Annotated in this window: 51 protein-coding genes, 3 tRNA genes and 8 pseudogenes (2 of these 62 running past the window's edge); 39 read left to right on the top strand and 23 right to left on the bottom strand. The window is 41.8% G+C overall.

Annotated features, from left to right (window positions below; all coding sequences use genetic code 11):
* Positions 1–199, bottom strand: the 5' portion of a protein-coding gene (locus AC6IZ0_RS19240) for an ATP-binding cassette domain-containing protein (protein ID WP_497724426.1). 557 nt of this gene lie to the left of the window's left edge; only the first 199 of its 756 coding nucleotides appear in the window; the start codon lies at positions 197–199; its stop codon lies off the left edge, out of view.
* A 494-nt stretch (positions 200–693) separates the two neighbouring features.
* Here AC6IZ0_RS19240 and AC6IZ0_RS19235 point away from each other — a divergent pair, with 494 nt between their 5' ends.
* Genes AC6IZ0_RS19235 through moeB form a run of 3 tightly spaced genes read left to right on the top strand, consistent with a single transcriptional unit; the run spans position 694 to position 2,746 of the window.
* Positions 694–1,053, top strand: coding sequence for a four helix bundle protein (locus AC6IZ0_RS19235; protein ID WP_497724425.1), 360 nt, complete (start codon positions 694–696; stop codon positions 1,051–1,053).
* Entirely contained in the window at positions 1,053–1,520 is a 468-nt protein-coding gene (locus AC6IZ0_RS19230) for a M67 family metallopeptidase (RefSeq protein ID WP_271764389.1), read from the top strand. Before AC6IZ0_RS19235 ends, AC6IZ0_RS19230 begins: the two co-directional genes overlap by 1 nt.
* Positions 1,521–1,573: 53 nt before the next feature.
* Positions 1,574–2,746, top strand: coding sequence for a molybdopterin-synthase adenylyltransferase MoeB (gene moeB / locus AC6IZ0_RS19225; RefSeq protein ID WP_497724424.1), 1,173 nt, complete (start codon positions 1,574–1,576; stop codon positions 2,744–2,746).
* Positions 2,747–2,811: 65 nt separating this feature from the next.
* Here the strand turns inward: moeB and AC6IZ0_RS19220 are convergent, their stop codons facing one another.
* From AC6IZ0_RS19220 to AC6IZ0_RS19190, 7 genes are all read right to left on the bottom strand, one after another.
* Positions 2,812–3,678, bottom strand: coding sequence for a DUF4231 domain-containing protein (locus AC6IZ0_RS19220; protein ID WP_497724422.1), 867 nt, complete (start codon positions 3,676–3,678; stop codon positions 2,812–2,814).
* A gap of 267 nt (positions 3,679–3,945) precedes the next feature.
* Positions 3,946–4,674 carry an ABC transporter ATP-binding protein gene (locus AC6IZ0_RS19215; protein WP_497724421.1) on the bottom strand — a complete coding sequence of 243 codons (729 nt, stop codon included), beginning with the start codon at positions 4,672–4,674 and terminating at the stop codon, positions 3,946–3,948.
* Positions 4,675–4,730: 56 nt separating this feature from the next.
* Positions 4,731–4,955, bottom strand: coding sequence for a ferredoxin family protein (locus AC6IZ0_RS19210; protein WP_497724420.1), 225 nt, complete (start codon positions 4,953–4,955; stop codon positions 4,731–4,733).
* A gap of 138 nt (positions 4,956–5,093) precedes the next feature.
* Positions 5,094–6,305, bottom strand: a complete 1,212-nt coding sequence (locus tag AC6IZ0_RS19205) for an ATP phosphoribosyltransferase regulatory subunit (protein WP_497724419.1) — start codon at positions 6,303–6,305, stop codon at positions 5,094–5,096.
* 187 nt (positions 6,306–6,492) lie between these two features.
* Positions 6,493–7,305: an inositol monophosphatase family protein gene (locus AC6IZ0_RS19200; RefSeq protein WP_497724418.1), complete on the bottom strand. Its 813-nt coding sequence runs from the start codon at positions 7,303–7,305 to the stop codon at positions 6,493–6,495.
* A gap of 42 nt (positions 7,306–7,347) precedes the next feature.
* Positions 7,348–7,917: a thermonuclease family protein gene (locus AC6IZ0_RS19195; protein WP_497724416.1), complete on the bottom strand. Its 570-nt coding sequence runs from the start codon at positions 7,915–7,917 to the stop codon at positions 7,348–7,350.
* Entirely contained in the window at positions 7,907–8,275 is a 369-nt protein-coding gene (locus AC6IZ0_RS19190; protein WP_271734733.1) for a 2Fe-2S iron-sulfur cluster-binding protein, read from the bottom strand. Before AC6IZ0_RS19190 ends, AC6IZ0_RS19195 begins: the two co-directional genes overlap by 11 nt.
* A 105-nt stretch (positions 8,276–8,380) precedes the next feature.
* Here AC6IZ0_RS19190 and AC6IZ0_RS19185 point away from each other — a divergent pair.
* The 6 genes and pseudogenes from AC6IZ0_RS19185 to AC6IZ0_RS19160 all read left to right on the top strand — a co-directional run bounded on the left by AC6IZ0_RS19185 (position 8,381) and on the right by AC6IZ0_RS19160 (position 15,625).
* A tRNA-Ser gene (locus AC6IZ0_RS19185) sits at positions 8,381–8,467 on the top strand.
* Between the two features lie 78 nt (positions 8,468–8,545).
* Complete coding sequence (locus tag AC6IZ0_RS19180; RefSeq protein ID WP_271734749.1) at positions 8,546–9,322, top strand: ABC transporter ATP-binding protein; 777 nt, start codon at positions 8,546–8,548, stop codon at positions 9,320–9,322.
* Between the two features lie 84 nt (positions 9,323–9,406).
* The gene (locus AC6IZ0_RS19175) at positions 9,407–10,312 is read left to right on the top strand and encodes a carbohydrate ABC transporter permease (protein WP_497724414.1); all 906 of its coding nucleotides are present in this window, start codon (positions 9,407–9,409) and stop codon (positions 10,310–10,312) included.
* Between the two features lie 1,542 nt (positions 10,313–11,854).
* The gene (locus AC6IZ0_RS19170) at positions 11,855–12,379 is read left to right on the top strand and encodes a LabA-like NYN domain-containing protein (RefSeq protein WP_200989987.1); all 525 of its coding nucleotides are present in this window, start codon (positions 11,855–11,857) and stop codon (positions 12,377–12,379) included.
* Between the two features lie 90 nt (positions 12,380–12,469).
* A pseudogene (locus AC6IZ0_RS19165) lies at positions 12,470–14,075 on the top strand (2-isopropylmalate synthase).
* A 92-nt stretch (positions 14,076–14,167) separates the two neighbouring features.
* Positions 14,168–15,625 (top strand): RecQ family ATP-dependent DNA helicase, encoded by a 1,458-nt coding sequence (locus AC6IZ0_RS19160; protein WP_497724411.1) that lies wholly within the window; start codon positions 14,168–14,170, stop codon positions 15,623–15,625.
* A 52-nt stretch (positions 15,626–15,677) separates the two neighbouring features.
* Here AC6IZ0_RS19160 and AC6IZ0_RS19155 read toward each other — a convergent pair whose 3' ends face one another.
* The 3 genes from AC6IZ0_RS19155 to pheS form a co-directional block, all read right to left on the bottom strand.
* Positions 15,678–16,337, bottom strand: coding sequence for an MAE_28990/MAE_18760 family HEPN-like nuclease (locus AC6IZ0_RS19155; protein WP_497724410.1), 660 nt, complete (start codon positions 16,335–16,337; stop codon positions 15,678–15,680).
* Positions 16,334–17,440, bottom strand: a complete 1,107-nt coding sequence (locus AC6IZ0_RS19150; RefSeq protein WP_497724408.1) for a GmrSD restriction endonuclease domain-containing protein — start codon at positions 17,438–17,440, stop codon at positions 16,334–16,336. The genes AC6IZ0_RS19155 and AC6IZ0_RS19150 overlap by 4 nt, the downstream gene beginning before the upstream one ends.
* Positions 17,441–17,669: 229 nt before the next feature.
* On the bottom strand, positions 17,670–18,662 hold the full coding sequence (gene pheS / locus AC6IZ0_RS19145) for a phenylalanine--tRNA ligase subunit alpha (protein ID WP_271734727.1): 993 nt from the start codon (positions 18,660–18,662) through the stop codon (positions 17,670–17,672).
* Between the two features lie 194 nt (positions 18,663–18,856).
* Here pheS and surE point away from each other — a divergent pair, with 194 nt between their 5' ends.
* The 6 genes and pseudogenes from surE to AC6IZ0_RS19115 form a co-directional block, all read left to right on the top strand.
* Positions 18,857–19,654 carry a 5'/3'-nucleotidase SurE gene (gene surE, locus AC6IZ0_RS19140; protein ID WP_497724406.1) on the top strand — a complete coding sequence of 266 codons (798 nt, stop codon included), beginning with the start codon at positions 18,857–18,859 and terminating at the stop codon, positions 19,652–19,654.
* Positions 19,655–19,828: 174 nt separating this feature from the next.
* Positions 19,829–20,851 (top strand): bifunctional riboflavin kinase/FAD synthetase, encoded by a 1,023-nt coding sequence (locus AC6IZ0_RS19135; protein ID WP_271734723.1) that lies wholly within the window; start codon positions 19,829–19,831, stop codon positions 20,849–20,851.
* A gap of 423 nt (positions 20,852–21,274) precedes the next feature.
* Positions 21,275–24,064, top strand: coding sequence for a preprotein translocase subunit SecA (gene secA / locus AC6IZ0_RS19130; RefSeq protein WP_271734722.1), 2,790 nt, complete (start codon positions 21,275–21,277; stop codon positions 24,062–24,064).
* Positions 24,065–24,203: 139 nt separating this feature from the next.
* The gene (locus AC6IZ0_RS19125; RefSeq protein WP_497724405.1) at positions 24,204–25,280 is read left to right on the top strand and encodes an NAD(P)H-dependent flavin oxidoreductase; all 1,077 of its coding nucleotides are present in this window, start codon (positions 24,204–24,206) and stop codon (positions 25,278–25,280) included.
* A gap of 37 nt (positions 25,281–25,317) precedes the next feature.
* Positions 25,318–25,472 (top strand): annotated as a pseudogene (locus AC6IZ0_RS19120) (coproporphyrinogen III oxidase); the annotation flags it as partial.
* A pseudogene (locus AC6IZ0_RS19115) lies at positions 25,471–25,584 on the top strand (pentapeptide repeat-containing protein); the annotation flags it as partial. The pseudogenes AC6IZ0_RS19120 and AC6IZ0_RS19115, both read left to right, overlap by 2 nt.
* Positions 25,585–25,612: 28 nt before the next feature.
* Here AC6IZ0_RS19115 and AC6IZ0_RS19110 read toward each other — a convergent pair.
* Entirely contained in the window at positions 25,613–26,443 is an 831-nt protein-coding gene (locus AC6IZ0_RS19110; RefSeq protein WP_497724403.1) for a glycosyltransferase family 2 protein, read from the bottom strand.
* A gap of 440 nt (positions 26,444–26,883) precedes the next feature.
* On the opposite strand from AC6IZ0_RS19110, the gene AC6IZ0_RS19105 reads away from it, so the two are divergent.
* On the top strand, positions 26,884–28,479 hold the full coding sequence (locus AC6IZ0_RS19105; protein ID WP_497726107.1) for an Hsp70 family protein: 1,596 nt from the start codon (positions 26,884–26,886) through the stop codon (positions 28,477–28,479).
* On the opposite strand, the gene AC6IZ0_RS19100 is transcribed toward AC6IZ0_RS19105, so the two are convergent.
* The gene (locus AC6IZ0_RS19100) at positions 28,476–29,372 is read right to left on the bottom strand and encodes a S66 peptidase family protein (RefSeq protein ID WP_497724401.1); all 897 of its coding nucleotides are present in this window, start codon (positions 29,370–29,372) and stop codon (positions 28,476–28,478) included. The two genes, AC6IZ0_RS19105 and AC6IZ0_RS19100, sit on opposite strands and share 4 nt — an antisense overlap.
* A 169-nt stretch (positions 29,373–29,541) precedes the next feature.
* On the opposite strand from AC6IZ0_RS19100, the gene AC6IZ0_RS19095 reads away from it, so the two are divergent.
* Complete coding sequence (locus tag AC6IZ0_RS19095; RefSeq protein WP_271734710.1) at positions 29,542–29,997, top strand: DUF2141 domain-containing protein; 456 nt, start codon at positions 29,542–29,544, stop codon at positions 29,995–29,997.
* 142 nt (positions 29,998–30,139) lie between these two features.
* Here AC6IZ0_RS19095 and AC6IZ0_RS19090 read toward each other — a convergent pair.
* Positions 30,140–31,161: pseudogene (locus AC6IZ0_RS19090) on the bottom strand (DMT family transporter).
* A 482-nt stretch (positions 31,162–31,643) separates the two neighbouring features.
* Here AC6IZ0_RS19090 and AC6IZ0_RS19085 point away from each other — a divergent pair.
* A complete protein-coding gene (locus AC6IZ0_RS19085) occupies positions 31,644–31,985 on the top strand; it encodes a hypothetical protein (protein ID WP_497724400.1) in 342 nt (113 codons plus the stop codon).
* Between the two features lie 3 nt (positions 31,986–31,988).
* On the opposite strand, the gene AC6IZ0_RS19080 is transcribed toward AC6IZ0_RS19085, so the two are convergent.
* Positions 31,989–32,126: a hypothetical protein gene (locus tag AC6IZ0_RS19080; RefSeq protein ID WP_497724399.1), complete on the bottom strand. Its 138-nt coding sequence runs from the start codon at positions 32,124–32,126 to the stop codon at positions 31,989–31,991.
* A gap of 384 nt (positions 32,127–32,510) precedes the next feature.
* On the opposite strand from AC6IZ0_RS19080, the gene AC6IZ0_RS19075 reads away from it, so the two are divergent.
* Positions 32,511–32,885: a hypothetical protein gene (locus AC6IZ0_RS19075; RefSeq protein ID WP_271733316.1), complete on the top strand. Its 375-nt coding sequence runs from the start codon at positions 32,511–32,513 to the stop codon at positions 32,883–32,885.
* 400 nt (positions 32,886–33,285) lie between these two features.
* Here AC6IZ0_RS19075 and AC6IZ0_RS19070 read toward each other — a convergent pair whose 3' ends face one another.
* Both AC6IZ0_RS19070 and AC6IZ0_RS19065 read right to left on the bottom strand, forming a co-directional pair.
* The gene (locus AC6IZ0_RS19070; RefSeq protein ID WP_271733315.1) at positions 33,286–33,489 is read right to left on the bottom strand and encodes a hypothetical protein; all 204 of its coding nucleotides are present in this window, start codon (positions 33,487–33,489) and stop codon (positions 33,286–33,288) included.
* A gap of 342 nt (positions 33,490–33,831) precedes the next feature.
* Positions 33,832–35,480: pseudogene (locus AC6IZ0_RS19065) on the bottom strand (Ppx/GppA phosphatase family protein).
* Positions 35,481–35,687: 207 nt separating this feature from the next.
* Between AC6IZ0_RS19065 and AC6IZ0_RS19060 the strand changes: the two are divergent.
* The 11 genes and pseudogenes from AC6IZ0_RS19060 to AC6IZ0_RS19010 all read left to right on the top strand — a co-directional run bounded on the left by AC6IZ0_RS19060 (position 35,688) and on the right by AC6IZ0_RS19010 (position 44,994).
* Complete coding sequence (locus AC6IZ0_RS19060; protein WP_497724398.1) at positions 35,688–36,575, top strand: 4-hydroxybenzoate solanesyltransferase; 888 nt, start codon at positions 35,688–35,690, stop codon at positions 36,573–36,575.
* A gap of 302 nt (positions 36,576–36,877) precedes the next feature.
* Entirely contained in the window at positions 36,878–37,828 is a 951-nt protein-coding gene (locus AC6IZ0_RS19055; RefSeq protein WP_497724397.1) for a hypothetical protein, read from the top strand.
* A gap of 132 nt (positions 37,829–37,960) precedes the next feature.
* On the top strand, positions 37,961–38,167 hold the full coding sequence (locus tag AC6IZ0_RS19050) for a hypothetical protein (RefSeq protein WP_271730994.1): 207 nt from the start codon (positions 37,961–37,963) through the stop codon (positions 38,165–38,167).
* Positions 38,168–38,354: 187 nt separating this feature from the next.
* Positions 38,355–38,516, top strand: coding sequence for a hypothetical protein (locus tag AC6IZ0_RS19045; RefSeq protein ID WP_497724396.1), 162 nt, complete (start codon positions 38,355–38,357; stop codon positions 38,514–38,516).
* A gap of 171 nt (positions 38,517–38,687) precedes the next feature.
* On the top strand, positions 38,688–39,782 hold the full coding sequence (locus tag AC6IZ0_RS19040) for an RNA-guided endonuclease InsQ/TnpB family protein (RefSeq protein WP_497724395.1): 1,095 nt from the start codon (positions 38,688–38,690) through the stop codon (positions 39,780–39,782).
* A 579-nt stretch (positions 39,783–40,361) separates the two neighbouring features.
* Entirely contained in the window at positions 40,362–41,603 is a 1,242-nt protein-coding gene (locus tag AC6IZ0_RS19035; protein ID WP_497724394.1) for a GNAT family N-acetyltransferase, read from the top strand.
* 1 nt (position 41,604) lies between these two features.
* Entirely contained in the window at positions 41,605–42,072 is a 468-nt protein-coding gene (ruvX, locus tag AC6IZ0_RS19030; protein WP_271732118.1) for a Holliday junction resolvase RuvX, read from the top strand.
* Positions 42,073–42,219: 147 nt separating this feature from the next.
* Positions 42,220–42,790: pseudogene (locus AC6IZ0_RS19025) on the top strand (DUF3727 domain-containing protein).
* Between the two features lie 140 nt (positions 42,791–42,930).
* On the top strand, positions 42,931–43,470 hold the full coding sequence (locus tag AC6IZ0_RS19020) for a YqeG family HAD IIIA-type phosphatase (protein WP_271732116.1): 540 nt from the start codon (positions 42,931–42,933) through the stop codon (positions 43,468–43,470).
* A 198-nt stretch (positions 43,471–43,668) separates the two neighbouring features.
* Entirely contained in the window at positions 43,669–44,778 is a 1,110-nt protein-coding gene (gene proB, locus AC6IZ0_RS19015) for a glutamate 5-kinase (RefSeq protein ID WP_280802143.1), read from the top strand.
* Positions 44,779–44,909: 131 nt separating this feature from the next.
* Positions 44,910–44,994 (top strand) — tRNA-Ser (locus AC6IZ0_RS19010).
* A 19-nt stretch (positions 44,995–45,013) separates the two neighbouring features.
* Here AC6IZ0_RS19010 and leuD read toward each other — a convergent pair.
* Together leuD and leuC are read right to left on the bottom strand one after the other, a co-directional pair.
* Complete coding sequence (leuD, locus tag AC6IZ0_RS19005; protein WP_497724393.1) at positions 45,014–45,607, bottom strand: 3-isopropylmalate dehydratase small subunit; 594 nt, start codon at positions 45,605–45,607, stop codon at positions 45,014–45,016.
* A 44-nt stretch (positions 45,608–45,651) separates the two neighbouring features.
* Positions 45,652–47,055, bottom strand: a complete 1,404-nt coding sequence (leuC, locus tag AC6IZ0_RS19000) for a 3-isopropylmalate dehydratase large subunit (protein WP_497724392.1) — start codon at positions 47,053–47,055, stop codon at positions 45,652–45,654.
* Between the two features lie 284 nt (positions 47,056–47,339).
* On the opposite strand from leuC, the gene AC6IZ0_RS18995 reads away from it, so the two are divergent.
* A complete protein-coding gene (locus AC6IZ0_RS18995) occupies positions 47,340–48,056 on the top strand; it encodes an ATP-binding response regulator (protein ID WP_271732112.1) in 717 nt (238 codons plus the stop codon).
* Between the two features lie 142 nt (positions 48,057–48,198).
* Here AC6IZ0_RS18995 and AC6IZ0_RS18990 read toward each other — a convergent pair.
* A tRNA-Val gene (locus AC6IZ0_RS18990) sits at positions 48,199–48,271 on the bottom strand.
* A 124-nt stretch (positions 48,272–48,395) separates the two neighbouring features.
* On the opposite strand from AC6IZ0_RS18990, the gene AC6IZ0_RS18985 reads away from it, so the two are divergent.
* Both AC6IZ0_RS18985 and mazG read left to right on the top strand, forming a co-directional pair.
* Positions 48,396–48,941 carry a metal-binding protein gene (locus tag AC6IZ0_RS18985; protein WP_280792559.1) on the top strand — a complete coding sequence of 182 codons (546 nt, stop codon included), beginning with the start codon at positions 48,396–48,398 and terminating at the stop codon, positions 48,939–48,941.
* 31 nt (positions 48,942–48,972) lie between these two features.
* Entirely contained in the window at positions 48,973–49,899 is a 927-nt protein-coding gene (gene mazG, locus AC6IZ0_RS18980; RefSeq protein WP_497724391.1) for a nucleoside triphosphate pyrophosphohydrolase, read from the top strand.
* Here the strand turns inward: mazG and AC6IZ0_RS18975 are convergent.
* Positions 49,851–51,245: pseudogene (locus tag AC6IZ0_RS18975) on the bottom strand (aldehyde dehydrogenase family protein); the annotation flags it as partial. The gene mazG and the pseudogene AC6IZ0_RS18975 overlap by 49 nt on opposite strands.
* A gap of 224 nt (positions 51,246–51,469) precedes the next feature.
* On the opposite strand from AC6IZ0_RS18975, the gene AC6IZ0_RS18970 reads away from it, so the two are divergent.
* The 5 genes from AC6IZ0_RS18970 (at position 51,470) to AC6IZ0_RS18950 (ending at position 56,026) form a co-directional block, all read left to right on the top strand.
* Positions 51,470–52,345: an Rpn family recombination-promoting nuclease/putative transposase gene (locus tag AC6IZ0_RS18970; protein ID WP_497724390.1), complete on the top strand. Its 876-nt coding sequence runs from the start codon at positions 51,470–51,472 to the stop codon at positions 52,343–52,345.
* Between the two features lie 175 nt (positions 52,346–52,520).
* The gene (locus AC6IZ0_RS18965) at positions 52,521–53,420 is read left to right on the top strand and encodes an Rpn family recombination-promoting nuclease/putative transposase (RefSeq protein WP_497724389.1); all 900 of its coding nucleotides are present in this window, start codon (positions 52,521–52,523) and stop codon (positions 53,418–53,420) included.
* Between the two features lie 170 nt (positions 53,421–53,590).
* The gene (locus AC6IZ0_RS18960; protein ID WP_497724388.1) at positions 53,591–54,442 is read left to right on the top strand and encodes an Rpn family recombination-promoting nuclease/putative transposase; all 852 of its coding nucleotides are present in this window, start codon (positions 53,591–53,593) and stop codon (positions 54,440–54,442) included.
* Positions 54,443–54,572: 130 nt separating this feature from the next.
* Complete coding sequence (locus tag AC6IZ0_RS18955) at positions 54,573–54,752, top strand: hypothetical protein (RefSeq protein WP_271734216.1); 180 nt, start codon at positions 54,573–54,575, stop codon at positions 54,750–54,752.
* Positions 54,753–54,874: 122 nt separating this feature from the next.
* A complete protein-coding gene (locus AC6IZ0_RS18950; RefSeq protein ID WP_271734215.1) occupies positions 54,875–56,026 on the top strand; it encodes a restriction endonuclease subunit S in 1,152 nt (383 codons plus the stop codon).
* A 9-nt stretch (positions 56,027–56,035) separates the two neighbouring features.
* Here the strand turns inward: AC6IZ0_RS18950 and AC6IZ0_RS18945 are convergent, their stop codons facing one another.
* Together AC6IZ0_RS18945 and AC6IZ0_RS18940 are read right to left on the bottom strand one after the other, a co-directional pair.
* On the bottom strand, positions 56,036–56,422 hold the full coding sequence (locus AC6IZ0_RS18945; RefSeq protein WP_271734214.1) for a type II toxin-antitoxin system death-on-curing family toxin: 387 nt from the start codon (positions 56,420–56,422) through the stop codon (positions 56,036–56,038).
* Complete coding sequence (locus tag AC6IZ0_RS18940) at positions 56,419–56,616, bottom strand: DNA-binding protein (RefSeq protein WP_280801890.1); 198 nt, start codon at positions 56,614–56,616, stop codon at positions 56,419–56,421. The genes AC6IZ0_RS18945 and AC6IZ0_RS18940 overlap by 4 nt, the downstream gene beginning before the upstream one ends.
* 170 nt (positions 56,617–56,786) lie before the next feature.
* Between AC6IZ0_RS18940 and AC6IZ0_RS18935 the strand changes: the two are divergent.
* Positions 56,787–57,671 (top strand): annotated as a pseudogene (locus AC6IZ0_RS18935) (glutamate-5-semialdehyde dehydrogenase) (it continues 422 nt past the right edge of the window).

The following is a 57,671-nucleotide window of genomic DNA, read 5'->3' as shown; positions in this document are numbered from 1 at the left end:
ATAATACTTCACCTTGTGTAGGCATCAAGAGGCCATTGATTAACTTCATAGTAGTGGTTTTGCCGCTCCCACTACGTCCGAGTAATACTAGGGCTTCTCCCTGAATAATAGAAAAATTGAGATGAGATACCAAAAAGCGATGGTTGCGTCTAAGGGTAACATCGCGGAATTCCACTACAGTAGGTTGATTGGGTTGCATTATCAAGTTGATTTTTGCTATGATTATTTTATACTAAAAATTACAGTTAACGATATTCGGTTTTTTCCAGGAATTGGATGATATTTAATTGGGTAGCATAGTGCTAGTAGCTCAATAGTGGCATATGATAATGAGTCAGTCCTAAGTTGACAAGTTTATAGACAAAACTATACTTATAGTGACAAAACTCCATATATTTTTAGGAAAAAATCAACTACTTGATATATAATACGGTGATATCAAGTATTGAATTGAGACTATTGCCGACGCGAAAACCAAGCAATGATGGTGGTAGTCTTTTTCAGAAACTTAATTGGAACACAATCGCGTCTGGCTAAGGCGTGTTCGCGCAGCGAACGCTGTGCGAATAAGTCTACTGAGGGATAACTGCTCCCATGCTCCCGTTGAAGTAGAAAGTAAAGTCTAGTTTTGTCTAGGTTTTATATAGCAGGTAGGCATTGGTCACCCCATAAATCCTCAAGGATACCAATACAATGACAGACTTTAGAGAACTGCAAGAATGGGAAAAAGCGCATGAACTGACAGTTGCAGTTTATGAAATTACTAAAACTTTTCCAGAGGAGGAATTGTTGGGTATAACACAACAAATCCGTTTAGCTTGTGCTTCCATTGCCATTAAGATCGCTCAGGGATGCGATCGCGATGACTATGAAATCCAACTGGATTGTCTGGAAATGGCCAGGGATGGAGTAATTGAAGTGGAATATTACCTGCTGCTTTGCCATGACTTGCATATACTGAAAACTTATGATTATGATCGCCTCATCAGTAGTGTAGTGGAAGTTAAGGAACTGCTAGCATCTTACATTGATCAGCAAAGCCACAATTTTTGATGAATAGTCGGGTGCTCAAACTCCTTCCTCACCACCAGCAAATGATTTGTAACCATGGTGAAAGCACCTACCCAGAAGAATGCTGTGGGCTAATTCTTGGTCGTCTGGGTAGGGAGGGTAAAACTGTGATAGAGATCATACCCACAGAAAACGCCTGGAATAGCCAAGGCCATGATTTTACTGGTGAACAGATAGTAGAGAGTACCCGCAGACGATATGCGATCGCCCCCCAAGTGATGTTACAAGCACAAAAAACAGCACGCGATCGCGGTCTGAATATTATCGGTATTTACCACTCACACCCTGATCATTCTGCTATACCTTCAGAATGCGATCGCCTATATGCTTGGGCGGAATACTCGTATATAATAGTTTCCGTTAACAATGGCAAAGCTGGTACAGTGAAAAGTTGGAGTCTGGATGAACATGATCAGTTTCAACCAGAGTTCATTAACAGGATAATTTAAACATACCGTTTTTTCGATAGCATAAGTATTCCTCGCTGATCTACTTAATTTCTATGCTCAATCCCAATCTGGATGAAATCCAGTTGACCAAAGACGATTATGAACGCTATTCCCGCCATCTGATTTTGCCAGAAATTGGGCTGGAAGGGCAGAAGCGTTTAAAAGTGGCTAGTGTGTTGTGTATTGGTACTGGTGGACTAGGTTCGCCATTACTGTTATATCTTGCTGCAGCAGGTATTGGCCGCATTGGTATTGTTGATTTCGATGTCGTCGATACTTCCAATCTGCAACGCCAAGTTATTCACGGTACATCCTGGGTAGGTAAACCCAAAATTGAATCGGCAAAAAATCGCATTCACGAAATTAACCCCTATTGTCACGTTGACTTGTACGAAACTCGTCTGAGTTCCGAAAACGCCCTAGATATCATGCAGCCCTATGATATTGTGGTTGATGGTACTGACAATTTCCCCACCAGATACCTGGTTAATGACGCTTGCGTGTTATTAAACAAGCCCAACGTCTACGGTTCTATTTTCCGCTTTGAAGGACAAGCTACAGTATTTAACTACGAAGGTGGCCCTAACTATCGTGACTTATACCCAGAACCACCACCGCCAGGAATGGTTCCCTCTTGTGCGGAAGGTGGCGTACTGGGTATTTTGCCGGGAATGATTGGGATTATTCAAGCCACAGAGACGGTAAAAATCATCACAGGACAAGGTAACACCCTCAGTGGAAGATTACTCTTGTACAACGCCTTAGATATGAAATTCCGGGAGTTGAAACTGCGTCCTAATCCCATTCGCCCCGTAATTGAAAAGCTGATAGACTATGAACAGTTCTGCGGAATTCCCCAAGCTAAGGCAGAGGAGGCTAAACAGCAGATGGAAATGTCAGAAATGACTGTCAAAGAATTGCAGGAATTAATAGATAGCGGTGCAAAGGATTTTGTCCTCTTAGATGTCCGTAACCCCCATGAGTACGAAATTGCTAAAATTCCCGGTTCTGTATTGATCCCCTTACCAGATATTGAAAATGGCGACGGTGTAACCAAGGTGAAGGAAATACTGAATGGTCACCGCTTAATTGCTCATTGTAAACTGGGGGGACGTTCTGCCAAAGCTTTGGCTATCCTCAAGGAAGCCGGAATTGAGGGGACTAATGTTAAAGGTGGAATTAATGCTTGGAGTAAGGAAATCGATCCTTCGGTTCCAGAGTATTAAAATGTTTTAGGCAAAATAACGCAGAGATTTCAAGATTCTCTGCGTCTGCTGCGCCCTAGTGTTAATTAGGTAGTGGGTTGAGATTGATTGTCATCATTAGATCGGGTTGATTCTTGCTTTTCTGACTGAGGCGCACTATTTTGCTGCACTTGTTCGAAATGAATGTTATTCACCTGTTGAATAAAGTATTCTAATGCTTGGCTGACATTTTTTTGCTGTTGCACTTCGTCAGAAATATCACACAGGCGATAAGGTTGTGTCACACCCAACACAAATTTTTCTTCTTCAGCTTCTAACCTTTCAACTACTGTGTTAGCCGCTACCCAATTCTTTTGAAAAGGAAACGATGTAACTATACTGGCCAGTATAGACGCAATAGCAGGACAAATAACTGGTAACCATTTTAACCAAGTTTGGCCTGCTTCTATTTTATCTACTAGGACTAAAATAGGTGTAATACCTGAAAAAACCACAGTCGTAATTTGCAGAATATAGTAAATCGTTCTCGATAAATCCCGAACCCGTTTATAGTCGTTGATCAAATTTTGGCAATATTCTAGGGCTTTAGCTTTCACGGGAGTGAAATTTTTCAGCTGCCAAGAGCTATCATTCAATAAGTAGGTATATATTTCTGCTTTTTTCTTGGCTTCATACTGACTAACTGCTTGTTGCGATTCCTGAAAAAGTTGTCTATTGATTATGAATAGTATAAGGACAAAACAGAGTGATATGACACCATAGAGAACCAACTTTTGATTGTCGGAAAAACTAATAGCAAGAATACTAATCAATAGTAAGACTGCTATCAATAATTTATCAATGATCTTCAGGGTTAAAAATTTTTTCTCTTCAGGCGAACTAGATAAAATAGGTAGAGTTTCAGCCTGACTATTTGGTGTGAAACTATTGATCATTAAGTCTGGTGTAGTCATTAATTGGTGTCTCCAGTAATTTTTGATTCAGAAATTATATTATGCCCAGTTAATCGAAGCTAAACAGAAAATGCCCTAGTTCAGTCATGAATTCAGGCATTAAAATACACTAGATTGTAATGAAGCAATAAAGCTGATGCAATGGGGAATGAAGATAATTAAGCTTTTTTTAAGCAATTATAAAAAAATATAGCCAGATATTTCTACTGACTATAGTATTAGTATCATATTTACTTCCCACTCAGAGACTCCAATCCGCAATGAAAATTAATGGGCTTTACCAGCACCCAAATATAATTCAGCTACTTTAGGATCATGTAGTAATTCGTGACCAGAACCACAAATAGCATCACGTCCCGACTCTAGGACATAGCCACGGTCAGACATTTCTAAGGCTTTACGGGCGTTTTGTTCCACTAAGACAATTGCTGTACCTGTGTGATTAATTTGTTTAATCTGCTCAAATACTTGGGTAACGAGAATGGGGGATAAAGCCGCAGAAGGTTCATCTAATAACAATAAACTCGGTTCCAACATTAATGCTTTCCCCATGGCCAGCATTTGGCGTTCTCCTCCTGAGAGTGTACCAGCACGTTGGCGACGGCGATCGCCGAGTCTAGGAAACATAGTAAAAATTTTGTCTTTTAAGGGTTTGAGGGGGACATCCCGCACAAAAGCCCCCATTTCTAAGTTCTCTTCTACACTCAGGGAAGGAAAAACATTAGAGATTTGTGGTACATAACACATTCCCCTAGTGACAATTTGATTGGACTTTAGTCCAGCAATATTTTCACCTTTAAAGGTAATAGTACCCGTGTGAGGAGTTAACAGCCCAAAGATGGTTTTGGCTAAAGTGGATTTACCCGCACCGTTGGGGCCAATCACTGCGACCAGTTCACCGGGTTTGAGACAAAAATTTACGCCATGGAGGATATCTATATCTTTAATGTATCCAGCGTGGACATTTTTAACTTCTAATAAATAGTCATTACTCATTGGTCATTAGTCATTGGTCAACGGTGTTATAAATATAAAACGTTGACCGAAAAATTTTAAGGTGTTTTTTGTAAATCAGGTCTTTCTTCGGGAAGGATCGCATCTTCTACTGGGCAAACTTGGATACATATACCACAATCGATACAGGTGGCAAAATCAATCCAATACCAATCGGTTCCCTTGACATTTTTACCTGGGCCTTCATGAATACAAGCTACTGGACAAGCACCTACGCAGTCAGCAACACCTTCACAAACATCAGTAACAATGGTGTGCGGCATTTTTTCAATTCCCTTTCTTTCGGATCAGCTATATCTAGCCTAGCAGGATTATTTACCAACCTCCACCTCACCCCCAACCCATCTTCTGACCAAGCAGAGGTGAGTTAAAGATGGGGCGAGGTTTTGTGCTAGAATGAACTACACCAATGGTTCATTGATAATGGAACCATCAGATTTAACCCAAGCAATTTGGGCAATACCGCGATCGCTGGCGTATTGTCTAATAGCTGCTTCATCTGTGCCGCCTAAATCCATTTCTACTCTCAGCAAATCAGGACAATCACGCAGTTTTTGGGCGTGGGCAAAGGCTGCAGCTGTAGAATTTGGTGTTTGGGCTACTACTAACCAGTGACTGACTGGGGTTGATTGTGGTAATTGCTGAGTAGATAAAATAACTTGGTATAAATCTTCGATGTTTAAGACAAAACCAATCCCAGGAATATCTTCACCTTGGGGATGATATAAACCTAAAAGCTTGTCGTAGCGACCACCCCGCCCTAAAACTCGGGCTTGTGAACCAGTATCGCTAACAATTTCAAAGACTATGCCAGTATAGTAGTCTATAGTTTGGATTAAGCTGAGGTCAAGAATTAAAGGAAAATTCCCTTCTGATTGTAATAACTCTACCACAGATTTGAGATGATTAACCATCTCTTGCTGCTCTGGAGCTAAACCAAGAGCACTAACTTTTTGTAAGACATCCCCACTATCACCGCGCAGATCCATCATAATTCTGGCGCGATCGCGTAATTCATCGCTCAGGGGCAAAGTATCTATGGCGATGCGGTCAAGATGGGCGATCGCACTGCGAACTTGAGCTTGGAGATTTCGGGGAAAAGCATCCAGGAGCGATCGAGTAATTCCCGCTTCCCCCAAAATTAAATGCCAATTCGGCAAACCCAGTACCGCCAGACAATTGCTTGCCAACAGCAGCACTTCTGCATTAGCTAACAATCCCCCCACACCTAACAACTCCACCCCAGCTTGATAAAACTCTTGCTGGCGATTGTGCCTGTTTTCCCAGGTACGGCGAAAGACATTGGCATTGTAGTAGAGGCGTTGGGGATAGGTAACATCCGCCATCCGCGTAGCCACTGCACGAGCAATAGAAGCGGTCAATTCTGGACGCAGACCTAATTCTTCATCTTCACCATTTTGTAGTTGAATCACCATCTGGCGCTGAATTGCTTCTCCCGCCATCAGAGTATCCATGCGTTCCAAAGTTGAAGTAATAATCCTGTGATATCCCCAACGATGAAACACCTGCTGTAATCTATCTTCAATCCAGCGTTTTTGTGCCACATCTAAAGGTAATAAATCCCTGGCTCCCGCTGCTGGTTGATACACCATTATTTTTTCTTCCCACCAAACAAACCACCAAACAAACTCCCACCTCCAGATTTATCTGCTTGCTTAGAGCCATGATCAGGAGGTGAAGTTGCTGTCGGGCGACTAACTAGTTAATTGCCTTCAAGCCTTTTCTATTTTAGGTTTGGTTGTCAACCCTATTTCGTCAGTGGGATTTAATTTTCCACGATTATTTCCACATTGACAAAGGCGGGACTTCCACCAACTGATGACTAAGCTGGTGGTGAATCTTGCCATTAGTAGCCAAAATTCTACCGGATGCTATGTTGAAAGGAGTGCCGTCATAGGCAGTAACTCTACCCCCAGCTTCCCGCAATAATACTACACCGGCCACCACGTCCCAGGGAGAAATCCCCCTTTCCCAGTAACCATCTACACGGCCGCAAGCAACATAAGCCAAATCCAGGGCGGCGGAACCACTACGCCTCACACCTTGGGTAAGATGAGTCAGGTGGCAAAATTCTGCATAATTATTATCTGATGTTTCGCGGCGATCATAGGCAAATCCCGTTACCAAAATGCTTTTACTCAAGTCAGATATTTCTGAAACCTTGATAGAATGGCGGTTGCGCGTCGCCCCTAAGCCAGTGGCTGCCCGAAATAGTTCATCATGGAAAGGGTTATAAATTACACCTACTTGCGGCACACCATCAACTAATAAACCAATAGAAACAGCAAAAGCCGGGTATTGGTGGGCGTAATTAGTTGTACCATCTAAGGGGTCAACTGCCCAGAGATACTGATGATCTTGATTACCCAACTTCCCTGATTCCTCCGCCAGGATGGAATGTTGGGGAAAATGGCGACGCAAAATTGACAAAATCTCAGCTTCCGAGGCTTTATCCGCGACGGTGACTAAATCACCAGGGCGGCCTTTTTCGGTAATAGCACCTTCTAACTTACCCAAATACCCCTGCAAAACTGCACCTGCAGCCAAGGCCGCTTCCGTAGCAATGTCTAGAAAAATTTGTAAATTAGTCATTAGTGATTAATCATTGGGAAGTTATAATCTTTCCCTCAGTCCCTAAAAATTTCGGCGGCGAAACTGAGCAGGAGGGACACGCAGAGGTTTTTCTGGGTTCCAAATGCCTTTTTCCATGAGTCTAGCCCATTGTTGGGCCCGTTCCAAACGCTGGTCATATTTGTGATTAGGCGATCGCGACACAAACAAAGCATACCCTTGTTTAAGCAATTCTTCATTTAATAACTGCTGGTCTTTCCACACATAGGCCAAAATCCGACCAAAATTATCCTTGGTTTGGACATCAAACTCCAAGATCACGGATTTTTCTTGCTCACCAATCAACTGCGCTAAAACTGCTTTAGACTCATCTCCCCAGGGACTTTGTCGCAAATCTGGCGCATCAAGACCAAGTAATCGCACCGAAGAAATCAAATTTGGTTGTTCAGCCATACCTAGAACTTCCAAAGTTTGACCACTGACTACCCGGGACACTCTCACCTGAGTGCGATTGCTTGCAGTTTGGTCATGATCGCCCTGACAACCCACGAAAAACAGCAAGGAACCCAAAAGGATCCCAAGAAAAACCTTTGCGTTTTTGCGCCTGGGCGCGAAACAAATCTTAATCCTCATCTAAGGGTAAACCCGCTTTAACCTTACCTCTAGCAAAATACCGACCAAACTGGAGTTCATAAACCTCATCCTCGTCTTGAGTTTCCACTTCTAAATCAGAATGAGCATAACTAACGCATAACAAAGCATACCCTTTCTGGCGCAAAGCTGGGGATAGTCCAATAGCCTCGGGTTGGTAAATTTCTCCAGACACCACCCGCACAGCGCAAGTTGTGCAAGCCCCATTGCGACAGGAAAAGGGTAGTTCCTCCCCTTGTTGTTCAATACTGTGGAGGATGTAGCGGTCTGCGGGAACTTTTAGACTGTATTCCTTGCCAGAGGCGCGATCGCGAACTTTAATCGTATATGTGTGGGACATGGTGATTTCGGATTTCCAAACTAGACTTGAGCTTTAATTTAATTTATCTGCTTTTATGGTTGCATTTTCTCAAATTTCATAGTAGGATTATAAATCGTTGACCCTGGAGAGGTGGCCGAGTGGTTGAAGGCGCAGACCTGGAAAGTCTGTTATGCGGAAACGTATACGAGGGTTCGAATCCCTCCCTCTCCGTTAAAAAAAATGCAAATATCATCAAAAAACTTTGGCGATGGAGTAGACTGTCAGGAGTAATTTTTGATCACCCAAATAATGCCCTTAGAACTGCAAAACCTCACTGGTGGTTACACAGCATTACCCATTATCCAAGATATTAACCTATCTCTACAAACAGGAGAATGGTTAAGTTTAGTGGGTGCAAATGGTTCTGGTAAATCTACCATCCTAAAATTACTCAGTCGCATTCTCTCCCCACAGCAAGGCACAGTCCTACTGGATGGCAAAGCGATTCATTCTCAGCCTCCCCATTTAGTGGCGCAGAAGTTAGCATTATTACCGCAACAACAAACAATTCCCGCCGGGTTAACAGTGCGCCAACTAGTCAGTTTAGGACGCACCCCCCATCAACCTTGGTGGCAATGGGAACTAAGCAGTGAAGACCGGGAAAAAGTTACAGCAGCTATTGCAGAAACGCAACTAGATCAATTGAGCGATCGCCTAGTTGAACAACTTTCCGGTGGTGAAAGACAACGGGCATTTTTAGCCTTAGCACTAGCCCAAGAACCGAAAGTATTATTATTAGACGAACCCACAACTTATTTAGATGTCAAGTATCAATTACAACTTTTAGAACTCCTGGAAAAACTCAATCAACAGCAGAATTTAACCATTGTCACCGTCCTACACGAACTCAATTTAGCAGCTCGCTATAGTTCCCGCATCGCCTTATTAAAACAAGGTCATCTGTGGGAGGTGGGTACACCGGAAGCAGTCCTCACACCCCATGCGATCGCCCAAGTCTTTGGTGTAGACTCTGTAATTATCAATACACCTGTTGGCTTACAAGTTTGTGCCATATCCGCCATGTAAAAGCTACCTAAAAACCATTTCTCCAACAACTAAATACAGACCTATCTGTGTTTATCTGTGGTCAATTATCAATAAAATCCCGCCATGAATCCACCCAAGCTGCAAAACTGGCAATTTATCAAACAGAAACTAACACCCTACATATTTTTACTCCCAGCACTAATTCTGTTATTTGCAACAGTGTTCTGGCCAGCAATACAAGCATTTTACCTGAGCTTTACCAGCTACGAAGACCTTTACCAACCACCGCAATGGATAGGTTTTGACAACTTTCGGCGTTTGTGGAAAGATGCAGTTTTTTGGCAAACCTTAGAAAACACCTTTCTCTACCTTGTAGGTGTCGTGCCAATTTTAGTCATAGCTCCCTTAGGACTGGCAATTTTGGTAAATCAGAAGCTGCGAGGGATGAATTGGTTTAGAGCCGCTTACTACACGCCGGTAGTAATATCAATGGTAGTTGCTGGTATAGCTTGGAAATGGCTATATGCAGAAAACGGATTACTTAATCAGTTACTTAAAACCGTGAATATTTTTCCCGCAGGAATTCCCTGGTTAACCAGTCCAGAGAAACTATTAGGCATTGTACCCATTTCCTTAGCCAGTGTCATGGCTGTTACCATCTGGAAGGGACTCGGCTATTACATGGTAATTTATTTAGCCGGGTTGCAATCAATTCCGGCGGATGTTTACGAAGCCGCAGCCATTGATGGTTCCGATGGGATCAGCAAACACTGGGATATTACCTTACCCTTAATGAGTCCGTATTTAGCCCTGGTAGCCGTGATTTCAGCTATTTCCGCTACTAAAGTATTTGAAGAGGTATTTATTATGACCCAGGGTGGTCAACTAAATAGCTCTAAAACCATTGTTTATTATTTATATGAAGAAGCCTTTAGCCACTTAGAAATTAGCTATGCCTGTACAATTGGATTAGTCTTATTTTTGATTATTTTGGGTTTATCAGTTTTGCGGTTAGCTGTTAATCAATAGGACTTACGCAAGATTGGACTAAAAACCTGGTTCTGATGTAGGGGTGATTCATGAATTACCCCTACTTTCGTTCTGTTTTGCGTAAGTCCTGATCAACAAGAAGATGTGACACTTTAATATTTTGTCGCTGGGACTTTAGTCCTCTTTGCAGTCGGTACTAGGAATAAATCTTCTTTTATTGATAAATAATATAGTCATCCTATTTGACTTGAGAAATTATGAGTGAGGAAAGGGAACACACCGAACAGGGAACAGGGAACAGAAATTGTTCATGAATCATTTAGGATTGCTATACATGGTTTTTTGTGTTATGGGAGATTTTCGCACAAGATAGGTAAATTATCACAATTTTATCTACCCAAAGCCACTAGATAAAATAGTCAATAAATAATTATAAGAAATGCAATAGCTGCTTTTCAAGCAGTTAGGAAGATATTTTTATCCTTGGATTAAGTGAAAATATCGGATAGCTACTTTTGCAGTATGATTTTTTACTCTATTTTTGTATAAGTGTGAAATTGGATTAATGCAATAAGTATTATATTTAACTCAAGCATTAGTATATTTATGTAGGATTGAGCCTATTTACAGGGATAACATCGAAAGGACTGTAGTGGTTTTAATTACCCACATTCTTGTCAATCTGTTTTATAGTATTCTTCAGGCATTGATTCAATTGAGGAGCAGTTGCCAAAATTCAGATGTTTTCTGGAGGTAGTATGAACCCATACAACTGACCCCCCCCATGACCGGAGTCTCTTTTGGTAGGTTACCTGACTTCATCTTGGCAGGACGGGCATATTTTTGGTTAAGCTAGATATAGGTTATTTTGCTATATCGTGTTAATAGTTGATTTATGTTCTACTAGTTTACTTATTTATTCAGGGCTAGGTTTACTACAAATACATTGAAATCATAGTTAAATGAGAATCATATACTTTTGTAATGTATTTTCTATTTTTGCCCCAAGTTGGGTTAATAGATATTCACCAGGTAGGGACTTAACCGAAATCCTACCCAACTTATTCCTTGATTAACTTCAAGGCTGTGGTTGTTACACGCAATGGAGTGGTAAATACACTGCTTCAGGAATTAGTCATGGGAAGATTTTATTTTCTCAAGCTCAGGGGTATCTGCTTGTGATACCAGTGTTAAGTCTTTGACAAGAGCGAGAATTTACCATCCAGTGGATAATGTTACTAACTCGAAAAGTAGATGGTCATTAGCCTATATCCTACCCCAAGACCTATACCTTAGATGAGAACTAAACTTGGCAGCTATATAGTCAAGTTTACTATTAATCAATAACTTTTATTTATGGATTTTGCCTAGGAGGTGTCTTTAAAAGTGTCAAAAATGAAAATGTTTAAGTCCCAGTATATTAAGTTTCAGATTTTAACTGATTTTATCCAGTGCAAGAGGTAAGATAAAAGCTATCGATAAAAACTGATTCTAGGTATTTGAGGAAATTTATCATTTCCGAATTGCTATAATCTATTGTCCAATCTAGTTAATTTTTTTATTTGTTAGGTGTATTTTTCTATGGGTTCCCCAATGAATCGTCTATCTATTTTTGTAGATGGAAATAATATGTTCTATGCTCAACAGAAAAATGGCTGGTTTTTTGACCCAAGACGAGTCTTAGACTATTTCAAACACGAGCAATCAGACACAACACTAATCAATGCTTTCTGGTACACTGGTTTAAAAGATCCACAAGATCAGAGAGGTTTCAGAGATGCTCTCATCAGCTTAGGCTATACAGTCCGCACTAAAATTCTCAAAGAATATTATGACGACTCATCGGGTCGCTACTCCCAAAAAGCTAATTTAGATATTGAAATTGTCGTGGATATGTTTAATACAGTAGATCAATATGATCGAGTGGTTTTATTCAGCGGAGATGGTGATTTTGAAAGGGCTATCGAATTGTTACGCTCAAAAAATACGCATATTACAGTGGTATCAACAGAAGGGATGATAGCCAGGGAGTTGCGCAATGCTACTGACAGATATATTGATTTAAACGATATCAGAGATACTATAGAAAAAGTAGACGGTCAGTAATCTTAGCAAATATTTACAAATCTTTAGAGTAAAAAAACTAAGGTTTTAAGATATTTTAAGCAAACAGTAAAAAATCCACAAGGAGGAAACATGAGCAGCAAAGGCGATCAAATTATCATTTTTGATACCACACTCAGAGACGGAGAACAATGTCCCGGAGCCACTCTAAATATAGATGAAAAGCTAGCGATCGCCAAGCAACTATCGAAGTTAGGGGTAGACGTGATTGAGGCGGGATTTGCTTTTGCGAGTCCGGGGGACTTTGAAGCTGTGAACAAAATTGCCCAAATTGTGGGGACAGAAGATCGTCGCAGTAATTTGTAGTTTGGCTAGAGCCATTAAAGCAGATATTGAAGCCGCAGCAGCAGCCCTAAAACCAGCAGTTCACGGTAGGATTCACACCTTTATTTCTACATCCGATATTCACTTAGAATATCAGCTGCGCAAATCACGGGCGGAAGTATTAGCGATCGCCGAGGAAATGGTAGCTTATGCTAAGTCATTTATGACAGATGTAGAATTTTCCCCCATGGATGCAGCACGCTCTGATCCAGAATTTCTTTACCAAGTATTAGAGCGAGCGATCGCAGCTGGTGCTACAACAATTAACATACCTGACACGGTTGGTTACTTGACACCTAGTGAATTTGGGGCAATGATTAAAGGGATTAAAGATCATGTCCCCAATATAGATCAAGCCATTATTTCCGTACACGGACATAACGACTTAGGTTTGGCCGTTGCCAACTTCCTAGAAGCCATAAAAAATGGTGCCACCCAATTAGAATGTACCATTAACGGCATTGGCGAGCGAGCCGGGAACGCCTCCCTAGAGGAATTGGTGATGGCTTTACACGTGCGGCGACAATATTTTAACCCCTTCTTAGGAAGACCAGTAGACTCAGAAGAACCACTAACCAATATTGACACCCGCCAAATTTATAAAACCTCTCGCCTAGTTTCCAACTTAACGGGAATGCTAGTACAACCAAATAAAGCCATAGTCGGAGCTAACGCCTTCGCCCATGAATCTGGTATTCACCAAGACGGGGTACTGAAAAACAAGCTCACCTACGAAATTATGGATGCTCAATTGATTGGCTTAACAGACAATCAAATAGTATTGGGTAAACATTCCGGTAGAAACGCCTTCCGTACCCGGTTGGGAGAATTAGGCTTTGAACTCTCAGAAACAGAATTAAACAAAGCATTCGTCAGATTTAAAGAAGTAGCTGACAAAAAGAAAGAAATTTCCGACTGGGACCTAGAAGCGATCGTCAACGATGAAATTCAACAAGCGCCGGACTTGTTCCGAGTCGAACTAGTGCAAATTGCTTGCGGTAGCAACGCTAAACCCACAGCTACAGTCACCCTGCGCACCCCAGAAGGTAAAGAATTAACTGATGCAGCCATTGGTACAGGACCCGTAGACGCGGTTTACAAAGCAATTAACCGGGTAGTAAATGTGCCTAACGAATTGATAGAATTTTCTGTACAATCGGTCACAGCCGGAATTGATGCTATAGGTGAAGTAACCATCCGTCTGAGACATGACTCGAGAGTATTTTCCGGTCATGCGGCTAACACCGATATTATTGTCGCCTCCGCCCAAGCTTATGTAAATGCCCTAAATCGGCTTTATGCAGCTCTGCAAACCAAAGAGAAACAAGAACAAGTAACTGCACAGAAAATTTAGAGACATATGTGGTTTCAGGGTGGGTTTTTCCCGCCCTATTTTTTGTCTAACCTCATCCATCAATCCTCACCTTACTAAGGATGAATTAATAGATGAATATACCTCTAAAAACCCATTGGCACACAGTTAGAGCCACATTTCAACGAATTTGGGGTTACGAAGATTTCAGACCACCCCAAGGCGAAATAGTCAGGACTTTGCTAGGCAAAAAAGATGCCTTAATTATTATGCCCACAGGTGGGGGGAAATCAATTTGCTTTCAACTTCCCGCACTACTACAAACAGGAATAACTCTAGTAATTTCCCCCTTGGTAGCACTCATGGAAAACCAAGTACAAGAACTACTAGAGCGCCAACAAAAAGCAGCACTATTGCATAGTCAATTACCCACCCATCAACGCCGCAGGACACTACAAGCTTTAGAAAACCAACAACTCAGATTACTGTATTTATCCCCAGAAACCTTATTAAGTCCCCTAGTCTGGGAAAAATTATCTCATCCCCAATTACAAATTAACGCTTTGATATTAGATGAAGCCCATTGTTTAGTACAGTGGGGGGATACATTCCGCCCAGATTATCGCAGGTTAGGCGCAGTCAGACCCGCATTACTCAAAACCAAACCACCGGGGACAAAAATTAGTATTGCTGCTTTTACCGCTACTGCTGACCCCACAGCCCAAAAGACTATTCAAAGGGTTTTACAATTACAGCAACCAGAAATTTTTAAATTAAATCCCTATCGGCCGAATTTGCATCTCACTGTCCGCATTGCTTGGACACCCAGGAGTCGCAAACACCAACTATTAGAATTTATTAAAAATCGCCCCCAAGAATCGGGATTAATTTATGTTAGGACTAGAAAAGATAGCGAAAATTTAGCTGTATGGTTAGCCGAGAAGGGTTACACTACAGCTAGTTATCATGGCGGACTGGATCCAGTAGAACGCCGGAATATAGAAAGTAAATGGTTAACTGGTAAAATCCCCTTTGTGATCTGTACCTGTGCTTTTGGTATGGGGATAAATAAATCAGATGTGCGTTGGGTGGTTCATTTTCACGCACCTCACCTCATATCTGAATATGTACAGGAAATTGGCCGCGCGGGACGAGATGGGAATCCAGCAGATGCGCTGGTTTTGGTGAGTGAACCCACAGGGTGGTTAGACCCAGAAGATAAACAAAGACAGCAGTTTTTTGAGCAAAAAATGCGATCGCAGCAACGCAACGCCCAGCAATTAGTCAGACAATTACCCCCACACGGAGAGGCCAACGCAGTCACCCGCGAGTTTCGTGATGCTGATATAGCCTTAGCCTTACTCCACAGCAGCGGTCAATTAAATTGGCTTGACCCCTTTAATTATACCATTGACTCAGGGGTAAAAATGCAGCCAGTGAACCAATTACCAGATGCTCAACAAATGTATGAATATTTGCATACTAAAAAATGTCGTTGGCAATTTTTATTAAATGCTTTTGGTTTTGAACAAGAAGCTAGCAACTGGCGTTGTGGACATTGTGATCATTGCCGACATGAGGTTTTAGGTTGAGTAATTTTAGTGAATTCCATGTTAGTTATCAAACCCATATTAAAATTTAGATTTATGATATAGATTTACCTTCTCGATAATATTTTTTTGTAGATGCAGAATTATCTATTTCGTTACGAAAGGTATCCATCATTCCTATAATCTCTGTATGTAATTCATCATAGTCTTTACCATCTATATCAAGATAATTTCCATGGGCTATAGTATTTCTTTTTTTGAGTAATTTTTGATCTATGAGAACCTCTTTTGAAGCATAAAAAGTATAGTTCAATCCTAGCATACAAACTATTTCTTTAAAAACTGATGACGATAAATTAGATGTCGTAATTCTATTCGTATATTTTATCAAACTGCGTTCACTCATCTTTGTGATAAAAAATTCTGCTACTTCATTATATATAGTTGCCTTATTACTTTCATTAGCTTGATCTAATTTATCTTTCATTGCCAATGCTATAAAATTATGCTCCAGGTTTTTATATGGTAAATCTTGCATAGCGACAAATTCTAAATAACTATTGGCAGATACTTTGATAAATCCCTCCCAGTGAGCATATAGCATCGTGATTCCACTACGAAGTAATGCATTATGTTTTCCTGAAGAAAATGATTTTGAATCAATCATGGCTTTTAATGCTGATAACTCTTTTTTTCGCCACGCAAGTTCTTCTGCCAGTTTATCACTTAGCTGCTCTAAAGTACGTATTTTCATTGCTGAAACATCTTACGACCAAAGGCAACTAATTTTGGTACTCTTCGCTGTGGAGTATTACCAGAGGCTGACCAATTTTTATATTCAGGACTAGTCCAAAATTCTTTTACTTTCTCTCTGACATCAATAGGTGAGTTAGATATATTTTTATAGTTGTAACCAATTCCTAAAGCAATGACTTCATAAGCAGATAGTAGGAACCCACCTAAAAATTTATCTTTGGTTGGAGAATATTTACGAAAACTATCATTTCCCAGCTGTTCATACAAAATTTTAAATGTCTGATTAAATGCAATTTCCTCTTCAGAATAATCAAAATTTTGTCTTTCAGCCATTTCTACCATTTTATCTGTTAAAAATCCACTTAAATCATTGCCTATTTTTCTCATTTCTCTTTCTTCAAGGGTGCGAAATACTAAAAACCTCAGTAGTAGTTCCATGTCATATTGTTGTTCAATTGGTCTTTCACTCAGAGCTATACATTCTCTAAACATCTCATTTTGACTTAATTTTTTCATCCAATGAAACATATCCCGATTAAACATTACTAAAATACAGCTTCTTACTTCTTGTGGTGTAGCTATGGAACCACCTGTATTCAATCTTTGAAATAGTTCATACTTGGCAACTTCGTCACTCTCTTTTAGAAGAATAGTTGCATCAATTTTAGCTCTTTTAATTAATAAGCGTTGTGCTAGAGTTAAAGAATTAACCGTATCAGATGTATCTTCCCATTTCTTGCCTTCTAAATCCGGTAAATATTTAGTTTTTTCCAGCACTAATGGTGCTACAACATTTTGATTTTCATCCTTGAGTTTTCCCACAAATTCATATATTGTTGATAGTCTTTGAAGACCATCAACTACGTCCCAAACTCCATCTTCACGTTGAGATACAAAAATAGGTGGAATTGGAATTCCTAATAAAATAGACTCTATTAAACTGGTTTTTTGGCTATTAGTCCAACGAAAAAATCTTTGAAACTCCGGGTGTATATCAATTTCTGCATTTTCATATAAGCTAATCCATTCTCCAATAGACATTGAATATCCATCGACTCTAATTTCTTGTCTCATTTTGTCGATTTCTTCTTGAAGGGACATATTTACTACTCCAATTTTTGCAATAAATAGATTTTTGGTGCGATAGATCGATGATTTTTGATTTTTAGGTTGACATATTTAACGTTTTATTGTTCCTTTAAAGACAAATTTAGCATGATGAATCAGCGTTAAATAAGAATATACATATGCAGGCTTATGTATATTCTTATGTTAATAGTTTCGGGAGAATTATCTACTGATCAAAAAAGTCTAATTTGCCCGGAAAACATTAAAACTGCTGTAAAAATCGTAAATCGCTACCATATAAACGGCGGATATCATCGATTTGGTGTAACACCATAGCAAAACGTTCTACACCAAAACCAGCCGCAAACCCAGTATAAATTTCTGGGTCATAACCTACAGCTTTCATCACATTAGGGTCTACCATACCGCAGCCCATTACCTCTAACCAGCGACCATTCCACTGCAAATCTACCTCAGCAGAAGGTTCTGTAAATGGGAAATAACTAGCACGGAAACGAATGGGTAAATCACCAAATATTGCTTGTAAAAACTCCTTAATAGTACCTTTGAGGTCTGTAAATGTTAGCCCATGGTCGATGGCTAATAGTTCTATTTGATGGAAAACCGCCGAGTGAGTAGCGTCTACATGATCACGCCGATAAACTCGCCCTGGAGCCACAACCCGGATGGGTGGTTCTTCTCTTTCCATGTAGCGAATTTGTACTGATGAAGTATGAGTACGGAGGAGATTACCGTCTGGTAGGTAGAAGGTATCCTGCATATCACGGGCTGGGTGATCGGGTGGGGTATTCAGAGCCTCAAAATTATAATAATCTGTTTCCATCTCTGGCCCTTCGGCTACGGTATAGCCCATACCCACAAAAATATCCAGCGCCCGATCAATAATACCATTAAGTGGGTGAATTCGACCTTGAGGGCGGTAAATTCCCGGCATGGTCACATCGAGAGTTTCCGCCTCTAGCTGTGCTTGAATTTTGGCGGATTCTAAAGCGGCGCGTTGCTGGTCTAGACTGTTTTGTAGGGATTCTTTGACTGTATTGGCGATCGCCCCAATTTTTGGTCGTTCCTCCCCACTCATTTGTCCCATACTTCGCAATAACGCCCCCAGCTGCCCTTTTTTACCCAGATAGCTAATTCTGAGTTCCTCTAGACGTTCTAGGGTATCGGCGGCGGCGATCGCTTGTTCTGCTTCTTCCCGCAGTGCTAAAAGTTGAGCCTCTAAATTCGTAGTCATTAGTTATTAGTCATTGGTCATGAGTCATTGATTATTAGTCTACGACTTTGGACTGCTACCCAATCACTGTACAAAACAGTCCAAGTCAAAACCCAACCTCCGTTTACTAGTTTAGAGGTGATTGGCTGTGTGAGAGTTTTTTTTACCTCATACTACAGGGATACAATATTGAGAAATGACTGATAAAAAGATCCATGAAATTACTCATTAGTAATGATGACGGAGTTTCTGCTTTAGGTATTCGTACCCTAGCTGACCGCTTGGCAGAAGCAGGACATGATGTAAGTGTAGTTTGCCCAGATCGGGAGCGTTCAGCAACCGGACATGGATTAACCATGCACCAACCCATTCGCGCTGAAGTGATCGAATCAGTTTTTCATCCGGCCATCAATGCTTGGGCTTGTGATGGTACTCCCTCAGATTGCGTGAAATTGGCACTGTGGGCTTTGTTAGATTCTCCCCCTGATTTAGTTCTGTCTGGCATTAATCAAGGTGCAAATTTGGGCACTGAAATTCTTTATTCTGGTACGGTTTCCGCCGCTATGGAAGGTGTAATTGAAGGTATTCCCAGTATAGCTTTAAGTCTTACCAGCCATACATCCAAAGACTTTCAACCTGCTGCTAGGTTTGCCGAAATGCTTGTAGAGAAACTAGCGGTAAATCCTTTACCAGAATTGATGTTGCTGAATGTCAACGTTCCCCCTGTACCTTGGGAAAAAATCGCCGGGGTGACTTTTACTCGTCAGGGAGTACGGCGCTATGTGGACGTTTTTGACAAGCGTGTGGATCCCCGTGGTAGAATCTACTATTGGTTAACTGGGGAAGTTTTAGAAGAAGTGGAACCGCCCAAAGGTTTAAATATATCTGATCATGTGCCGATTGATGTCCATGTGATCCGCAACAACTACATCAGCATTACCCCATTACAATATAATCTTACCTATCCCACAGGATTGGACAAGTTATCCAGTTGGGAATTTCCTCTGACTTGAGTGATGATCAGCAGTCTGGAATCAAGTTTGTACTCTAAGCAATTGTAGATTTTAGATTAGATTGGAGATCAAGAGCTATTAGCGCCATCGCCTACCTGACTCAACTTTGTAGACCCCTGACCGTAAAGTAGCTTGTGACTGATGGCTAAATCAACCTAAATTCTCAGAATCCACGTGCTAAATTTGTCTAAAAATGGGTGTTCTTTGTGGGTTGCTTCCTCACCGGAAGAGCTGCTCAAACCAACTGCTGTCGCTCTTGGCAAATTTGACGGTGTGCATCTTGGACATCACAGAGTTATTCAACCAATTTTGCCCGCAGCATTGGATGGGGAGAACACCCAGCCACAAGAACAAACATACTCGACAGTTGTCACCTTTGACCCCCATCCCCTGGAGTTTTTTACAGGTCAACCCAGACCTTTGCTCACACCACTGGATGAAAAAGTCCAACAATTGCGCTCTCTAGGAGTAGAACAACTTGTACTGCTACCCTTTGACAAAGAATTATCTGCTTTATCTCCCACAGATTTTGTAGATAAAATCTTAGTGCAACAACTCCAATGTCGCCGAATTAGTGTTGGGGAAGATTTTTGTTTTGGTAAACAGCGTCGTGGTACTGCTCAAGATTTGCAATTACTAGCCGCGAAGCACCATATCCCCGTGACTATTGTTTCCTTGCAAACTTATACAGACAATACTCCCACCCAACAGACTCCCATTAGCACTTCACTCATCCGTCACTATTTAGAAAGTGGGGAGATTAAAAACGCTAACTTTCTACTGGGACGACCTTATACCCTCATTGGTACTGTGATTGCAGGGGCAAAAATGGGCAGAACTATCGGTTTTCCCACCGCCAACCTGGAATTACCACCAGACAAGTTTGTCCCCCGCCATGGTGTATATGCCGTCCGCGCTACTATTATGGGTGATACACCAGACCCAACTACGATACATGATAAATTGGGTGTGATGAATATCGGTAAGCGCCCGACAGTCAATGGTAGTAACTTGTCTGTGGAAGTGCATCTATTCGATTGGTCTGGTGATTTATATGGCAAAAAACTGACTGTGCGGATCGTCGATTTTTTGCGCCCAGAACAGAAATTTCCTTCTCTGGAAGACCTGAAAACACAAATTCAACTTGACTGTAATATTGCTAGGGAAGTTTTCAGGGTGAATGCTGATTTGACCTAATTCAATGGGAATTATCTCTATTATTCCGGAAATAATTACCGCCCTCCACACCTATGTAATCTCATAACTAAGATATAGGTGTGAAGAGCCTCCTCTGGAGTCATCAAATCAAGACCATCTTGGCATTTAAGTGTAAAATACAATCATGCTGCTAAGATTCAAGACTCAACTCACAGTCAACAAGCAACAAAGGCTGCCACTGGCTGAACACGCACAGAGCAGCTATACAGGCTTGGAATCGAGGTTTAGCACTATGTGAAATCAACCCAATCCATTACTTATTGGATCTACTTTTTTCTTGTTTTTGAGTTAACTCTGATTTTATGCCCATCTACAACCTGAATGGCTGGACTGGGTTAAATTCTTATAATCAATACAAAAACTTTATTTTCCGTACCCCTTGATTTAGTTCCCTAATCTGCCATGCTAAAACTCTTGTTGGGCGACCCCAACGCTCGTAAGCTGAAAAAATACCAACCTTACATTAGTGAAATTAACCTGTTAGATGAAGAGATTCAAGCTCTTTGCGACGAAGATTTAAAAGGCAAAACAGCAGAATTTCAACAGCGTCTTGGTAAGGGCGAAACACTCGATGATATTCTGCCAGAAGCCTTTGCTGTGGTCAGGGAAGCCGGACGGCGAGTCTTGGGGTTGCGACATTTTGATGTCCAGCTGTTGGGCGGTGTTATCCTGCACTCTGGACAAATTGCCGAAATGAAAACCGGGGAGGGTAAAACTCTAGTTGCTACTTTACCGAGTTATTTAAATGCTCTAACTGGTAAGGGTGTACACGTGGTTACCGTGAACGATTACCTGGCTCGTCGGGATGCTGAATGGATGGGACAGGTGCATCGGTTTCTGGGTCTAAGTGTGGGGCTAATTCAGTCCAGCATGATTCCCAGTGAACGCAAGAAAAACTATGAGTGTGACATCACCTATGTGACTAATAGTGAAGTGGGCTTTGACTACCTACGGGACAATATGGCCACATCCATGGCGGATGTTGTACAACGCCCCTTCAACTATTGTGTAATTGACGAGGTAGACTCGATTTTAATTGATGAGGCGCGAACACCCCTGATTATTTCTGGACAGGTAGAAAGACCTACGGAAAAATACCTCCGCGCTGCTGAAATTGCCTTCAGTCTGAAAAAAGATGAGCATTATGAGGTAGATGAAAAGGCTCGAAACGTACTGTTAACTGATGAAGGGTTTGCAGAATCAGAACATCTTTTGGGAGTTACAGATTTATTTGACCCGGAAGACCCCTGGGCGCATTTCATGTTCAATGCTATTAAAGCTAAGGAACTGTTCCTCAAGGATGTAAACTACATCGTCCGTAACGGCGAAGTGGTAATTGTGGATGAATTTACCGGGCGCGTCTTACCGGGAAGACGTTGGAGTGATGGTCTACACCAAGCAATTGAAGCTAAAGAACACGTAGATATTCAGCCGGAAACTCAAACCCTGGCAACAATTACTTATCAAAATTTGTTCTTGCTGTATCCTAAACTCGGCGGGATGACAGGAACGGCTAAGACCGAAGAGCCAGAATTTGAAAAAATCTATAAGTTAGAAGTGGCGGTAATTCCCACCAATCGCACCAGGAAACGTCAAGATTTGGCCGATATGGTCTTTAAAACTGAGCCTGGTAAATGGCGAGCGATCGCCGGTGAATGTGCCGAAATGCACCAACTGGGTAGGCCGGTTCTAGTAGGAACTACTAGTGTAGAAAAATCAGAATATCTCAGCCAGCTACTAAAACAGAAGGGGATTCCCCACGAACTTCTCAACGCTCGCCCAGAAAACGTAGAACGGGAAGCAGAAATAGTCGCTCAGGCAGGACGCAGAGGGGCTGTAACTATTGCCACCAACATGGCGGGGCGGGGTACAGATATTATCCTGGGTGGTAACTCCGAGTATATGGCACGGTTGAAGCTGCGGGAATATTTTATGCCGCGAATTGTCATGCCGGAAAATGAAGATATCTTTGGTGTGCAAAGGGCAGCTGGGTTACCCTCTGGACATGGTGGTGGTCAAGGTTTTGTTCCCGGTAAAAAAGTCAAAACTTGGAGAGCTTCACCGGAAATTTTTCCGACTCAATTGACAAAAGACACCGAACAGTTATTAAAAGAGGCTGTGGAGGTGGCTGTGGCCGAATATGGTGAACGCAGCCTACCAGAACTGGCAGCAGAAGACAAGGTAGCCATAGCAGCAGAAAAGGCTCCCACCAATGACCCTGTAATTCAAAAGTTACGGGAAGCTTACAACCGGGTGAAGCAGGAATACGAAGAATTCACTGACCGCGAACATGATGAAGTGATTTCATTAGGCGGTTTGCACGTCATTGGTACAGAACGCCATGAGTCACGCCGCATTGATAACCAATTGCGGGGACGGGCCGGACGACAAGGGGACCCTGGCTCGACCAGGTTCTTCCTCAGTTTAGAAGATAACTTACTGCGGATTTTTGGGGGCGATCGCGTCGCTGGGTTAATGAATGCTTTCCAAGTAGAAGAAGATATGCCCATTGAATCTGGGATGCTCACCCGCAGCTTGGAAGGGGCACAGAAAAAAGTCGAAACCTATTACTACGACATCCGTAAACAGGTGTTTGAGTACGACGAGGTGATGAATAACCAACGTCGCGCTATCTATGCGGAACGCCGCCGGGTTTTAGAAGGTCAGGACTTGAAAGAACAGGTGGTCAAATATGCTGAAAAAACTATGGATGAAATCGTTGATTTCTACATCAACCCAGACCTACCCTCCGAAGAGTGGGAATTAGAAAAGTTGGTGGATAAGGTCAAGGAATTTGTCTATCTGCTAGCGGATATGGAAGCAAATCAATTAGAGGATATGACCTTAACCGAGATGAAGGCATTCCTCCATGAACAAGTGCGAATTGCTTACGACCTCAAAGAAGCCCAAATTGACCAGATTCAACCGGGACTGATGCGACAAGCGGAAAGGTTCTTTATCTTGCAGCGTATTGATACTCTCTGGCGGGAACATTTGCAACAAATGGATGCTTTGCGGGAGTCTGTGGGTTTGCGCGGTTATGGGCAAAAGGATCCGTTGATTGAGTATAAGAGTGAGGGTTATGAACTCTTTTTGGACATGATGGTTAACATCCGCCGTGATGTGGTTTACTCGCTGTTTATGTTCCAGCCTCAGGCTCAACCTAGGGTGCAGGCTTCTGAGATGGTGTAAGTTTTTTTGGTAGGCAAAGTCCCAGAGGCGCAGAGATGTTTTTCTGCGTCTTTTTTTTGGGTCTGATGGATGAACGTGTAATTGGTTTTACTGGAATGATAAGATGATTTAGTGACTAAATGAGCAATTCTACTAAATTATGACTTCGATTCTCGAACCTTTGCAGATTGGTAAACATATTGCCCGTTATCCTATCATCCAAGCTGCTATGGCGGTGCGGGTGTCTGGATCCAAATTAGCGGGCGCAGTTGCTAATGCTGGCGGGGTGGGAATGATTGCTTCTCTAGGTTTGGGTTTAGATTCTCCGTATTTTAACTACCGTAAAAAAAGTACTTTCTTTACAGCTAACCGTCTGGCTTTAATTGATGAATTGAACAAGGCCAGGATGATCAGCCCCCATGGGGTGATTGGGGTAAATATAATTGTGGGTACTAAGGATTACCCTGTTTTGGCTCAGGTGGCGGCCGCCCATAAGGCAAGTCTGATTATTACTGGGGGCGGTTTACCTTTAAATTTACCAGAGTATACAAGTGATTTTCCTGATGTGGCTCTTGTGCCTACAATAGCTAATGTGGAGGGGGTAAGGCTGATTTGTGAAACTTGGAAGGGTCTCTACAATCGCTTACCTGATGCTTTGATTGTGGAAAATTGCCAGCAGGTGGGGGGACATTTTAGCCAATGTGATAGCGTTGTCCCGGGGTTTTCTATTGGGCTGGTGATTTCCCAAGTGCAGGATTATTTAGCCCGTGAAATGGGTGTAAGTATACCTTTAATTGTCACAGGTGGAATTAGCGATCGCACGGATATTAATCAAATGTTATCCATGGGGGCTGATGGTGTACAAATGGGTACTCGCTTCGTCACGACCATAGAATGTGATGCCCATTCCTGTTATAAAGATTTTCATCTGCAGTCCAATCCTGAAGATATTGTTACTGTCCCCAGTCCCATAGGAAAACCCAGCCGCGCTTTACGCAATAATTTTACACAGGAGATTATGGCAGATTCGCCACAGCAACGGCGATGTATTGCCAACTGTTTAGAAACCTGTCTGTTTAGAGATCAAGGTAAAACTTACTGCTTGCTGAATGCATTGGCTCAAGCCGCCCGTGGGGACGTGGAACATGGTCTAATTTTTTCTGGGGCTAATGTGAGTTGTACGCAGAAAATTATCTCTGTTGCCGAACTGATGGCAGATTTAACTGCTCAAAGCTAGCACCATAACCTAACTCCTCTCCTGACTCAGGACTGGGGATACTTTTGCTTTCCTGCAGGATTGCGGTCAAGGATTTCTACCGGCTTATTTGCCCATTGTACAACGGCGGCAGGGAATGGAGTATGGCGATCGCCAAAGGCAGTTTCAACTATACCGACGGGGGGCTATATCGAGTTTAACTTAGTGTACGACAACCGCCATTTTACGACGCGCAAATCTAAAAGGTGCGGATTTAACAGGAGCGATTTTAACAAATGCTGACCTAGAGGGTGCTATCATGCCTGATGGTAGGATTCATGATTAAAAATGACATTTAGCAAAACTGCCTGTGACTAAAAAAGGTCTGGTCTGTACTTTTGCCAATAGTAGAAACTGTATTTATGATCATAATTAATCCAACTCCATAGTTCTAAATCAGGTGAATTATGCCAAATAATTGAACTAGGATTAACAGCAATAATCCAACCTGCTTTTTGCACTTGCATACACAAATCTGTACTTTTAAAGTTAACACCAAAATCTTTACATACTCCAAGATGCTGCACAACTTGATATGGCAACAGAACAGATTTAGCAGCACAATACTCTACCTGAATATAAGCTTTATTATGTAATAATTCTTCGCCTAAGATATTATCTTGCTTGGCAAAATTGGTTGTTGATTGTGGGTAATTACTATTAATAAAGTTACCAAATTCTTGAATAGTTTTAGGTTCTTTGCGCTCATAAACCTGAGAACACACTAAACCAACTTCATTATACTCTTGTAAAGTTGTAATTAGTGTGCTGAGAGCCAAAGGATCTAGACGTACATCACTGTCAAGTAGCCAGATGTAATCGTATTTCAGGTTACTGACAAATTGTAACCCATAATATAAGCCCTCATGATCAGCTAATTTTTGTTCTGGTTGCAAAAATGTAATTTGAGTAAAGTCAAATTTTTGTAAATAAGCTTGAGTAAATTCATCTAAAGCATTATCTACAACGTAAATATCAATTTTTGTCTGATATAATTTCTGTTTGCGAATATCTTCCAGCACAGAAGACAGAGAAGTTAAATTATAATGAGCCTCAATAACAATTGCAACTTTCATAATATTCTGATCATAAATATGGGCTTGTACCTGTGGTTGAGCTAAAAATCCTGCTAAATAAGATTTCACTTTTACCAATCTCCACAACGCCTATTTGATATTTGAGAATTTTCAATGGACTCATGAACTAAAAATGTGCATTTTCTGGAATTACATAAATGGCTTATGGGTATGGTGCGTTAGACTGCATAAATTGTGTCAATCAAGTAAAGCACCCGACAGTTACGTAATATCTAACTGGAAAAATGCACAATAAAATAGTACATAGCTCAAGAATGTAACTTTTTGGTTTTGTTTACTCTTCTATCTCAAGGGTGAAGACTAGCAAGCAATTAAGGTAATTCAGGTAAAATATATAACATTATCTTTTATAGGATATGATGCCAGTGAGGCTTTTTTCAACTAGGCATATAAGCAGACGACAATCGCACTGCAAATATATGCGAAAATCATTTTACTGAAAACAATACTTTGCGCCTTTGCGTCTTTGGGTGAAACAATTATCAAATATGGCGATCGCGATCGATTTTGGTACAAGTAATACAGTTATAGCCCGCTGGAACCCGGTCACCCAGCGGCCAGAAACCCTGACCATACCGGGTTTATCAACTCAGCACAGCCTCAACCCCCCAGTTATTCCCAGCCTAGTATACATAGAACAAATACAACAGGGTAAAGTATTAGTAGGGCAAGAAGTACGCGACGGCGGTTTTGACCTCAAGAACGAAACAAGATTCTTCCGCAGCTTCAAGCGGGGAATTGGTGCGGATGTTCAAGGTTTCCTCCCAGAAATAGATGGGGAGAATGTCACCTTTGAGCAAGTAGGGCAATTATTCTTGAATAAATTAATTGCACAATTAGCACCGATGGAAGGAGGGTTAGATTCTCTGGTCTTAACAGTACCGGTAGACAGCTTTGAAGCCTATCGTCACTGGTTAAGCCAAGTTTGTCAAGCCCTCCCGGTGGAAAAGGTGCAGATGTTAGACGAACCAACAGCCGCGGCTTTGGGTTACGATTTAGCAGACCAAGAAATTCTCTTAGTGGTTGACTTTGGCGGTGGTACATTAGACTTGTCTCTAGTGCGCTTAGATGCAAGTTTGCCAACTAAAAAACCTGTAGGATTTCTCCTGAAATGGGGTAATAAATCCCTGGGTGACAATTCCCGCCAAAAACCTAAAACAGCCCGTGTACTAGCCAAAGCCGGGCAAAATCTGGGGGGTAATGATATAGATGATTGGTTAGTAGATTACTTTGCTAAAACTCAAGGACTAGCGGTAACTCCCTTAACCACAAGATTAGCCGAACGGGTAAAAATCCAGCTATCAACTCAAAACCAAGCTAGTGAAGTTTATTTTGACGACGAGAAGTTAGAGAGCTATGAATTGTCATTAAACCGGGAAATATTTGACAACATCCTGGAAGAAAAGGGATTTTTTGCCCAATTAGATGAGTCAATGACCAGTTTATTACAACAAGCGCGACGACAGGGCATAGAAGTTACAGATATTAACGCCGTTTTGTTAGTGGGTGGGACTGTACAATTACCAGCAGTGCAGACATGGGTAAAACAGTATTTTCCAGGGGAAAAAATCCGCTGTGACCGTCCCTTTGAAGCGATCGCTCAAGGTGCGTTACAGTTAGCCCAAGGGATGGAAATCAAAGACTTTCTCTATCATAGTTATGGTGTCCGCTATTGGGACCGCCGCCAAAACCGTCATAATTGGCATTCGATTATTAAATCGGGGCAGGCGTACCCCATGAGTGAGGCGGTAGAATTAGTTTTAGGCGCGTCTGTAGAAAACCAACCCAGCATTGAATTAATTATTGGGGAATTGGGTTCTCAGACAGGTAGTACGGAAGTTTATTTTGACGGCGATCGCTTGGTTACTCGCCGTTTAGAAGCGGGTGTCACCAGTGTGAAACCCCTCAATGATCAAGCTGGTGCGAGAACCATCGCCCAACTGACACCACCAGGATATCCGGGAAGCGATCGCATTAAGGTTTCGTTTCAAGTTGATGAACAACGTTTTTTGCGCATTACAGTGGAGGACTTGTTAACCAGCGATACCCTGTTAGAAAATCAACTAGTCGCCCAACTGAGTTAGTTGACAGTTAAAACTCCCTGGTCTGCATCCAAAGTTGCTAATACACCCACAGGTAAAGCCGCATTGGGACTGTCATGACCGAAGGGTAAATCAGATACAATGGGAATACCCAAATCACCCAGGCGATCGCGGAGGACTTCTTCAACACTGAAGCTAGGTATACCAGGCGATGCTTCGCATTGAGTAAAGCCCCCCAAAGCAATACCACGAACCTTTGATAACAGACCACTTAAACGCCACTGGGTAACCATGCGGTCAATGCGGTAGGGTGCTTCTGTCACATCCTCCCATGCTAAAATCACACCATCCAACTCCGGTAATATTGATGTAGCTAAAAGATGAGTAGCAACGGTAAGATTACCTGGTAGTAACAGACCAGTGGCGATTCCACCACCCCAAGGACAACCTTTGAGGGGAGGAATAGGACGACCTTCGACAACATCGAATAATCGCCCAATTGACCAATCTGGTTCATTTCCTAAAGTCGTCAGTACGGGAGCATGAAGACTAGAAATACCTGCTGTGTAAAGACTCCATAGCAAAGCTGTAATATCAGAAAATCCTATCAGCCATTTGGGTGGTCTACCGTTGAGGTTCCAAGTCCAATTTTCCAAAATCCGGGTGCTACCAAATCCCCCCCTAGTGCAGAGGATACCACGACAAGCTGGATCTTCCCAGGCTTGGGTTAGCTGTTGGCGGCGAATTTCGTCTGTTTGTGCTAAATATCCCCACTTATCAGCTACATTAGCGATAATTTCCACTTGATAACCACGCGATCGCCAAATTTCTACACCCCTTGACAATGCTGGTAATTCTCGCAACGCACCACTAGGAGCAATTACCTTTAATAAGTCACCAGGTTGCAGGGGATGGGGTAATATGTGAGATTGCATAATTGAAACTGTAATTTTTTTTGTGTGCTTTGTGCTTGTTTAGTAAACAAGGGCGGGGAGAATGCCCACCCCACAAGATTTATGATGTTAAGATGTGTACTTGATTTACTTGAAAAGTGCTGTAATGCCAAACTGTACGTACTTTCAACACAACCTATGATGAATACCTATGATAAATAAATTGGGGTTGAGTCTGTTGCTACTTGCATTCATCGGAAATCCGGCCTGGACATCTACCGCCAGTGCGGTTTTACCGGGTAAACTCACTGTAGGAGTTGATGGATTGCGAAACACACAGGGACTGGTGTGTGTGACCATATTTGCTAATAGTAAAGGATTTCCCAATAATAATGATGGTGTAGTTAAAAGTAAGTGTACTAAGATTTCCGAAACATCCTCAAAAATTACCTTTGATAACTTACAACCTGGTACTTATGCTGTAGCTGTTATCCATGATCAGAATCAAGATCAAATCCTCAATGTTAATTACCTGGGTATCCCCACGGAAGGTTTTGGGTTTTCCAGAAACCCAGAAGTTCGTACCAGTGCTCCTAAATTTAAAGACGCTGCTTTTTTGTTAGCAGGGCCAAATACAGTTATCCAAGTTCAGATGAAATATTTTTGAGTTTTGTTTTTAAGTGGAAATGTCGGGTGGGTTAGCAGTTAGTTACGGCGCGGTGGAAAATCTTCTATGTTGTAATTGTACTTCTAACTCACCCTAAGTCTCCACTACAAAATGTTAATTGTTAATTGTTTGTGGCTGTTATTCACCTTCCATGAATAGATGTTTCTAAAACTGCTGATTGCTGTGTAGCTTCTTCTGACACGGTTACCTTCTGATTTTCACCGCGCCAGTTATCCCTTTGGTTAATTAGATAAATGCTGATTAAAGTTAGTCCTACTCCCACCCACTGTAACGGGGTGAGAACTTCTGAGAGGATAAGATTACCAAATAAGAGGGCAAAAACTGGAGTGAGAAAGGTTAGAGAACTCAGACTAGTTAAACTACCACTAGAAGCAAAGTAGAAAAATAATCCATAGGCGATCGCACTACCAAAAACTGTAGCATAACCTAAAGCCATCCATTCAGAGATAGTGAGATTCTGCCACTGGTGAGATTCTACTACCGATGAAATACCCCACAACGGTAATCCCGCCAAAATCATGTGCCATCCCGTGGCCATTACCGGGTCAGCATATCTACAGACAAACCGAATCATCACCGTTCCCACAGCCATGGAGAGGGCGGCTAACAGCATTAACCATTCACCACTACTCAATACATCTTGCCAATTCCCAATGCTTGCATTGACATTGGGATCAAAAAACTGAAAAATCAACTCATGGGGTAAACCAATTAAACTAATACCGATAACTCCCAGTCCTAACCCCAGCCATCCCCACAAACCAATGTGTTCTTGGAATAGCCACAAGGACAACAAAGCCACCGCTAAAGGTTGGGAGTCAATCATTACAGACCCTAACCCAGCACTAGTTCTGACTAGTCCCTCTGCCAAAAAGCCTTGAAATAATGCCCCATCTACCAAGGCAAATAAAATAATCCACAGCCATGCTAACCAACCTTTGGGCTGGGGTTTACCCATCATTGTTGCTGTAATTAAAATTAACACCCCTGCTGGTAACAATCGCACAGCTGCCATAAATAGGGGTGTAGTGTCGGCTATGACTCCTTTCATGGCTACCATTGCTGTTCCCCACAGGAAAAACGGGGCGATTAAAACTAAGGGAAGCCTGGGGGAAATTTAGATGCACTGAGTTTCAGTTGCATGGGTTTGTTGATGCCTTCGTTTTATAAATACTACAATTACTTTACACAATTTTACATAATTATGTAGTTTTGTGTTCCCTTAGTATCCAGGGGATTTGATTTTCTCTTCCATAAATTTTCAGCAAATCCTGATTTCTGTGATTAATTAATACTCAATCATCTGGATTTTATTCACTAAATTAGAAATTTATTTCTTTAGATAGATAATATTTAACGCATATTATTTAAGATTCTATATCTAATAAATCATCTCATAAATTCATTTTTATGTTCTAATTTTTAACAGTATTATCGACAATAAATTAAGGTAGATATGTTGATAATATCTATGCAACACTGTGGTTTATAATTTGTATTAATTTGGCTTGACTACTGCTAGAATTGTTATTATTATTTATTCTTAATAGCTGAGATTCAGGCTACCACAGCCAGCTAATCAGAGCTAATGGATCAATGAGACATTGAAATTTGTAGAGTTGTTCATGAATAAATTTATTATCGGTTTGTTCACTGTAAGTGCGATCGCATTTGCTTCTACTGCTGCTAATGCTCAAACTGGAGACAGTAATAATGCTCAAATAATTAATCAGACTAATATTACCACTGGGAATCACAACCTTAGCGTAAATAAGGCTAATCAAATTAATCAACACTTCGCAGGTGATGCTGGTAGTTATGGTAGCAATGCTAGCGGTCAAGTCATCCATCAGATGTGTGAGACCCACGGTATCGGTAATGTTTGTATTAATAGCGCTTCTCAACAGAACCAAAAAATCAACCAAGGGATACGCCGACCTATTTATCCCCAGAAAAGACACCATTGATGATTATGAATAACTAGCAAACATCCCCAAATTATTTAAGTTAAATTCGGTGGCTGCTTCTAAAATTAATAGGGTAAAGGTGATAGCCACACTATACTTTACCCTAGACTTTTTCTGATAGCTACCGCTTGCTTCAGCCATACTTGATGGGGATATCCTATGCAGATTTACAAATTTTCCTCACTGCTAATTTCTGTTAGCTTATTTCTCCCTGTTGTTACTCAAATAGGTGAAATAGATATGCACATAGGGAGAATGAGAATTCGTCAAGATTTACGGGGAAATCTGGAAATATTTCCAGATTTCCCGGGAAGTGCAAAGCTCCATACTCCTGAGACTGAAATCTATATGAATGGAAATTTTCATATTAACGATGTCAACACTTTATTGAGAAACACCTGTCAAAAATCAGGTAGTATTCTTACCCAAGAAAGCAGACAAGTCACCAGGAATGGTAGATACAGACATCACAGTAGTAAAGTATCAGTCCTTTGTAATTAATGTAAAAAATCCGGGAGAACTTAGATGAAATATCAAGATTTATATCTTGGTGTCCTATCTTTTGGTGTTTGTTTAACAGTTGCTAGTTTTGCTACCAGCGCCGCATTCGCACAGTGCGTTATATCTCATGTGGGGGTTCAACTTAATATGTCTCCAACTCCCGCCAGACAAACTTCTAATGTGCAAATGTACAGTCCAGCAGCTTGTACAGGAAATACTAGTTCTTCGACAGCAGTACAAGTGAATACTGGTAATAATGGGAATGTTAGACAGCATCAAGAGGTACTCCACGAAATCAGGGGTAATGCAGGTAATAGTACTGCTGTAAATGGTCCAACTATTAAAAATAGCATAGTTGTTCCTGTTAATGTAAAGACACCAAAGAATTTTTCTCTCTAAGAAACAGTTATTGAGCAGGGTTTAACTACTATTAAACTCTACTCAATAATAAATATATTAATAAAGGCTGAATTATTTATCTTTAGTAAATACAGCGCATTTTATGTGAGTGAGGAACACAAGGGCGGGCACCGATGTTCACCCCACAATATTTATGATCTTAACGTGTGTACTTTATTTACTTTAAAAGTGCTGTAAATACCTAATTGGGTGATTCACATGAATAACTGGGATTGTATATCTTATCCTTAAATAGCTGAGGCTAAATTTCAGTTATTCCTAAAAATTATTCCCAAAGAAATTAAATTGGAAGTAGTAGAGCAGCCCTGATTAGAAATTGCATAAATACTGCCGATGATTAGCAGAATATGATGTGTTTAACCTATTTATTCGATTTCGGTTATTTTAGCTCAAGTTCTGCATCTAGTTCTTGAGAATATTCTTCATTTGTACCCAGTTCATAACGTTCTACCAAATCTCGATTCATACTAGATACCACTTGATTATTCCTATCTGGTTCTGTATAGAACTGTTGATTATATTCATCCATTTCAGCTTCTAGATAAGCGAGGACTTCTTCTAAGTTTGGTCTACTTCTATCCATAACCACAAGTCTCATTGAAGGGTGTTCAGAAGGGTCAGTTTACTAAGTATTTTTGATGTATCCAAACTCAGTGGACGCAGTTCATCTTCACCTCTATGACAAAGTGATTGTCTTGAGGGATTGACTTTCAGATTAAAAATATTCAATAATTTCTGGTGATGCCCTGCTGGTTTTACCCGTTCCTCACACATGAGGGGGAGGGATTTAGACTGATATCTGAGTGCAATGCCCAAGGTTGAATGATAAACTTACACCAGATGAAACATTGATTTTCTGGTGTTCCCTGAGATGGATTGGTAGGTGCGCTAAATCAGTTTAACGCACAAAAATATCTTCTGTAAACTATATTCGGGAAAAATGAGACGATTGTAAAAGAGGTACCAATTTTAGATTGAACTCATCTTCAAAAACTGGTTTTTTATAATCTATACTCCAAAGTTCTAAAGAACAGTCATCATCAGGTTCAGAGGGAAATAGTAACATCTGTAACTCTCCTTTACCGGGATTATACAGACATTGGACGCGAGCGATCGCACCAATTTGTCGCCGATCTAGTGCAACGGCTATTCTCAACAGGGCGCTGAGTTGGTTGACGATTTGTCGATCCTGTTTACTGACCAAGTTACGGTAATAGTCATGTTTTTTCTTGGGGGGTGATTTGCGGTGGTAACGGGCTAAATTGGCAATAATTTCAATTTCGGTTTCAGTGTAGCCGAGTAATTCACCATTGCGAATCAAATAGTAAGAATGTTTGTGATGAGACGAATGGCTGATATAATGCCCACAATTATGCAATAAGGCTGCCGCCCATAACAGTTGTCGCTCCGCGGCTCCCCATTGGTGTAACTTTCCTTGGGTCTGGTCAAATAAACTTAAGGCAAATAAGGCCACGCGATCGCTGTGTTCCAAATTGATATCATACTTGTCAGCCTGTTTGAGAACACTCCGCTGGCGTATGGAACTTTGATAGCGCAGTTTATCTTCAATCAAACCGTGGGATAGCATCCAATCTACAATTACCCCCTCTCTGAGGGCGCGTCCGCACAAGGTGACTGAATCTACACCTAACAAAGTCATAGCTTCCTGTAAGATGACAGCACCAGCCAATATCACTTCTGACCGCTTATCTGGCATACCGGGGATAATAGATATTTCTGAGTTGGTCATTTTGCGTAACCGATTTACCCAAACCCGCAAATCCTTGAGGGTGAATTGGTAGCCATTGAGGGTAGAGGGAAGAATACCTAAATTTTCTCGCGCATGAATCATCGCCAGGGTTTCAATCGTCCCGGAGGTTCCCACTAAACGGGGAGATTCCCCAGGATGGATATTTGCTAATACATCCTCAACAGAACGTTCTAAAATTCCCCTTGTATAGGCTTGGAGATATTGAAACTGGACATCGCTGATGGGTTGGGTGGTGATTAACTCACTGGTGAGTCGCACTGCGCCGACTTTTGTACTGCTCAGAGTGCGGGCTTCTTGGCTATCTGCTAAAATCAACTCTGTAGAACCGCCACCAATATCAATAATTATGTGGGGTTGCTGATCAAATTCCAGCCCCGAAAGTACACCCAAGTAGATGCGACGGGCTTCTTCTTGACCAGAAATCAAGTCAACGCTTAGGCCTAATTCTTCTTTTACCTGGTGTAAAAAATCTCTACCATTGGGGCCTCCCTCACAGCGCTTGTGGCTACAGCTATGATTGTTTCAGCATTGGCGGTTTTAGCGACTTCTTGAAAGCGTCTGAGTGCGGTAATAGCCTTATGAATGTTTTCTGGTTTGAGTTCTCCAGTGGTCAGGTCACGATTACCCAGCCTGACAGTTTCTTTTTCTTTGGCAATAATGCTGAAAGCTGGTAAGGTCGGGTCAATCTTTACTACTACCATGTGCAGAGAATTTGTTCCCATGTCAATAGCAGCAATAATCCGGTTTTGCTTAACTGGTTCAGTGCTAACACTTTCCCAGTTAGCTGAAACTAAATTCAGCATCTAGTTTTCTCTCGTTGAAGGACTAAAAAATGGTGCGTTACAACAAAATCAATCTCTTCTTACTCTGAACTATGTACAAAGCCTGTCTGAGCTAAGAATGTTTACCGTTGTCAGTCACAGGTTCTACTTCTATAAATACCAAATAAAGTTATTCTATAGATGTAAAGATGTGTGAATTCATCCATCTCAAGTTATGACTTGATTTATATGCTGAATCCTTACGAACGCAAACAGGAACCTGTATGGCTGACTATTATCCGCCTTTTGCGGTGGGATAAACCAGAAGGACGATTAATTTTAATGATTCCGGCTTTGTGGTCTGTATTTTTAGCCGCATCAGGAAAACCGCCTTTACCCTTGGTCGGGGTAATTATTTTGGGTACTCTAGCTACTAGTGCAGCTGGTTGTGTGGTTAACGATTTGTGGGATAGGAATATTGACCCACAGGTGCACAGAACGCGCGATCGCCCCTTGGCTTCCCGGGCTTTGTCTGTTAAAGTCGGGATTGTGGTGGCTGCGGTTGCTTTAGGATGTGCCGCAGTACTCGCTTCTTATCTTAACCCCTTAAGTTTCTGGTTGTCTGTAGCTGCTGTACCTGTAATTCTGCTTTATCCGGGTGCAAAGCGGGTATTCCCCATCCCCCAATTAGTTCTCTCCATTGCTTGGGGTTTTGCGGTTTTGATCAGTTGGAGTGCTGTAACTACAGATATTTCTTTACCCACTTGGCTACTCTGGGGCGCTACTATATTCTGGACTTTGGGGTTTGATACCATTTACGCTATGAGCGATCGCGAAGATGATAGCCGTATTGGGGTAAATTCTAGCGCTTTATTCTTCGGTAATTATGCCCCTTTAGCTATTGGTATTTTCTTTGCTCTGACAGTTATATTACTGGTATATCTAGCTGTATTAACACAATTGGGTTTTTTCTTTTGGATGAGTCTAGTTATTGCTGCTATTGGCTGGATTTGGCAATATTTCTGTTTAATCCAGGATAGCGTACCCAATTCTGTATATGGTAAGATGTTCAGTCAAAATGTCTGGATTGGTTTGATTTTACTTGGGGGAATGATTGCTGGTTCTCTCTTGAGCTAAGACCATTCTTGTGGGTCTCGGAGAAATATCACTCCTCCTACAATATTAATTTTTTATACATCTACAGTTTGCCACATTGACTTGGCAACCTGTTTGATTATATACTTCTGCCTATAGAAGGCGGCTGTCCATGGAGAAGATACAACCCTAAAACTGCATCAGTCAAGAAATTTGAGGTTTTGACCTACCCAGAAAATAACTCACGGGTAAGAATTGTCTTGAGTTGCTGCATAATTAAACGGTGAAATTGTCTGTGGTGAGCAGAAACTGCAAGGTTAGTTATTAGGTGAGGAGTAATGATCGTGAGTGGACTGAAATTAAAATATGTAGCAACTTTGACATTAGCATCTGCTTTGGGATTTGGGGTATCCACAAGTCAACCAGTATTATCCCAAGAAGTAATTGCCACATCTCAACCGGGTGAAATAAATTCCGTAGGGGGAACCTTTTCTCACAGCGCTACTGACTTACAACCCATAGCGCAAACACCTATTGATTTAAATCAATTCTGTAGGGATTATCCCCTCAACTCTCGCTGTAGTCAAATTACTCCCCCTTCCTCAACACCTAGTAGCGCTCCCATGGAAGTTGCACCCACAGAGCCAACAAGCCAATCTCCGGGAGGTAACAAGAGTGGTTGGGCAATTACTCCAGAAATTGGTACTTTAGGTCTAGGAGCATCTGTAACTAGGTCAATAACTCCTAATTTTAATGCCAGGGTGGGGATAAATACTTTTAGTGTAGGGGCTGATGTCACAGAAACTGATGTCACCTATGAAGCTGATCTGAGCTTGTCGAATATTTCCACTCTAGTTGACTACCACCCGGCAAAAAATTCTGGCTTTCGTTTGACTGGGGGTTTAGTCTTTCAAGATAATAAACTCAAGGGAACTGGTAGACCAACAGCTGGCACTAATACTATTACAGTTGGTGAAGATACTTACAACGTTGATGTTTTACGATCAGTTGATGCTGAACTTAGCTTTGCCAATAGTGTCGCACCTTATTTAGGTATTGGCTGGGGAAATGCCGTTCAACGGGGTAAAGGCTTGGGGTTTTCTTTTAATTTGGGTGTGATGTTCACCGGTTCACCAAAAGTAGATGTTACACCTGAATTCGGTACTGATGCCACTCCAGATATAAGGAATCAAATCAACACCAGTATAGAGAAGGAAAAAAACAACCTAGAAAATGATCTAGATTGGTTAAACATATACCCTGTGCTTTCCCTGGGCATATCATACCAGTTTTAACATTGCTGAGTGTAAACTTGGCAAAAACATTAAACTTCATTACAGATTAAGAAGTTAAGCAAAACAATGTGATAAGTTCTGATGATATAAAGGCACAGCCACACCAACTAAGAGAAGGAGAACCAAGTGACAGTGGAATCAAATGTCTCAAGGGGCGCAGTTGTACAAAATGAAGACTTCAGCGAATATGTTGCCCATTTGCAACTTCATATGACTCTACAAGCGCGCAATCTGGTTCCCCCTCTCAAAGAGACACTTTCACTTGAAGATAGCCGAGAGCAACTGCTGCACCAAACTCAAGCCAACTTTGAGAAGCTAATTTCCCGAAAAGGGTGGTAAAAAAACAGAAATTTTCGGCATTTTTGTTATAAAACAAAAGCAGATATGTTGGGTCAATACGAAAGTGGCGCTCATCAGGTCTGCTTTTTTGGTATTTAGTTACGAGTCTACAATAATTTAATGAATTTATAGTCATTTATGTACATTTGCAGTATCATATTATTATGAATGTACGATCATTAAATGAATGAAACTATCTGATTATGCAAAAAAGGTAGGGATAAGTTATAGAACTGCGTGGCGTTGGTACAAATCCGGCGTAATCACAGGTTATCAACAACCTACAGGAACCATAATTATTAATCTACCTGAAACTAACCAAAACCCTAACAAAGTTGTAGCTATCTAAAGATTCTTCTTAATAAACTAGGTAAAGAGTTGGAGATTGTTAATCAAGCTACGGAAGGTAGAGATGAACTAATGCAAGATATAGTATCGATAATATACTCGTTTAGTGCGAGGATGTATGGGTTAAGAAGAGCAAAGACAAAAACAGAACGTATCACTCAGGAGTTACAAAATGAAGCTGATTGAGCGTCATGTTATTAAACCAAGTCACCCAGCATACAAAGAAATAGATGAACTTTGCTTTAAATCGAAGAACCTATACAATGCTGTTAACTTCATAGTTAGACAGGAATACATTCATAACAACAAGCATATTAATTATGCTGGAGCCTATCACCTAATCAAAAAATCTGTTGATTATAAAGCTTTGCCAGCAAAGGTAAGTTGTCAAATCATTAAATTAGTTGATAGATGCTGGCTTTCATATTTTGCAGCTATTAGTTCTTTTACGACCAACCCTGATAAGTTCAAAGGTCGGCCTAGACTACCTGGATATAAACATAAAACCAAAGGTCGTTGTGTGGTCATTTACCCGGCACAGGGTATTAGCAAAAAAGGGTTAAAAAAAGGGTTATTACAACCTTCAGGTACAAATATATCTATTTCAACTGCTATTCAAAGTAAAGTTAAAGAACTTAGATTAGTACCTAGAAGTGGATTCCATGTAGTAGAGGCTGTTTATGAAAAGAATGAAGTAGTCACAGTTAGGAATCAATATATTGCAGCTATCGATTTGGGGCTTAATAACCTGGACACCATAGCTTCAAACAAAAAAGGCTTTCAGCCGTTGATTATTAATGGTCGCCCATTAAAGTCAACCAATCAATTCTTTAATAAACAAAAAGCCCAACTCCAATCGAAGCTTCAAACTCAAGACCCCAATAGATACACCTCCAACAAAATATCCAATCTTCTCACCAAAAGAGATAGTAAAGTTGATACCTATCTACACCAAGCTAGTAGAACCATTATTAATTACCTTCGACAAAATCAGATTGATACTTTGGTGATTGGTAACAACAAACAGTGGAAGCAAGATATTAATATTGGTAAGCGTAACAATCAAAATTTTGTTCAGATACCGCACTATAAATTTATCCAGCAGTTGGTTTATAAAGCTAACTTAGCTGGCGTTAAAGTTATTATCAACGAAGAAAGTTATACCTCTAAGGCTAGTTTTCTTGGTTCTTCAGTACCTAATATGCTAAATTGTTTTGATAAAATCCGAAAAGGCTTACCGTATAAGGGAAATAATGTTGGTTATTGAAGAAAATGCCTGAATATTCCTTCTTAATCTCTGTTCGGTGTGTTCCCTGTTCCCTGTTCCCTCGAACCAGTTGTTAAATTAGCATAACAAGTACGGTAGAGCCGTTTTCTTGACCTTGATAATATCCCGGAGTACCAAAAAGGGGCAGAACGTGTATTTAGTGGTAGAAGAGTAGCTCGTGGGTTGTATAAAGCTTCTAATGGAGGGTTAATAAACGCTGATTTAAATGGGGCGTACAACATATTAAGAAAAGCAGTCCTGAACGCTTTTGCAGACGGGATAGAGGGGTTAGGAGTAACTCCAATCAGGTTTACCCCTGGTAAAGTGACTTTGTAGATTTGTCTATAATTCACAAACTCTTGCTGTATGATACCTTGAGTGGCGTAGCCATAACCGCAGGTAGTAGGTTAAGTGGATAACTGCAACCAAGGATGAAGCAATAACATCGATCACCTTAGTGCGGCAATTGTCAAAAAAATCACTCTTGGGGAGCAAGAGGCAGGAGTAAAAAGGGGTTAAGATTATTGTAGCACTTCCTCTGAACCAGTAATTTAAGGCTAAATGGCAGATAAAATTAAGATGACTTCATTACTACCTCGAAATCTCGGCGTTGTCATCCGGCCAGCCCAATACCGGGATTTGGACGGAATTGAGCAAATAACTCAAGACTCATTATCTGACTTGACTCCCAAAGAGGCTGAAATTGCCATCAACCAGATGCAATGGTTACGCCGTTGGTATGGATTACTAAAATTTTTGAGTTGGTTTCCTAACCCTCTCAAGTATCGTTTCTGTGCCTACGTAGCAGAACAGGGGCGAGTATTGTTAGGAATGATTCAAGTGTCACCTTTCAACCGTACACGCAGTACATGGCGGATTGATCGGGTAATGCTGGCGAAATCGCTAGAGAAACAAGGAGTAGGCTCACAACTGTTGCGCCATTGCTTTGAGTCAATTTTAGAAGCTCGGACTTGGTTGTTAGAAGTTAATGTTAATGATAAAGACGCTCTAGCACTATATCGGCACAATGGATTTCAGCGCCTGGCAGAAATGACCTACTGGGAAATTGAACCGCAATTACTGGCTGTATTAGCGCAAGCGGAGCCGGACTTACCTAATCTTTTGCCTGTAAGTAATGCCGATGCTCAATTACTCTATCAGTTAGATACAGCATCAATGCCTCCTTTGGTGCGTCAGGTGTTTGATCGCAATACACGGGACTTTAAAACCAGTTTGTTGGGTGCTCTAGCTGATGCTGTGAAGCAGTGGATCACAAAAACAGAAGTGGTGAGTGGCTACGTGTTTGAACCGCAACGCAAAGCAGCCATTGGCTATTTCCAAGTACAACTGAACCGCCAGGGCGAAACTCCTCATGTGGCGACCCTGACAGTTCACCCCGCTTATACCTGGCTATATCCAGAGATGCTTTCCCAATTAGCGCGCATTGTTCAAGATTTCCCGCAGCAAGGTTTACAATTAGCATCCTCAGACTACCAAGCGGAACGAGAAGAGTATTTAGAACGCATTGGGGCCAAGCGCATAGAACATACCCTGGTGATGTCTCGCTCAGTTTGGCATAAGTTACGGGAGTCGAAATTTGTTTCCTTGGAAGGAATTCAGTGGGGTGGCGTACTACAAGGTTTACAACCAGCTCGTAAACCCATACCAGGTGGGATGTCATGGGTAAGACCAACAAACCAATCACCATCAGACAGTCCGGGTTCAAGCAAATCAGAACCTATAACCTTTAAGTGCGATAATTTGAGTATGGAAGTATTGCCGATTCCTGAATCCACAGAGCAGCCAAAACAGGAGAACTAGTTTGACACCCCAAGAGCAACCACAACCGTTTATTTCAGCATTGGGATTAGATTTTGGTCGCAAGCGGATTGGTGTAGCAGGGTGCGATGGTACTGGTTTGATTGCTATGGGACTCACCACCATTGAACGGACATCCTTTGAAAGGGATGTCCAGCAGATCCGCCACATGGTGAATGAGCGTCAGGTACAAGTGCTGGTCATGGGTTTACCTTACTCTATGGATGGGACTTTAGGATTCCAGGCTCGTCATGTGTTGAAATTTGGCAAAAAATTGGCGAAGGCTATGGAGTTACCATTGGAATATGTAGATGAGCGATTAACTTCTTTCCAAGCGGAGCAACTGTTAATAGCTGAAAATATCTCGCCATCACGCCATAAAGGTTTAATTGACCGTAAGGCGGCAGCTTTAATTTTACAACAATGGCTTGACACTAGACGGGGCAACTTCCAGGAAGCCGTGCTAGCCTGAGAGTATTGATACCTTTTACATGATATTCTGAATTGTGTCACTAAGACTGATATCAATTTCTGAAGCTCTTTTCTTGACTGAATTAGTCAAGAAATAGTAAAGACATTTGTATATCTACTTCTATTTATAAAGTTTTACACTTCGGCTATGTTTTCCTCTCCATTTCCTGAAGAAAATGATCATGCTCATGCAGGTTCTATCACCCTCACCGATGAGACCGGGCGAAGCCTAGAATGTTATGTTGAACATTCCCTGGTGGTTGAGGGACAAGAATATGTTTTGCTCCTCCCTGTGGACTGCACCTATAGAAATTTTTGCTTGGCAAGGTGATGATGATGATGAACAGGCGGTTTTGGTAGATGATGATGCTGTCATTAACCAAATTTTAGGTACTGCTCAGGCTGTTTTGGCTGAACAAAATTTGATCGTCAAGCATACTGCTTATGCTCTGACAGTGTCTGGTGATTTACCAGCAGTGGAAGAGTCGGAGATTTTCACCTTGGAAATTGAAGAAGATGAGGAGTTGGAACCTGAACAATTACAGCGACTTGCTAGTTTCTATCATCAAGATCAAGAATACGCAATTTATACCCCTGTAGACCCGCTGCTGTTTTTCGCTCGCATTTCTAGCACTGGAGAACCTCAATTACTTTCCCCAGAGGAATTTAAAAAAATACAACCACTGTTAGAAGAAGAACTTTTTAACGAGGTCGAATAAGCTAAAGTAGATTGATGCTGATGGGGTTGGTAGTAATACTACTCTAGTTAAGTGGGAATGAGGGAAGAATCTCCCACTACCAGTGAGGCTGTAGTGGTGAGAGAATAAAATATTTGTGTTTGAAGTAGTTAAATTTGACTATGACCTGGAATGATCTCTTACAGCCTAATTTAATTATATCCGGTTCTGTCTTGAACCTGACACCCGCAATTATTCAACAATATGGGCTGCAGGGGTTGGTATTGGATGTGGATGAAACCCTGGTACCTTTGAGAGTGGGACTAGCTTCGCCAGAACTACAAGACTGGGTAGAGCAAGTGCGTAGTTCTACACAGTTGTGCTTGGTGAGTAATAATCTGAGTGAATCACGGATCGGTGGAATCGCCCGATCGCTCAATTTGCCCTATTACTTAGGTGCAGCCAAGCCGTCACGACGGAAAATTAGAGCCGCACTCACGGGGATGAATCTCCCTGCGGAACAAGTAGGAATGGTGGGCGATCGCTTGTTTACCGATGTCTTAGCCGGTAATCGTTTGGGAATGTTCACCATTTTAGTAGACCCGATTATTCATCCCGATGTAGCTCTGCGCTCTCATCCTGTGCGGAATTTTGAAGTTTGGTTATCGGAAATCTTGGGAGCTACCATTACCCCTAAAGAAAGAAAAGTTAACAAAACTTGAGAAGTCGTCGCTAAAGTAAATATAAAGAAATACTTAAGAAATCTAGGGAAAATTGGGAAATCGGTGATGATAATAATTGATAATATGGGGTCAGCAAAATAAAGACCCTAGCCCATAATAAATAACAATTAACCCGTAGAGCGTCGGCCTTTATCTATAGAAGGCTCGGCGCTTTACAAATTTTAACGAAAATTATCAATGACCAAGACGATTGTTATCAAAATCGGTACTTCTAGCCTCACTCAACCAGAAACCGGACAGCTAGCGCTGTCCACCATTGCCACCTTAGCAGAAACACTGTGTCATTTGAGACAGGAAGGGCATAGAGTGGTTTTAGTTTCCTCTGGTGCGGTGGGAGTGGGTTGTGCCAGATTGGGTTTAACTGAACGTCCTAAAGCCATGGCTCTCAAACAAGCAGTAGCAGCAGTGGGACAGGGGCGGTTAATGCGGATATATGATGATTTATTTACTACACTATCCCAGCCCATTGCTCAAGTGTTGCTGACTCGTAGCGATTTGGTGCAGCGTAGCCGCTATCTGAATGTGTATAATACCTTTCAGGAACTATTGGGACTGGGTGTAATTCCTGTAGTCAATGAAAATGATACGGTAGCAGTGGAGGAGTTGAAATTTGGCGATAATGACACCCTTTCGGCATTGGTTGCTAGTTTAATAGAAGCAGATTGGTTATTTATCCTCACTGATGTAGACAGGCTATATTCAGCCGACCCGCGTTCAGTACCAGATGCGCAGCCCATATCTTTGGTGAATAACCTCAAAGAACTAGCAGCATTACAAATACAAACCGGATCTCAAGGGTCCCAATGGGGTACCGGGGGGATGTTAACTAAAATTTCCGCTGCTAGAATTGCGATCGCAGCGGGAGTGCGAACGGTAATTACTCAAGGAAGATTTCCCCATAATATCGAGAAGATTCTGGCCGGGGAACCCCTGGGAACTCACTTTCAACCACAACCTGAACCAACTTCGGCCCGTAAACGTTGGATAGCTTACGGTCTAGTTCCGGCGGGAAAATTATACTTGGATACAGGGGCGATCGCGGCGATCGCCCAGGGGGGAAAATCCTTATTAGCCGCGGGGATTAAAACAGTAGAAGGAAACTTTGAAGCTCAAGCGGCGGTGCAGTTATGCGACCACCAGGGAACGGAAATCGCCAGAGGTGTTGTCAACTACAGCAGCGAGGAGCTAGAAAAGATTCGCGGCTGTCATTCCCGGGAAATTTGCACAATTTTGGGCTATGTAGGTGCTGAAACTGTGATTCATCGGGATAATTTAGTTTTAACTTAGGGGTGCACAAATGGCTGTAGGTGCTATAATAGAAACTGGTATCTGAGCTTATGGGCGAAATACCGGCGGGCAATAATTAACCGCCTATAGCGCCAAGTCTGACAGATTGACCAAAACTGCATATATTACCGGGAGAGGTGTCCGAGTGGTTGATGGTGACGCACTCGAAATGCGTTTTGGGGCAACTCAACGGGGGTTCGAATCCCCCCCTCTCCGTTTAATTTCCCTGTTGTGGCTAAACCCAGGTTAGATAAGGTAGTTGAGCAGCTGTAGCCTGGATTGCCTCAGACTGAGCCACTAACTGACCGCAAGCATCCCATGTACCTGCAATAAAGGTGCTGCGAGTGCCTTGACTCATGGTAACTTTTGTGGTATAATCCCCCAGGCATACTTCTAATGTTTCCAAGTTGACTGTTACAGCAGCTTGGGGGTCGGCGCTGACTAACTCTTGCAGTTTTTTGACTGTAGGAGCATCGGCAGTAACGCAAGGTATGCCCATGGCTACACAGTTACCAAAAAAGATTTCGGCGAAACTTTCCCCTATTAAAGCTTGAATCCCCCATTTAGCGATCGCTTGGGGGGCGTGTTCCCGTGATGAACCACAGCCAAAGTTGCGGTTAACTATTAACACATTTGCCCCTTGATATTGGGGTTTGTCAAAGGGGTGTTCGCCCTTTAATGCGGTGCGGTCATCGATGAATACGCCTTCGCCTAAGCCATCAAAGGTAATGGCTTTTAAATAACGGGCGGGGATAATTCTGTCTGTATCTATATCATCCCCTATAAGGATTATAGCGCGACCTGAGATTTTTTTAACTTCACTGACCATAATTTTGAGTTTTTGTCACTAGAGCAGGGGGATGGGTGGGGGTGTTATAGCAATTCGCGCACGTCTGCAACTTCCCCTTGAATAGCAGCTGTAGCTACCATGGCGGGACTCATAAGTAATGTGCGACCAGAGGATGAACCTTGTCTACCTTTAAAATTGCGGTTGGAAGAGGAGGCGCTGATTTGTCTACCTTGGAGTTTGTCGGGGTTCATCGCTAGGCACATAGAACATCCGGGTTCACGCCATTCAAATCCAGCTTGTGCAAAGATGTGATGCAGTCCTTCGGCTTCCGCTTGTTGTTTCACCCGTTCTGAACCGGGAACCACAAAGGCCTTAACGCCTTGTGCAACGTGGCGACCTTGGGCAATTTTAGCAGCTTCGCGCAGGTCACTAATTCTGCCGTTGGTGCAACTACCAATAAAACAGACATCAATTTTAGTCCCTTTGATGGGTTGACCGGGGAACAAATCCATGTATTTGTAAGCTTCTTCGGCTACAAAGCGGTCTTCTTCTGGTAGTTCTTCTGCTTTGGGTATCAGTTCATTGACCCCGATACCTTGACCGGGGGTAATTCCCCAGGTGACTGTGGGAGCAATATCCGCGGCGTTGAAAACTACTACATCATCATATTCTGCATCAGCATCACTCTTGATAGACTCCCACCAAGCCACAGCTTCCTCCCATTGTGCATCTGTGGGGGCGAAGTCTCTACCCTTTAAGTAATCATAGGTGACTTGGTCGGGGTTGACATAACCGCATCTCGCACCGCCTTCAATGGCCATGTTACAAACGGTCATCCGTTCTTCCATGTTCATTTGTGCAAAGGTGGTACCCGCATATTCATAGGCGTAACCTACACCACCTTTTACACCCAGTTGGCGAATAATGTGCAGGATGACATCTTTGGCGTAAACACCGGGGTTTAAAGTCCCATTGACTTCGATTTTCCGTACTTTCAATTTTGATAAAGCCAGAGTTTGGGAAGCTAAAACATCCCTAACTTGGCTTGTACCAATACCAAAGGCGATCGCACCAAAGGCCCCATGGCTAGATGTGTGACTATCCCCACAAGCGATAGTCATTCCTGGTTGGGTTAGTCCTTGTTCTGGGGCGATGACGTGGACTATACCTTGATTACCAGAACCAATGTTATGAAAGGTGATATTATTTTCTTGGCAATTTTGTTCTAAAGCCTGAATCATATCTTCTGCCAAGCCATCGATAAATGGCCGGGACTGGTTATCGGTAGGTACGATGTGGTCTACTGTGGCTATGGTTCTTTGTGGAAACAATACCTTTAGTCCCCTCTCCCGCAACATAGCAAAGGCTTGGGGACTAGTGACCTCATGAATTAAGTGAATCCCGATAAATAATTGTGTCAGCCCTGAGGGAAGTGTTCCAACGGTGTGTAAGTTCCAAACTTTATCAAACAGGGTGCCTTTGCTCATAAAAATCGTTATTGAACCAGTCAGATTTACTATAGTATCAAAAAACTGTCCCCCTGTGACATTTGGCTTTATATGTGGAACTATGTGTTATTAATTACATTTTATCCACCTTACTTCCCTAACTAGATTTTCCAGTTCGGAATCAAGAAGAATATTCTGGCAATATTTGAGGGATTTCGCGATTTTATCAGGGCTAAAACCCATTTATAAAATTTCAATCTGTTAGTTATGAAAACAAATGGTTACTATTAGAAATAAATGGTTAATTCCTGGGGTTGCAAGTTATGAGTTTGATTTTAGTTATTGAAGATGAGGAGCAAATTCGTTTAAATATCTCAGAAATTCTGCTATTAGCAGATTTCTCCGTCGTCAGTGCTGCTGATGGTTCAGAAGGCTTGCATTTAGCGAGGGTTAAATCTCCTGATTTAATTCTTTGTGATATTATGCTCCCTGGTATGGACGGTTTTCAGGTGTTAAAAAAACTGCGGAATTATCCTAATACAGCTAATATTCCCTTAATTTTTCTCACTGCTAAAGCCGAGCGTGAGGATTTGCGCCAAGGGATGAATTTAGGCGCAGATGACTACATTACTAAACCTTTTGAACCAGGGGAAATATTACAAGCAGTTAAAGCACGGTTAAAAAGACAAGCATTATCTACACAGCAGCATCTGGATAATCATCACAAAATCGAACAACTGCAACAGGAAATTAAAGAAAATGATACAAATTTACAAGTTTCTCGACAACTATCGGATATTAGAGGTAATTTGTTAGAAAAATTATCCCAGGAATTACGCGATCCTCTGTCTAATATCAACATCGCCCTACATATGCTTGGCCATTCTCAGACTGAGGAAAAGCGTCAGCAATATTTGGGAATCATCCAAGAAGAATATGCGCGGGAGGTGAAAATCTTGAATGAAGTTGATGACCTGCGAGAGTTACTGACGGCGGAAAATACTAAGTTACTCCAACAGTTTAATTTGCTGGATTCATGATTATTTTGGCTGGCGTTTTGGCGGCGTTTTTCTCTCAAGAGAGAATTTTAGCTGTTGAGGGTTAATTGCTAGGCGATCGCATCCCGATATAAGATAGTAAAGGCGTGAAATTTCACGCCTTCAGAAACACTTACTATAAAAATGGGTAGTACTGGACTCGAACCAGTGACATCCTGCTTGTAAGGCAGGCGCTCTACCAACTGAGCTAACCACCCGTTTGCTCTCACAGTTAAACAATATAGCAAAAGAATTTTGATTGCGCAACCCCTTGGGAAAATATTTTTTTTGACGTACAATAATAACTCGGTAATCCTGTGTAGAAAGGCGATCAATTGCAATATGCCCTCTGCTAGAACCCATGATCGCATCACCTTATATAGTCTACCGTTGATCGCCGGGGTGACCCTATGGCAAACCCGCAGCAGTAATTTAACCTTGTTGGTTGCGAGTGGGTTTATGTTTAGCGGTCTGATGTTTGGCCCGGATTTAGATATTTACTCCCGTCAGTTTCAACGCTGGGGCTTTTTACGCTGTATTTGGCTACCTTATCAAAAAAACCTGCGTCACCGCTCTATGTTATCTCACGGGCCAATTATTGGTACAACCCTGAGGGTAATTTACCTGGGCTGTTTGCTGTGGTTTGTCGCTGTGGTAATTCTGGTGATGGGGGAAATGCTGGGAATTGTCACTCTGACTTGGCGGGATTTAGGTGTAACTGTGGGGCGATCGCTCATGGTTTACACTACGGAATATTTGGCTTTATTTTTGGGGTTGGAGTTGGGCGCTATGAGTCATTCTCTGAGTGATTGGGGTGGTTCGGCTTATAAGCGTTTGCAAAAGCAGGGGGTGCGGGGTTTACTCTCTCCTAGGAGGAGAAGAAGGTGATTTTTTAACGCAAAGGTACGCAGAGGTTTTTATGGATGGGTGTTTGGCGGCTTTACAGGAGTTGATTTCGGTGGTAGCTCGGTTGCGATCGCCTGATGGGGGTTGTCCTTGGGATTTGGCGCAAACTCCCCAAAGTCTGATTCCTTATGTGATTGAGGAGGCTTATGAGGTAGTTGATGCAATTCAAGGGGGTGATGATGCAGCTATGGCGGAGGAGTTGGGGGATTTGTTATTACAGGTGGTTCTCCAAGCCCAAATTGCTGGGGAGTCGGGAAGGTTTGATTTGGAGGGGGTTGCTCGGGGGATTTCGCAAAAGTTGATCCGTCGTCATCCCCATGTGTTTGGTGATGTGTCGGTTGCGGGTGTGGATGAGGTGAGGGAAAATTGGGAGGCGATTAAGGCCAGGGAAAAGGGGGAGGTTTCTGTTAAGCATCAGTTGAGTGACCAGCTGGGTCGTTATGGTCGCACTCTTCCGCCGTTAATGGGGGCGATGAAAATTTCCCAAAAGGCGGCCCAGGTGGGTTTTGAGTGGGAAGGTATTGACGGGGTTTGGGCGAAGTTTTATGAGGAGTTGGGGGAGTTTCAAGAGGCTTTGGCCGGGGAAACTCCAGCACGTCAAGAAGCAGAATTGGGTGATTTACTGTTTGCAGTTATCCAGTTGGCTCGGTGGTACAATCTTGACCCTAGCGCTGCTTTACAAGGAACTAATCAACGTTTTGTACACAGGTTACAAAAAATGGAGGCGGTGCTTGATCGCCCCCTGTCTGATTACTCTTTAGATGAGTTAGAATCTTTATGGCAGCAGGCTAAGGCCAAATTGCTCGGGAGCAAGGTTTATAGTTTCATGGTGACTGTCTTCACCTCGGTGTATTGTTGCAGTCCATATTCTCCCAGTTCTCTACCCATCCCTGACTGTTTGAACCCGCCAAAGGGTGCTGCTGGGTCGAATACGTCGTAACAATTTACCCACACTGTACCTGCTCGCACATTGTTGGCGATCGCATGGGCTTTGGTAATATCCTGTGTCCAGACTGCTGCAGCTAGTCCGTAGATGGTATTATTCGCCCGGTTAATTACTTCCTCGATGTCTCTAAATTTGATGATGCTCATCACTGGGCCAAAGATTTCTTTTTGAGCTATCTGCATATGATCTTGGACATCAGCAAAAACTGTGGGTGTAATAAAGAATCCTTTTTCGCCGATTTGAGTCCCTCCACACAGCAGCTTGGCCCCTTCCCTATTCCCTGCTTTGATATAACCCATGACTCTATCAAATTGCTCTTTGTCTACTTGGGGTCCTTGTTGGGTGTGGGGGTCAAAGGGGTTACCCACTACCCGCCTTTTCGCTGCTTCTACACTTTTGGTAACAAACTCTTCGTAACATTTCTCTTCTACAAATAACCGGGAACCGGCGCAGCAACACTGACCTTGATTAAAAAATATACCTTCATGGGAACCGGCGATCGCTGCTTCTAAGTCTGCATCGGCAAACACTATATTAGGACTTTTACCCCCCAATTCTAAGGTTACTCGCTTCAGGTTACTTTGTGCCGCAGCGGCCATAATTAAATGTCCTACTTCTGTAGAACCGGTAAAGGCTACTTTGTCAATATCCATATGTCTGGCGATCGCCGCTCCCGCTGTGTGACCGTATCCTGATAATAGATTCACTACCCCAGGGGGAAACCCCGCAGCTATAATTAAGTCACCCACCCGCAATGCAGATAAAGGTGTTTGTTCCGCGCTTTTCATGACTACGGTGTTACCCATAGCTAAAGCTGGGGCTAATTTCCAAGCTTGCATTAATAGGGGAAAGTTCCAGGGAATAATTTGACCTACTACCCCTACTGGTTCATGGCGTGTGTAACAGAAATAAGGGCCATTAATGGGGATGGTTTTACCTTGCACTTTGTCTGCCCAGCCGGCATAATACCGGTAACAGGCAATGACTAACTCTATGTCCCCTAGGGAATCATGTAAAGGCTTACCATTGTCTAAGGTTTCTAGCCGCGCTAATTCCTCTGTATTTTCCTCAATTAAATTTGCTAATTTATACAGCAAGTCACCGCGGCGGGTAGGGGACATCCCCCGCCATTCCCGACTATTAAAAGCATTGCGGGCTGCTTGTACGGCGCGGTCTACGTCTGCTTTGTCTGCTTCTGCTACCTCACAGATCACTTCCCCTGTACTGGGGTTGATGGTAGCAAAGCGGCGACCGTTGATACTTTCTACCCACTGGTTATTAATCAGCAGTTGGGTAGGTCCGATTTTTACCTGTTGCTCTGGTACTGTGGCTATAACCATCAGGTTCTCCTGGAAAAATCAAGGTTTTACTTAAATAATTACTTGCTATGAAGGGAGGGATACTTGATTAAGGTTATTCTAGCACGGGGAATTTTATCCCCGATGCGGTGCTGTTTGGTTGCTTCAACGCCCATCAAACCATTTGCCAGCTATTAGCTGAAACAGCATAAACTATTAGAGGATGAAATTGGGGCGGACTTAGAGGTTTTAGAGGAACTCCTGGGATGATTGACCATGACCGGTTATTTAAAGAATTAATTTCTACCTTCTTTGTGGAATTTTTAGAGTTATTTCTCCCCCAAGTAGTCAGAGAAATTGACCGAGAATCTATTCAGTTTTTACCCCAGGAAGTATTTAATGATGTGACTTCGGGAGAAAAAAAAGAAATTGATTTATTGGCGCAGGTGCGATACCAGCAGCAAGAGACTTATTTTTTAATTCACGTTGAAAATCAATCTTACAGTCAGTCAGATTTTGCCAAGCGGATGTTTAAATATTTCGCCCGCTTACATGAAAAATATGATTTACCCATTTATCCGGTGGTGATTTTTTCCTTTGATGAACCCCAGCGTCGGGAACCAGAAAATTATCAACTAGCTTTTTCTGACTTACAGGTACTTGATTTTAATTTTAAAGCCATCCAATTAAATCAACTGCGTTGGCGAGATTATTTAACCCAGTCTAACCCCGTAGCAGCGGCTTTAATGGCTAAAATGAAGATACCCCCCTCGGAACGTCCCCAGGTAAAGGCGGAATGTTTACGATTGTTAATTACTTTGAAGCTAGACCCAGCGCGGATGCAGTTAATTTCAGGGTTTGTAGATGTCTATCTCAATTTGAATGGGACTGAAGAGGAATTATTTCAGGTGACGGCGAATAATATGGGATTATTACAGGAGGAAAAATATATGGAAATTGTTACCAGTTGGGAACGCAAAGCTCGCCAAGAAGGTATTCAGGAAGGTATTCAAGAAGCACAGGAAACTATCGCCATTAATTTACTCCGCAGGGGTATGGGTGCACAAGAAACTAGAGAAATTACAGGTTTAAGTTTAGAACGGGTGCGGGAGTTACAAGGGCGTTTATTACAGGATAATTGAGAGGATGTTTTAAAATTTATCATCACTGTATCAAATATTGTTTGACCCCACCCTAACCCTCCCCTTACAAAAGGAGGGGACTGGATTTTGTTGTTTCCCCCCTTGTAAGGGGGGATTAAGAGGGGTAAAAATTACCTGTTGACTTATAAAACCACCTTTTAGAGGAACTCCTGGGATGATTGACCATGACAGGTTATTTAAAGAATTAATTTCTACCTTCTTTGTGGAATTTTTAGAGTTATTTCTCCCCCAAGTAGTCAGAGAAATTGACCGAGAATCTATTCAGTTTTTACCCCAGGAAGTATTTAATGATGTGACTTCGGGCGATAAAAAAGAAATTGACTTATTGGCGCAGGTGCGATACCAGCAGCAAGAGACTTATTTTTTAATTCACGTTGAAAATCAATCTTACAGTCAGTCAGATTTTGCCAAGCGGATGTTTAAATATTTCGCCCGCTTACATGAAAAATATGATTTACCCATTTATCCGGTGGTGATTTTTTCCTTTGATGAACCCCAGCGTCGGGAACCAGAAAATTATCAACTAGCTTTTTCTGACTTACAGGTACTTGATTTTAATTTTAAAGCCATCCAATTAAATCAACTGCGTTGGCGAGATTATTTAACCCAGTCTAACCCCGTAGCAGCGGCTTTAATGGCTAAAATGAAGATACCCCCCTCGGAACGTCCCCAGGTAAAGGCGGAATGTTTACGATTGTTAATTACTTTGAAGCTAGACCCAGCGCGGATGCAGTTAATTTCAGGGTTTGTAGATGTCTATCTCAATTTGAATGGGACTGAAGAGGAATTATTTCAGGTGACGGCGAATAATATGGGATTATTACAGGAGGAGAAATATATGGAAATTGTCACCAGTTGGGAACGGAAAGCTCGCCAAGAAGGTATTCAGGAAGGTATTCAGCAAGGTGTTCAGCAAGGTGTTCAGGAAGCACAGGAAACCATCGCCATTAATTTACTCCGCAGGGGTATGGGTGCAGAAGAAACTAGAGAAATTACAGGTTTAAGTTTAGAGCGGGTGCGGGAGTTACAAGGGCGGTTATTACAGGATAATTGAGAGGATGTTTTAAAATTTATGTTCAGTGTATTAAATATTGTTTGACCCCAGCCAGTTCTCTCTATTCAAGAGGGAACTGGATTTTATGCTTCCCTTTTTATCCGGTGTTCCCTAAGATGAAAATTACCTGTTGATAAGTTATAAAACCACCTTTTAGAGGAACTCCTGGGATGATTGACCATGACCGGTTATTTAAAGAATTAATTTCTACCTTCTTTGTGGAATTTTTAGAGTTATTTCTCCCCCAAGTAGTCAGAGAAATTGACCGAGAATCTATTCAGTTTTTACCCCAGGAAGTCTTTAATGATGTCACTTCGGGAGAAAAAAAAGAAATTGATTTATTGGCGCAGGTGCGATACCAGCAGCAAGAGACTTATTTTTTAATTCACGTTGAAAATCAATCTTACAGTCAGTCAGATTTTGCCAAGCGGATGTTTAAATATTTCGCCCGCTTACATGAAAAATATGATTTACCCATTTATCCGGTGGTGATTTTTTCCTTTGATGAACCCCAGCGTCGGGAACCAGAAAATTATCAACTAGCTTTTTCTGACTTACAGGTACTTGATTTTAATTTTAAAGCCATCCAATTAAATCAACTGCGTTGGCGAGATTATTTAACCCAGTCTAACCCCGTAGCAGCGGCTTTAATGGCTAAAATGAAGATACCCCCCTCGGAACGTCCCCAGGTAAAGGCGGAATGTTTACGATTGTTAATTACTTTGAAGCTAGACCCAGCGCGGATGCAGTTAATTTCAGGGTTTGTAGATGTCTATCTCAATTTGAATGGGACTGAAGAGGAATTATTTCAGGTGACGGCGAATAATATGGGATTATTACAGGAGGAGAAATATATGGAAATTGTTACCAGTTGGGAACGGAAAGCTCGCCAAGAAGCACAGGAAACCATCGCCATTAATTTACTCCGCAGGGGTATGGGTGCAGAAGAAACTAGAGAAATTACAGGTTTAAGTTTAGAGCGGGTGCGGGAGTTACAGAGGCGGTTACAACAGGATAATTGAGAGGATGTTTTAAAATTTATCATCACTGTATCAAATATTGTTTGACCCCACCCTAACCCTCCCCTTACAAAAGGAGGGGACTGGATTTTGTTGTTTCCCTAATATGGGATGATTACAGGAGGAAAAATATATGGAAATTGTCACCAGTTGGGAACGGAAAGCTCGCCAAGAAGGTATTCAAGAAGCACAGGAAACCATCGCCATTAATTTACTCCGCAGGGGTATGGGTGCAGAAGAAACTAGAGAAATTACAGGTTTAAGTTTAGAGCGGGTGCGGGAGTTACAAGGGCGGTTACAACAGGATAATTGATACAGCGCATTACTAAAAGGTGAAGGTATCTACTGAAAAAATGAGATACAATTATTATTGCTGTCTCGGATGCTGGGTGATTTGAAGCGGGTGAATTTTGCTGTGTTGGGGGTGTTTTGGGGATGCTGATTTACCAATCACAATTATCAACTAATTGGGACACTTTTCTCCTTTCGGAAGTTGTGGAATTTCTTGATAATCAACGTAAAGCCATTACGGAAAGAGACAGAGTGAAAGGTCCTTATCCTTATTATGGAGCTAACGGACAACAAGACTCGGTAGCAGAATTTATCTTTGATGAACCACTGGTTTTACTAGCTGAAGATGGTGGACACTTTGGAGATCCAAACAAAACTATTGCTTATCAAATAACTGGTAAGTGTTGGGTAAACAATCATGCTCATGTCCTTAGACCAAAAGATTGCATTGATATTCGATATCTTTACAGACATTTGGAACGTTACGATGTTACCCAATTTGTAACAGGTACTACTCGCGGAAAACTAACAAAAAGCGCAGCAAGCCGTATTCCCATAGTTGTCCCACCCCTAGAAGAACAGCGACGCATCGCTGCAATATTAGATAAAGCTGACGATATTCGCCGGAAACGAAAACAGGCGATCGCACTGACAGAGGAATTATTGCGATCGACTTTCTTAGATATGTTCGGCGACCCTGTTACTAATCCTAAAGGGTGGGAAATTCATCCTTTAAGTAAGGTATGCAATCGAGTAACTGTAGGCTTTGTGGGAACAATGTCCTCAGAATACATAGAAGAAGGTGTACCTTGGCTAAGGTCTTTAAACATTAAACGTAACCGGATAGTACTTAATGATCTGAAATATGTCAGTAATGACTTTCATAGAAAATTAAATAAATCATCTTTGCTTCCTGGAGATGTCGTAGCTGTACGAACAGGAAACGCAGGTGTAGCCGCAGTAATACCGAAATGGATTACACAGGCAAATTGCTCTGATTTAATAGTTATGACTTGTAGTAAATTACTTGTACCAGCATATCTTGCAGAAATACTTAATTTTTTGCTGGGTGATCAAAATGGTGGTACAGGTTTAACTGGTGCAATCCAAAAACATTTTAACATAAGCAAAGCTAAACAGTTAAAAATTCCATTACCTCCCTTAGAACTTCAAACGGATTGGAATAATATAGTAAACAAATTTGAACATTTACAAAATATTCAAACAAATCATCAAGAAGAAAGTAACAACCTATTCAACTCTCTACTACAAAAAGCTTTTAGAGGAGAACTATAAACCAATACCTTAAATAAGTTTAACATGCGATTTTAACCATTGTGTAAATGCTTCACGGTCAAACTTACCAGATGCAAGAGAAAGTATAATTTCCTCCTGTTCATCGATAGAAGCATTAATTTCTAGACCATTCATGACCAGAAAAACTTCCATTGCACCATGACCAATCCGCTTATTACCATCAATAAATGGATGATTCATGATCAAAGAAAAACCCATAGCTGCAGCCTTATCGACAAGTGTGGGATAAAGTTCCTCACCGCCAAAAGTCATACGTGGTTGAGCAAGTGCAGATTCTACAGCACCTAAGTCTCGGATACCCAAAGCTCCCCCTGACTGCTCAATAATTTGACGATGAAGTTCAATAACTTCAATCAGTAGCAAGTAGCGAATCATCCCAATCGCTGGTAAAGTTGAGCATTTTTCTGCATAACATAATTAGCAGCTTGGGTAAACTCACCTTGACGACGATTTAACAAATCTTCTAAACTCGCAGATAACAACTGCTCAGTAGAAATATTCAACTGTTGGGCTAATTCCTGCAACTTTTGCAGTTGCTCCTCTGAAATATTAATGGTTATCGTTGCCATATTTTTGCGGTCAAACTCAATTACTTTCCTGTTGCTGGAGCCAAATCATTCCATCAGGTATCAAATAAGCTTTTACTCCACCCTAACCCTCCCCTTGCAAGGAGAGGGAAAATGTAAAAACCGCGGGTTCTGTGTATTGTTAAGATGGGAAAAAAGCCAAATTTTCACACATGACCACTCTGCAAGATACTTTACCCCTAATTACCATTGCCCAAAAAACCCGCCAAGCAGCGAGTAAATTGGCAATTCTGGATACAGAAGCCAAAAATCAAGCCTTAGAAGCCATAGCCCAGGCTCTAGAATTAGCTAAGGATGACATTATACAAGCAAATATAGCCGATTGTCAAGCAGCTACAGCCGCAGGTATCGCCAAACCACTATATAAACGCTTACAGTTAGATGAACATAAACTAAGAGATGCGATCGCCGGGGTGCGAGATGTGGCTAAACTACCAGATCCGGTGGGAACTGTGCAAATTCACCGAGAACTAGATAGTGGTTTAGTTCTCAAGCGGGTCACTTGTCCCTGGGGGTGTTAGGGATTATTTTTGAAGCGCGTCCAGAAGCAGCAATTCAAATTGTCTCCTTAGCAATCAAATCAGGTAACGGTGTGATTCTCAAAGGTGGAAAAGAGGCGATCGCTTCTTGTGAAGCTATAGTTAAAGCCATTAAACAGGGATTATCTCACACTGCGGTTAACTCCGATGCGGTGCAGTTATTAACAACTAGAGAAGAAACCCGAGAACTTTTAAACTTAGATAAATATGTAGATTTAATTATTCCCAGGGGTTCCAATTCCTTTGTGCAATTCGTCCAGAATAACACACGCATCCCCGTATTAGGACACGCCGACGGAATTTGTCATTTATATATAGACAAGGCTGCGGATCTGAGTAAAGCTATTACAGTCAGTGTTGATGCTAAAATTCAATATGCTGCCGCTTGTAACGCCATTGAAACTCTATTAATCCATCAATCTGTTGCTGGGGAATTTCTCCCCAAAATTGCCGCAGATTTGGCAGGCGCAGAGGTAGAATTAAGGGGCGATGACCGCA

The sequence above is a fragment of the Anabaenopsis sp. NIES-4685 genome (genome assembly GCF_059725405.1).
This window is presented reverse-complemented; position numbering and strand designations above follow the sequence as displayed.

Coding starts and splice junctions, on each gene's coding strand:
- AC6IZ0_RS19215 (WP_497724421.1), bottom strand. CDS start 4,674: ATGAGTAATGACTATTTATTAGAAGTTAAAAATGTCCACGCTGGATAC.
- AC6IZ0_RS19160 (WP_497724411.1), top strand. CDS start 14,168: ATGAATATACCTCTAAAAACCCATTGGCACACAGTTAGAGCCACATTT.
- moeB (WP_497724424.1), top strand. CDS start 1,574: ATGCTCAATCCCAATCTGGATGAAATCCAGTTGACCAAAGACGATTAT.
- AC6IZ0_RS19220 (WP_497724422.1), bottom strand. CDS start 3,678: ATGACTACACCAGACTTAATGATCAATAGTTTCACACCAAATAGTCAG.
- AC6IZ0_RS19170 (WP_200989987.1), top strand. CDS start 11,855: ATGGGTTCCCCAATGAATCGTCTATCTATTTTTGTAGATGGAAATAAT.
- AC6IZ0_RS18970 (WP_497724390.1), top strand. CDS start 51,470: ATGATTGACCATGACCGGTTATTTAAAGAATTAATTTCTACCTTCTTT.
- surE (WP_497724406.1), top strand. CDS start 18,857: ATGAAATTACTCATTAGTAATGATGACGGAGTTTCTGCTTTAGGTATT.
- AC6IZ0_RS18940 (WP_280801890.1), bottom strand. CDS start 56,616: ATGGCAACGATAACCATTAATATTTCAGAGGAGCAACTGCAAAAGTTG.
- AC6IZ0_RS19175 (WP_497724414.1), top strand. CDS start 9,407: ATGAATCCACCCAAGCTGCAAAACTGGCAATTTATCAAACAGAAACTA.
- AC6IZ0_RS19180 (WP_271734749.1), top strand. CDS start 8,546: ATGCCCTTAGAACTGCAAAACCTCACTGGTGGTTACACAGCATTACCC.
- AC6IZ0_RS19155 (WP_497724410.1), bottom strand. CDS start 16,337: ATGAAAATACGTACTTTAGAGCAGCTAAGTGATAAACTGGCAGAAGAA.
- AC6IZ0_RS19040 (WP_497724395.1), top strand. CDS start 38,688: ATGAAGCTGATTGAGCGTCATGTTATTAAACCAAGTCACCCAGCATAC.
- AC6IZ0_RS18950 (WP_271734215.1), top strand. CDS start 54,875: ATGCTGATTTACCAATCACAATTATCAACTAATTGGGACACTTTTCTC.
- mazG (WP_497724391.1), top strand. CDS start 48,973: ATGGATGGGTGTTTGGCGGCTTTACAGGAGTTGATTTCGGTGGTAGCT.
- AC6IZ0_RS19080 (WP_497724399.1), bottom strand. CDS start 32,126: ATGGCTGAAGCAAGCGGTAGCTATCAGAAAAAGTCTAGGGTAAAGTAT.
- AC6IZ0_RS19060 (WP_497724398.1), top strand. CDS start 35,688: ATGCTGAATCCTTACGAACGCAAACAGGAACCTGTATGGCTGACTATT.
- AC6IZ0_RS19205 (WP_497724419.1), bottom strand. CDS start 6,305: ATGGTGTATCAACCAGCAGCGGGAGCCAGGGATTTATTACCTTTAGAT.
- AC6IZ0_RS19125 (WP_497724405.1), top strand. CDS start 24,204: ATGACTTCGATTCTCGAACCTTTGCAGATTGGTAAACATATTGCCCGT.
- AC6IZ0_RS19070 (WP_271733315.1), bottom strand. CDS start 33,489: ATGGATAGAAGTAGACCAAACTTAGAAGAAGTCCTCGCTTATCTAGAA.
- AC6IZ0_RS19105 (WP_497726107.1), top strand. CDS start 26,884: ATGGCGATCGCGATCGATTTTGGTACAAGTAATACAGTTATAGCCCGC.
- leuD (WP_497724393.1), bottom strand. CDS start 45,607: ATGGTCAGTGAAGTTAAAAAAATCTCAGGTCGCGCTATAATCCTTATA.
- AC6IZ0_RS18955 (WP_271734216.1), top strand. CDS start 54,573: ATGGAAATTGTCACCAGTTGGGAACGGAAAGCTCGCCAAGAAGGTATT.
- AC6IZ0_RS19200 (WP_497724418.1), bottom strand. CDS start 7,305: ATGACTAATTTACAAATTTTTCTAGACATTGCTACGGAAGCGGCCTTG.
- pheS (WP_271734727.1), bottom strand. CDS start 18,662: ATGACTACGAATTTAGAGGCTCAACTTTTAGCACTGCGGGAAGAAGCA.
- AC6IZ0_RS19190 (WP_271734733.1), bottom strand. CDS start 8,275: ATGTCCCACACATATACGATTAAAGTTCGCGATCGCGCCTCTGGCAAG.
- AC6IZ0_RS18945 (WP_271734214.1), bottom strand. CDS start 56,422: ATGATTCGCTACTTGCTACTGATTGAAGTTATTGAACTTCATCGTCAA.
- AC6IZ0_RS19235 (WP_497724425.1), top strand. CDS start 694: ATGACAGACTTTAGAGAACTGCAAGAATGGGAAAAAGCGCATGAACTG.
- AC6IZ0_RS19150 (WP_497724408.1), bottom strand. CDS start 17,440: ATGTCCCTTCAAGAAGAAATCGACAAAATGAGACAAGAAATTAGAGTC.
- AC6IZ0_RS19075 (WP_271733316.1), top strand. CDS start 32,511: ATGAAATATCAAGATTTATATCTTGGTGTCCTATCTTTTGGTGTTTGT.
- AC6IZ0_RS19020 (WP_271732116.1), top strand. CDS start 42,931: ATGACCTGGAATGATCTCTTACAGCCTAATTTAATTATATCCGGTTCT.
- AC6IZ0_RS19085 (WP_497724400.1), top strand. CDS start 31,644: ATGAATAAATTTATTATCGGTTTGTTCACTGTAAGTGCGATCGCATTT.
- AC6IZ0_RS19100 (WP_497724401.1), bottom strand. CDS start 29,372: ATGCAATCTCACATATTACCCCATCCCCTGCAACCTGGTGACTTATTA.
- proB (WP_280802143.1), top strand. CDS start 43,669: ATGACCAAGACGATTGTTATCAAAATCGGTACTTCTAGCCTCACTCAA.
- AC6IZ0_RS19210 (WP_497724420.1), bottom strand. CDS start 4,955: ATGCCGCACACCATTGTTACTGATGTTTGTGAAGGTGTTGCTGACTGC.
- AC6IZ0_RS19230 (WP_271764389.1), top strand. CDS start 1,053: ATGAATAGTCGGGTGCTCAAACTCCTTCCTCACCACCAGCAAATGATT.
- AC6IZ0_RS18965 (WP_497724389.1), top strand. CDS start 52,521: ATGATTGACCATGACAGGTTATTTAAAGAATTAATTTCTACCTTCTTT.
- AC6IZ0_RS19035 (WP_497724394.1), top strand. CDS start 40,362: ATGACTTCATTACTACCTCGAAATCTCGGCGTTGTCATCCGGCCAGCC.
- AC6IZ0_RS19095 (WP_271734710.1), top strand. CDS start 29,542: ATGATAAATAAATTGGGGTTGAGTCTGTTGCTACTTGCATTCATCGGA.
- AC6IZ0_RS18995 (WP_271732112.1), top strand. CDS start 47,340: ATGAGTTTGATTTTAGTTATTGAAGATGAGGAGCAAATTCGTTTAAAT.
- AC6IZ0_RS19195 (WP_497724416.1), bottom strand. CDS start 7,917: ATGAGGATTAAGATTTGTTTCGCGCCCAGGCGCAAAAACGCAAAGGTT.
- AC6IZ0_RS18960 (WP_497724388.1), top strand. CDS start 53,591: ATGATTGACCATGACCGGTTATTTAAAGAATTAATTTCTACCTTCTTT.
- AC6IZ0_RS19045 (WP_497724396.1), top strand. CDS start 38,355: ATGAAACTATCTGATTATGCAAAAAAGGTAGGGATAAGTTATAGAACT.
- leuC (WP_497724392.1), bottom strand. CDS start 47,055: ATGAGCAAAGGCACCCTGTTTGATAAAGTTTGGAACTTACACACCGTT.
- AC6IZ0_RS18985 (WP_280792559.1), top strand. CDS start 48,396: ATGCCCTCTGCTAGAACCCATGATCGCATCACCTTATATAGTCTACCG.
- secA (WP_271734722.1), top strand. CDS start 21,275: ATGCTAAAACTCTTGTTGGGCGACCCCAACGCTCGTAAGCTGAAAAAA.